The sequence below is a fragment of the Ruegeria sp. BI7 genome, assembly GCF_056537925.1.
On sequence record NZ_JBQFSK010000001.1, the window covers coordinates 1,244,604 to 1,300,029 of the forward strand.

Genomic DNA, 55,426 nt, shown 5'->3' on the forward strand with positions numbered 1-55,426 from the left:
CAACGGGTCGTTCCAGATCATCGATCCCGGTCAGGCGGGGTAACGGCCCGGCGGATTATTCCGCCGGCTCCGGTTCGTCCAGTTGTGCCACTCGCGCGCCCGATTTGTTCGAGGTCACAACCCCCAGCGATTTTAGTTTGCGGTGCAGCGCGCTGCGCTCCATCCCGACAAAGCTGGCGGTACGGCTAATATTGCCGCCAAAGCGGTTGATCTGGGTCAGCAGGTATTCCCGCTCGAACGCCTCGCGGGCTTCGCGCAGGGGCAAAGTTGCCAGCGCACCCGATAGCACCACACGACCCGAGTCGTCGGTCTTTTCTTCTTCGGCGGGCAATTCCTTGGCCTCGATCGGGCCAGAATCGTCCCCCAGGATCAGCACGCGTTCAATCAGGTTCTTGAGCTGCCGCACATTACCTGGCCAGGTCATGGTCTGTAACAGCGCCACCGCCTCTTCCGAGATCTCACGCATCGCGAGCCCCTGCGTTTCATTACACATCTCAATGAAATGCTGCGCCAGAACTGGGATATCCTCGCGCCGTTCTTCCAGCGACGGCACCGCAATCGGCACCACGTTCAGGCGGTGATACAATTCTTCACGGAACCGATCGGCGGCGATTTCCGTTTCAAGATCGCGGTTGGTTGATGAGATTACCCGCAGATCAACCCGCACCTTGTCCGACCCACCAACACGTTGGAATTGCTGATCGACCAGCACACGCAATATCTTGGACTGCGTGCCCATCGGCATATCGGCCACCTCGTCGAAATAGACCACACCGCCATGGGCCTCTTCCAACAGGCCGGGCTCGATGCCGCGTTCCGAGGATTCGCGGCCAAACAGAACTTCTTCCACACGCTCGGGTTCAACCCCGGCGCAATTCACGGTCACAAAGGGCGCATTGGCGCGGTTGGAATGCGCGTGGATATACCGCGCAGCGATTTCCTTGCCCGATCCGGCAGGGCCGCTCAGCATCACACGACCGTTCGACTTGGTCACCTTGTCCAACTGGCATTGCATCGCGCGGAAAGACGCGGACTTGCCGATCATATCCGAATTGGTGACCTCTTTGCGCTTCAACGAGGCATTCTCGCGACGCAGGCGCGAGGTTTCCATGGCGCGTCGGATCACCACCATCAACTGGTCGATATTAAAGGGCTTTTCGATAAAGTCATACGCCCCTTGCTTGATCGCCGCCACGGCAATTTCAATGTTTCCATGGCCGGAAATAATCACCACTGGCACGTCGGGGTTGTCGCGTTTCACCGCCTTCAGAATGTCGATCCCGTCCATGCGGCTGTCTTTCAGCCAGATATCCAGTATCAACAGCCCCGGCGGTTCAGAATTGATTTCGGCCATGCACTCGTCCGAGTTGCCAGCCAGCCGGGTTGAATAGCCTTCATCCTCCAGAATGTCGGACACCAGCTCGCGAATATCGCGTTCGTCATCTACGATCAGAATGTCACTCATCTTTGGCCTGCTTTCAGTTTGTTTGTATGAATTGCCTGCTTCTGTGGCGCTGCGGTCGGAGAGAGATTTCCCCCTGGTAAACGGATCACGGCCATCGCACCAAAATGGTCCTGTCCGTCAAAGACGGGTGCATCTTCCAGAGTGAGCGCCCCGCCATGTTCTTCGATAATCTTTTTGACGATGGGCAGGCCCAAACCTGTGCCTTCGTCCCTTGTGGTCACATACGGCTCGAACAGTCGCGCCCGGTCTTCGGGCAGTCCAATGCCGTTGTCAGCGATGGTAATCACCGTACCCGCGTCATCGCTGATCACGTCCACCTTTATCTGTGGCTTCAGGTTTTCTGGTGCGCCTTTTTGTTTTAGTGTTTCAATGGCCTCACCGGCATTCTTGATCAGATTAGTCAGAGCCTGATTCAGCATCGTGGCGTCCACATCCGTCAATATCGGTTGATCCGGCAGCGTTGCATCGATTTGCACGTCCGGCTGCCCGGCCTGCTGCAATAGTACTGCCTCGCGCACCAGTCCGACGACGTCTTCTTCGCGCCTGTCTGGTTCCGGCATCCGTGCGAATTTCGAAAACTCGTCCACGATCCGCCGTAGATCATTTGTCTGCCGCACGATAACGTCGGTCATGGATTCAAGGCTATCGCAATCCTCTTCATCCAACTTGCGTGCGAATTTGCGTTTAATCCGTTCCGCGCTCAGCTGGATTGGCGTCAGCGGGTTCTTGATCTCGTGCGCGATCCGCCGCGCGACGTCGCCCCAAGCGGCCATCCGCTGCGCACTGACCAGATCGGTCACATCGTCGAAAGCAACCACATAACCCTCAAGCCCGCCATCTTCGCCACGGCGGGTCGCCATGCGGACCAGCAGGTTTTCAAGTTGACCTTTGCGGGTGACCTTGATCTCACCCTGCACGGCCTCTTGCCCACTTTCCTTTAGGCTTTCGAACAGCGGTAGGAACTCCGGCACCGCAATTCCGATGGCAAGCTGCTCATCCACGCGCGTCCAGTCCAGCAACCGTTCGGCCGAACGGTTCACGAATGTCACGCAGCCATCTGGGTCAACGCCAACCACGCCCGAGGTCACCGAGCTAAGCACAGAATCGAACAATCGCCGACGGCGTTCAATCTGGCGGGTGTTCTCAAGTAACGTATCGCGCTGTCCTTTAAGTTGTCGCGTCATCTGATTGAAATAACGGCCTAACATTGCAATTTCGTCATCGTTGGCCTCTTCGATCACCTGCACACTCAGATCACCCGCACCAACGCGCTGAGCAGCCGTGGTCAATCGACCCACCGGGCGCGAGAGGCGTTCGGCGAACCACATGCCCAGCGACATAGCCGCCAGAATAAGGATCACTGCAAAGCCCAGATACAGCAGTCCGAATTCGAACAGCACCCTGCCCCGTTCGCTTTCCAACTGTTGGTAGAATTGCGCCGTTTCCTTGGTATCGTCCAGCAGCGTCAATAGCTGTCCATCCACCTCGCGGCTGACATACAGATACCGGTCCAGATAAGCCTGCAATGGAACAAGCGCGCGGAATTCATTATTTTGCCAATCGGCGATGATCAGAACGCCGTCATCCGTGGCCTGAATCATTTGTTCAGGTGTAGGGGCCTCGAAATCGAATAGATAAGAACGATCCCCGCGCGACTTGATTTCGCCAATACCATCAATGACATACGCCTCGCGCAGACCACGTTGAATCTGCGCTTGTCCTTGCGCAAGAACTTCGCGCAACTCCGCGTCCGAAATGTAAAAGTCGCGGTTACGCGCATTATCCAGGTACCGCGCAAGAATGGTTGCGTCCTGTGTCAGACCCTGCCGGTGTTCCAACTCATATGCTTCGGCCGCGGTCAGGGACGAGCCCACCACCTGACGCACGCGATCCGAAAACCACCCTTCCAGACCGATATTCACCGTCAACCCCGCAAAGATCGCAACGGTTACGGTCGGCACCAGTGCCAACAGCGTGAAAGCGCCAATCAACCGAAGGTGCAATCGGGAACCCGCGGATTTCGCCCGGCGCGCCGCGATCAGGTTGAAGACCTGCCCCAAAACAAGGGCGGCCACGACCAGCACATAAACCAAATCTGCCAGAAGGATCAGGCGCAGCGTTGGGGCCGTTGCCCCCAGATCAAAAGGACCGATGACAAGATAGGTCGACAACGCCAGCGCAGGGCCCAGAAGAACCAGCCCCAAAGTGCCGAAATTGCGCAGTTTTCGGGATTTCCGCCACCGATTTATCGCTGGAATCGGCCCGCTCTGTGCCCGGGTTGCCACCGTCTGCCCTCATCCTGATGTGTCGCTTGCGCGACGTACCGCCATATGTCGTGGTCCTTGCCGGGTGAGAACCCAGATGCCACGATTTGTGTGGCGATATTACATCAGTTTGCGCCGACGTGTCACCTGAATATCGAGATCTGTAATCTTTTTCCGCAACGTATTCCGGTTAATCCCCAGCAGATCCGCACATTTCGCCTGATTTCCGCCGGTTGCGTCCAAAGCCTGTTCTATCAGTGGCGCCTCGACCTCGCGCAAAATCCGCTGATACAGGCCCGGAGGCGGTAAGAGATTTCCGTGAAGGTCGAAATATCGGCGCAAATGACGGGCAACCGAGGCCGATAATTTCTCACGTTCGCCGTCGCCCAGAATCGGTTCGGCCTCGGGCTGGCTGCCCAGAACCATTTCGACCTCAGATTTGGTAATCTCGTCGGTGCGGCTGGTCAGGCTCAGACGGCGCACGGCGTTTTCCAGCTGCCGCACATTACCAGGCCACGAATAACGCCGAACCAGCTCTACCGCGTCAGGGCTGAGCCAGCGTTTGGCACCATGCTCACGCTCTTCGCGCGCCAGAAAGTGATCGGCCAGCAAGATGATATCGTCCACCCGTTCGCGTAAGGCGGGCACATGCACCGTGGCGCCGCACAGGCGATAATACAGATCTTGGCGCACCCGCCCATTTTCCATCGCTTCGGTCAGGTCCGACTGGCTAGTGGCCATAAAACGCGGAACGTGATCGCCGGGCGTATCCATCATGCGCACGATGCGGGCCTGCAATTCGTCTTCGATATCAGCAATCTCATCGATCAACAGTGTGCCGCCACGTACGCGCGCCATAATGCGCGCAGGGCCTTCCAGATCGCGCAGGTCCGCCGCTGTGGCGGTCACAAACGGCAATGTGCGCCGATCCGAGAAGTCATGAATGGCGCGCGCAATCAATGATTTACCTGTGCCACTTTCACCAGAAATCATGACCGACAAATCGGTGTTCATTACCCGGGCGACCAACCGGTACAGCGCCTGCATCACCGGTGTACGTCCAACCAAAGGCAGTTCTTCCGGACGATCCTCGGCGACGTCGACCGCTTCGGTTTGCACATGTTGCTTCTGCTCAAGCGCCCTTGCGGTCCGCTTCATCAGATCGGGCAGATCGAATGGCTTGGGCAAGTAGTCATAGGCATCCGCTTCAGCCGCCTGAATCGCCGTCATGATCGTGTTCTGGGCCGAGATCACTATGACTGGCAAACCGGGTCGATCTTGCGAGATTTTTGGCAGCATCTCCAACCCGTTACCATCCGGCATGACCACGTCCGAGATCACCACGTCACCTTTGCCTTCGCCAACCCAACGCATCAACGTGGTCAGCGACGAGGTCGCGTGTACTTTGCACCCTGCCCGCGTCAGGGCCTGCGTCAGAACAGTGCGGATCGTGCGGTCGTCATCTGCAACCAGTACTGTACCATCCATCGGGTGCTCTCCTTGTTTTACATTGCGTCTTTTGGTGCCCGCCTCAGCGAGATGCGGAACACCGTGCGGCCCGGCGCCGAGTCGGCTGAAATCCAGCCGTCATGGTCCGAGATGATCTTGCTGACCAGCGCCAGCCCAAGGCCGGTGCCATTTTCCTTGCCTGAAACGAAGGGATCGAAAATATCCCCGCGGATCTTCTCGGGCAGACCCGGGCCATCGTCGATGATTTCGATCTGCAGCGGCAGAGAATGGCCCGATCCATCATTGCGCCGCAACCGGAAGGAATGTTCGAAATATGTGCGCAAGCGGATCGTTCCGCCCTTGGGGTCAGCGGCCTCCGAGGCGTTCTTGAGCAGGTTCAACACCACCTGCAGGAACTGATCCGGGTCTCCGTAGGCCAGCGGCAACGAAGGGTCGTAATCCTCGATAATTTTCATATGCGCGCCAAACCCCAGCAGCGCCGACCGGCGCGCGCGGTCGAGGACGTCATGAACATTGACCGGTTTGAAATCAGGTTGTTGCAGGTTTCCGAATTGCTCGACCTGTTCCAGCAACTTAACGATGCGGCGGCTTTCAGCGACAATAAGATCGGTTAGTTCAAGGTCTTGCGGTGAGATATTCATGCTGAGCAATTGCGCCGCGCCGGTGATCCCAGCCAGTGGATTCTTGATCTCATGAGCCAGCATCTCGGCCATGCCGATGGCGGACTGCGCTGCCGATTTCACTGTATTGCCCAAGGTCATTCGCCCGGCCAGCTCACGCGGTGAGATGATCATGATCATCGATCCGGGATGCCCCACCAAAGGCGCAATCTGCAATGCGCATTGCAGCGGGGCCCGGTTGCCCGACCCTGCATCCACATCGTTCACAAACAGGGGCGTGCCATGTTCACGCGCGCGCTCAAACGCTTCTTCCAGCGGGGCATCCACGGCAATCTGATCCCAGACCGGATGCCCGACCACAGCTTTGCGCGATGCGTTCAGAAACCCTTCGCCAGCCGAATTCACATCGGCAATCCTGTCTTCGGCGTTGATGATGAAAGCGGGAACCGGCAGCGAGGTCCAAATATCCTGATCCGAGGTCATGCCGCCGCCTCTGCATCTGTGTTCAGCGCATCACCCAGCAGGCGCAACACCTCGTCGGTATCGCGCGAAGTCAGAACGGCACGGCGCAGGGCAGCGGGCGTGCCGGCCTCATCCATGTACCAGCCCAGATGCTTGCGCGCGACGCGCAGGCCCAGGTCGGACCCGTAGAACCCAAGCATCGCCTGATAATGCGCGCGCACCATTTCGATCAGGTCGTCACCCGCCGGAATTTTCGGCGCGGCTGCGCCATAGAGATCATGACAAATCTGCGCCAGCAACCACGGCTTGCCCTGCGCCCCACGTCCGACCATCACTCCATCCGCGCCGGATTGATCCAGCGCAACACGCGCGGCGTCCGTATCCACGATATCCCCGTTCGCGATAACCGGGATCGACACTGCCTGCTTCACCGCGCGGATCGCCCGCCAATCGGCACTGCCCTTGTAGAACTGACAACGCGTGCGGCCATGGATCGTGACCATGCAAATACCCGCATCCTGCGCCCGCCGCGCCACGTCGGGCGCATTCAGCAGGTTGTCATCCCACCCCAGCCGGGTTTTCAGAGTCACCGGAACATCAACGGCTTCGACAACCGCCTCGATCAATGTCAGTGCGTGATCCGGCGTCTTTAACAAGGCTGACCCAGAATAACCGTTCGTCACCTTCTTGGCCGGGCAGCCCATGTTGATGTCGATCACCCGCGCCCCGCGATCGGCCACCTGCCTGGCGGCTTCGGCCATCCAATGCGCTTCACGCCCCGCCAGTTGAACGGCGGTGTTCTCAACATCTGCCGAAAGTTCGGCCCGCTCCCGCACGCCGGGCTTGGCCTGAACCATCTCCTGGCTGGCGACCATTTCGCTCACGACCATGCCCGCGCCAAAACGCATCACCAAATCGCGAAACGGACGGTCGGTGATTCCGGCCATCGGTGCCAGCAAGACCGGCGGGTTCAGGGCTTTGTCAGCGAGGAGCAGAGTCAACGTGCTTAATCCTTGGGCAGTTGCGACTTTGATATCGAATTGAGCGCATATGAACAACAAAACGGCGACCTTCAAGCCCGCTAAATCATCATATGCCTATTTTTTAGGCAACTTTACGTGGGTGATTGCCTCTGCATTCACCGCACCCTAAAGATTGCCTCAAACCATCGGAGAGAACGCCCCCATGACCACCGCCGCCATCATCGTCGCCGCAGGACGCGGCCTGCGCGCCGGAGGGGGAACACCAAAGCAGTGGCGCCCATTGGCAGGGCGCCGCGTTGCGGATTGGACGATTGATCAATTTCAAGGGCAAGTCGACCAGATCGTACTTGTCTTGTCCGAAGATGACAGGGACGCATGGGCCGAGTTCGAAAACTCTGATCTGATCCTTGCCAAGGGCGGTAGTGACCGGGCCGGATCGGTGCGCAACGGACTTGATGCGCTTTTGCCCTATGGGGTGCATCGCGTTCTTATCCATGACGTAGCGCGGCCTTGTGTTGACCTTCAGACCATTCAACAGGTTCTGGAAGCACTGGAAATCCACCCTGCTGCCGCGCCGGGGTTGACGGTCACTGATGCACTGTGGACCGGGGACGGTTCTATCGTGACGGGAACTCAAGACCGGACCGGGCTGTTCGCTGCGCAAACGCCGCAGGGTTTTCACTACGACGCCATCGTCTCGGCCCACGCGGCCCATACCGGAGGTGCCGCCGACGATGTCGAGGTCGCCCGCGCAGCCGGGCTGGACGTGGCCATCGTGCCGGGCGATGCAGATAACATCAAAATCACACGGCCCGAGGATTTTGCCCGGGCGGAACGCATATTGGGAACGGATATGGATGTAAGGCTGGGCAACGGGTATGACGTGCATCGGTTTGGCGACGGGGATCACGTGATCCTGTGTGGTGTGAAGGTGCCGCATGATCGCGGCCTGCAAGGTCATTCAGACGCGGATGTGGGCATGCACGCCGTCACTGACGCCATCTATGGCGCGTTGGCGCAGGGCGACATTGGCCAGCACTTCCCCCCCTCAGACCCACAATGGAAGGGTGCTGCAAGCGAGATTTTCCTACGCCATGCGGTCGAACTGGCCGGGCAGATGGGCTACAAAATCTCGAACGTCGACTGCACACTGGTCTGCGAATACCCCAAAATCGGCCCCCATGCGCCGGCCATGCGAAACGAGATGGCACGGATCATGGACCTGAGCGCGGATCAGGTCTCGGTCAAAGCAACGACGTCGGAACGGCTGGGGTTCACTGGCCGAAGCGAGGGGATTGCCTCACTCGCCACAGCTTGTCTGGTGAAATCATGACCGCCGCGCAACTGATCGGAACCGTCTGTGGTGTGGGCTATCTGCGACCTGCGCCCGGCACATGGGGGTCACTGGCCGCCCTGCCGCTGGCGTGGGTTCTGCATACACTGGGTGGCTTTCCGCTGTTGGTGATCGCCACACTGGCCGCGTTCTTTGGCGGTCTCTGGGCCACGCGTGTGATGACAGCGGGCCAGGACAATCACGATCCGTCCGAGATTGTCATCGACGAGGTCGCCGGGCAGTTCATCACGCTTTGGGCAATTTCCTATCCCTCCTGGGCGCACGGGATTGAAATCACGGCACTTTGGCCGGGCTGGATTGCCGGCTTCGTGCTGTTCCGCTTGTTCGACATCACCAAACCGGGCCCTGTTAGATGGGCCGACCGGCGCGACGACGCAATGGGTGTCATGCTGGACGATGTCATTGCCGGTATCCTCGCCGGGGTCGGAGTTCTGATCCTCGCCGGTATCTCGCACGGAGTTCTGGGCCTGTGACCGTTGCCGAAATCCTCGACCGCGCCAAATCAAAGGGCGTGATGATCGCCACAGCCGAAAGTTGTACCGGCGGTATGGTGGCGGCGGCGCTGACCGATATCCCCGGCAGTTCAGCCGTAGTCGAGCGTGGGTTTGTCACCTACACGAACACCGCGAAACAGCAAATGCTGGGGGTTCAGGGCAAAACACTGGTCGCACATGGGGCGGTTTCGGAACAGGTTGCGGGTGAAATGGCGGACGGTGCCCTGGCGCACTCCGACGCGCAATTGGCGGTTTCCGTAACCGGTATCGCGGGCCCTGGCGGTTCTGAATTCAAACCCGAAGGCCGGGTTTGTTTTGGGATGGCCGCGAAAGGCCATCCCACGCTAACCGAGACCGTCGAATTTGGTGCATTGGGTCGGGACAACGTGCGCGTGGCCGCGCGAGATCATGCTTTGGCACTGCTGGCACAAGGGCTTGGCGCATTTTCTTAATGTGGCGCCAAAACTGCCTATCTTTTTCGAATGAAGCCCAGCACGAAAATCACCAGCAAAAGAACGACATTCGACGCCACAAGAAACAACAGCAGCTTTGGGCCATATTGGTGAATCCAGCTGGGCAACATAGGGCTGTCACCGCGCCGAAAAGACAGCAACGTCATTGCAAAAGAGGATATCGCCAATGTGTCCAGATCAGCCTCAAGCCGCGATCCAACGCGAAGCTGCAAAACGGAAACCAATGCGTCGACCAGTTCTGAAACTTCGGGAAGCGTGTGGTCGCGGTAGTAAGGCCGCGGGTTTTCGGGCAAGTGCGCAAGATCCTAGAAACTCGCGCCATAGACCAGACACATATCACCAGAAACCATCAGCAGGAGTTTGAAATACCACGCGTCGCAATGGGGTTCCGGGGATGTCACCAGATCCGACAGATCCCACTCAAGGCAGGCATTGCGACGCAGTTCAGTCAGACTTTTTGTGAAGGCGTTGCCAGAGAATGCGTGTAATTCATCAGTATGGTTTGCGTTAAGCCTGTTCTCCGAGATCTCCTCGGCCGTTTTACCGCAAAGCACTGGTCTTGAAGGGACAATTTATCGAATGACAGAGGACAGCCGGATACGGGTTTCGGTTTCCAGATGCACTGGATGAATAAGATGATGAGTGAACATATTTTCAATTGTTACGCAGGTAATTTCCGTGTGGAGAATTTAGATAGGTTTCGGGCACGCCATGCTTGAGGTAATCAAGCGTCAATTCTTCTCCTTCACAAATATCCTTACAGGCCACAATGGCCCAATCGATTCTGAGTATTGAAAGATTGGGGGTAAACGAATGGTTAATCAAAGCGTATTGGGTGGCAAATGGGCGGCAGAGAACCTTGCTTCCGCCAACCCCGTTCCACTCCAGGTCGCGAACCGTGGGATGACGATCATAGTCGACGATTTGGCCGTCTAAATACCCAAGAACAGCGCCAGTTTGGATATCGGACCGCGCAAACAAGCCTGTGCCGTGAATGTCACTGATGCCCTCCAGGACTTTTTCCAAATTCTGGATGCGTGGTCCTGCCAACTCCACCGTCATTCCGGCCCCTCCTGTCGTCGCAACCGCCTTTAGAAGCCGCTTTCAACCAAGACAAGCAATCCCTTAGCGCAGGTCGCTTTCTATTGGGTCGTACGTTGGCGGGCCTGACACCCGCTTACGCGTCGGTTTCCCTAATGACGCCAGTAGATCTGCGCCAACGCACCTTTCCCAAGTTGTTTAATTATTGGGCATCCAGCACCATCGGGTGCCTGTTTTATCACCGCTTGGCCAAAAGCCCGTTAATCGGGCGCTAAAACCGCGTCTGCCTCTTTTTTCCGCGACTGCTGTCGGCTTCAACCCCTTCCACGCACGTAAAAGACGCAAAAAAGGAGACCGGCTGATGAATGGAGCCGATACCGCCTGGATCATAGTGGCAACCGCCCTAGTCCTGTTCATGACATTGCCGGGCCTGGCCCTGTTCTACGGCGGCCTCGTGCGCGCCCGCAACGTGCTGAGCGTCTTCATGCACTGTTTCAGCATCGCCTGTTTGATGAGCATCCTGTGGCTGGTCGCAGGCTATTCCATCGCATTTGGCGACGGTGGGTCGGGCCTTTGGGGCGGGCTGGGCAAAGCGTTTTTGAACGGTGTCGACGCCGACAGCCTGTCGGGCACCCTGCCAGAGGTCCTGTTTTTTGCCTTCCAGATGACCTTTGCCATCATCACCCCAGCCCTGATCATCGGGGCCTATGTCGAACGTGTGGGGTTTGGGTTTGTCCTGACATTCTCAGCCCTGTGGATGTTGCTGTGCTACGCGCCCGTGGTGCATTGGATTTGGGGCGGCGGCATGCTGACCGATGGTGGCATTCTTGGTGAGGTGGGTGTCCGCGACTTTGCGGGTGGCATCGTTGTCCATGAAACCGCCGGTCTGGCTGCACTGATCATCGCCATTGCACTTGGACCACGCCGCAATCGCACGACGCCACCGCACAACCCCGGCTTTGTCATGATTGGTGCCGCGATGCTGTGGGTCGGCTGGTTCGGTTTCAATGGCGGCTCGCAACTGGCCGCTGATGGTGGTGCGGCGATGGCGATGACTGTCACGCATATCTCGGCGGCGACCGCGTCACTGACATGGGCGCTGTACGAACGCATCAAATACGGAAAAGCCTCGATGGTGGGGCTGGTCACCGGCACAATCGCCGGTCTGGCCTCGATCACCCCAGCCTCGGGCTATGTCGATCCGGTGCAGGCGCTAATCATCGGTGCAGTCGCAGGTGTCCTATGTCAGGAGGCGGTCAACGTCATCCGCAACATCGCCAAGATCGACGACACGCTGGACGTCTTTGCCGTTCACGGCGTGGGCGGCATCTTTGGCACGCTGATGATCGCCGTATTCGGTTTGGGCGCTTGGACTGCCCAGATTGGCGGGCTGGTGATTGTGGGTGCCTTTACGGCAGTTGTCACTTTTGTGTTGATCAAACTGGTTGCACTTATCACCCCGCTTCGCGTAGACGCAGAAACCGAGACAAACGGGCTCGATCTGTCGGTACACGGTGAACGGGCCTATGATATGAGCAGCTAAGCCCACCTTAGCTTGCGCGGCCCGCAAGGGCGCAAAGCGGACCTCTTGCGGGTCCGCTTTTCTTTTGCGGCTCAGCCCTCTCGACTCTGGCCCAAAGGACAGGCTATCAGCCCGCAATGTCATTTTGTCCCGAGGTTGCACCATGATCCCCAGCTCTTTCCCCGATAGCACCGAAATCGCCCGCCTGACCGCGCGGATGCTGCTGGAAATCAAGGCCGTCCACTTTAACTCTCGCGAACCGTTCACATTGGCCTCGGGCCTGCCCAGCCCGACCTATATCGATTGTCGCAAGCTGATCTCGTACCCGCGCATCCGCTCGACCTTGATGGATTTCCTGACGGTCACCGTAATGCGTGATGCGGGTTTTGAGGCGTTTGATAACATCGCAGGTGGTGAGACAGCCGGCATCCCGTTTGCCGCCATGGTCGCCGAGCGTATGGCTCTGCCGATGACCTATGTGCGCAAAAAACCCAAAGGCTATGGCCGCAACGCCCGTATCGAAGGCGCCATGAGCGAAGGTGAGCGTGTATTGCTGGTCGAGGACCTGACGACCGATGGCGGCTCAAAGCTGTCCTTTGTGGATGCGATCCGTGAAACCGGCGCAACCTGCGGGCACACAGCCGTGATCTTTTACTATGGCATTTTCCCCGAAACCGAAAAAACGCTGGGCGATCACGGCGTGAAGCTGCATCACCTTTGCACATGGTGGGATGTTTTGGCAGAGGCCAAAGCGCAGAAAGCCTTTGACCAAGAAACACTTGATGGTGTCGAGGCCTTCCTTAACGACCCGCGCAAGTGGCAGGATGCGAATAAATCCACGTAAACTTGCTGTGGATTACTTGGGGATAAACGTCTGAGAATCGGCTTTGGGGAAACAATATATAGTGACATCTGCGTGATATCCTACATAATAGACCAAATCCATTCTGGAACTATGGCGTCTTCAAAACTTATCCCAAGGCGTTACCCATAGTTACCCACAAGTATTTCCAGATAGCCGACACGCCAGTGTCGCGTGTAAGAACACCGTGGGCAGCGGGGACAAAATGAACGAGATAAGCAGCATCGAGCAGGCAGCGGCGAAGATTCAAAACGCCGAAACAATGCCGCATTCCATTGAAGCCGAACAACAGCTTCTGGGTGCGATCCTAACCAACAACGATCTTTATGACCGGGTGGCCTCGATCATCGGGTCCGAACATTTCTATGATCCGGTCCACGCCCGCATCTACGAGGTTGCGGCCAATCGCATCGCCAAGAATGCGCTAGCCTCGCCCGTCACGCTGAAATCCTTTATGGCCGAAGATGAAGGTCTGAAGGAACTGGGCGGCCCCGCCTATCTGGTGAAACTGGCCGGGGCTTCGATCAGCGCGTTTGCTGTGCATGACTACGCCCAGATGATCTATGACCTGGCTATTCGCCGCGAGTTGATCCGGCTGGGTCGGGATATCTCTGACAAGGCGGCGCGGGTGGATGTATCCAGCGAGCCCAAAGAACAGATCGTCGAGGCTGAACAGCAACTTTATCAGTTATCCGAGCAGGGCCAGACCGAACAGGGTTTCCAATCTTTCCTCAAGGCGGTCACAGAAGCCGTCAACGTCACCAACGAAGCGTATCAACGTGGTGGTGGCATGGCGGGAATTTCTACCGGTCTGGCCGACCTGGACAAACAGTTGGGCGGGCTGCATCCGTCCGACTTGATTATTCTTGCGGGTCGTCCGTCGATGGGGAAAACCTCGTTAGCGACCAATGTGGCGTTCAACGTGGCCAAGGCGTACAAGCGCGGCACCAAGCCGGATGGCACCGAAGGCGCGATTGACGGTGGCGTTGTGGGTTTCTTCTCGCTTGAGATGAGTGCCGAGCAATTGGCGGGCCGGGTTCTGGCCGAAGCCTCCGAGATTTCCAGCCACAAAATTCGTCAGGGTGACATGACGGAATCCGAATTCCGCCGCTTTGTCGACGCGGCCAAGGATCTGGAAGCCTGCCCATTGTTCATCGACGACACCCCGGCCCTGCCGATCTCTCAGTTGGCCGCCCGCGCGCGGCGGTTGAAGCGGACGCATGGGCTGGACCTGCTGGTCATCGACTATCTGCAGCTGTGCCGTGGCATGGCCGAAAATCGGGTCAACGAGATTGCCGAAATTTCGATGGGCATGAAGGCCATCGCCAAAGAACTGAATATCCCGGTCATCGCCCTGTCACAGCTGAGCCGTCAGGTCGAAAACCGCGACGACAAGCGCCCACAATTGTCTGACCTGCGGGAATCGGGCTCGATCGAACAGGATGCCGACGTGGTGATGTTCGTGTTCCGCGAGGAATATTATAAGGAACGCGAAAAACCCGGCGATCACGAGCTGGAAAAGATGGAAGAGTGGAAACAGGCCATGGAGCGCCTGCACGCCAAAGCCGAAGTTATCGTCGGCAAACAGCGTCACGGCCCCATCGGCACGGTCGAGCTGTCGTTCGAGGCTCAGTTCACCCGGTTCGGTAACTTGGTCAAACCCTGGCAACAGGACGGCCAGATCGAAGGCTACTGACCTACCAGATCTCAGGCTTATTGAATGCGCTGACACAGCGGGACGGCCCCATAAGCGGCGCATTGTCGCCATTCAAGGATTGTCCAAGCCAACCATGTGGCATGCTCAGCGGCATAGGCGGTTGTGCGAATGTTTGTGCGATCGGTTGAAACCCGGTTTTGCAATAATATGCCGGATCACCGTAAGTCACTGCAAAATCAACCCCGTTATGGCGCAGTTGTTCCAATCCAAAGCCGATCAGTTTCTGACCAATGCCCGACTTTTGCCTGTCGGCGCGCACGGCCACCGGTGACATCAGAAAGACCTGGCGCGGGTCCTGGTCATAGCTGAGCCGCGAGAATAGGATGCAACCTGCCAGATTGCGCTCGTCCAAAGCCAAAACGCCCAAAAGATCTCCATCGGGTGTTGAAAGCAGCAGGTCATCCACCAAAGCAGCAACCGCACGCCCCTCTCCTTCGCCTTCTGAGGCGGTGAAGACGTCCAGAAACAAGCCGGGCAGTTCGGCAGCCCGAGCCCGGTAGTCGGCGGTCAGGTTCAGCATTACGGCCCCTTTCAGATGGATCAACGGTCCCGTTTCATGCGCCGAGTTGATCACAGGTTGGACACAATGACGAGAGTTCGGCTGCCCTTGTCCGAGCCTTTTTTAGCCATGATCTTGCGATACCGGCCAGAAGCTGCGTAGGAACACAGCGATATGCACAAGAATTGCCGCCTACCCCCTTGACCTGCCGCAATCCAATGTCATGAACAGCACCATGAGTACCGCACGTTTAACGATCAATCTTCAGGCGCTCGCCAGCAACTGGCGGGCGCTCAATGCAAAAACGGATGTCGAGACCGGCGCCGTGGTCAAAGCTGACGCCTACGGCCTTGGTGCCGGACCGGTGTCTGCGACCCTGGCCGAAGAAGGCGTTCGCAAGTTCTTTGTCGCCGCCGCAGAAGAAGGCGCCGCCGTGCGCAAAGCCGTTGGCCCCGAACCCCAGATTTTTGTCTTCTCAGGGTTCATGGAAGGTGACAACGGGCTGCACTTTGCTGACAACCTGATTCCTTTGATCAACTCTCCGGAACAGTTCAAACGCCTGCAACAGGCCATGCCGAGTCACCCATTCGGAGTTCAACTGGACAGTGGAATGAACCGTCTGGGCCTTGAGCCCGCCGATTGGGCCGCGCTGAGGTCTGAGATGGAAAGCCAGAACCCACAGGCGGTCATATCGCATTTGGCCTGCTCGGATGAGCCCGACCACCCGATGAACCGTCAACAGCTAAAGACCTTCCGCGATATGACCGATGGTGTTACCGCACCACGGTCGCTGGCGGCAACGGCGGGCACGCTGATGGGCTCGGAATTCCACTTTGATTTCTGCCGTCCGGGCGTTGGTCTTTATGGCGGCATGCCATTTGCCGACGCCAAGCCCGTCGTAACCGTCGATCTGCCCGTCATTCAGGTGCGCGCGGTCGAAGTTGGTGAAACCGTCGGTTATGGCGGTAGCTGGGTTGCCCGACGCCCATCGCGAATTGCAACCGTGGCCGCAGGGTATGCGGACGGGCTGCACCGTGCCATTGGCGGCGGTATCGACGCATTTGCCGGGGACCAACCCTGCCCTGTGGTCGGCCGCATATCGATGGACCTTGTCACCATTGACGTCACTGACCTGACCGAAGACCCAGAACGCCTGCGCATCCTGAACGGTCACCAGACGGTCGATGACCTGGCCGAGGCCGCAGGCACCATCGGGTATGAAATCCTCACTTCGCTTGGCGCGCGATATTCACGGGGTTACGTGGAATGAATCCTCTTTCTCTGCTGGGTGGGTTGGGCCGCGCGGTCCTGGCGCTGTTTGCCACCTTTGGCAAAGTCGCGCTGTTTGCGATTGATGCGATCTCGCACATTTTTCGTCCGCCCTACTACCCGCGCGAATTTATCGTCGCGCTGATGAACATCGGCTGGCTGTCCCTGCCTGTCGTCGGCCTGACCGCCATTTTCACTGGTGGCGCGCTGGCGCTGCAGATCTACGCTGGCGGCGCTCGCTTCAACGCCGAGGCCGTGGTGCCGCAGATCGTTGCCATCGGTATGGTGCGCGAACTGGGGCCCGTGCTGGTGGGCCTGATGATCGCCGCCCGCGTGACCTCGTCCATCGCAGCCGAGATCGCCACCATGAAAGTGACCGAGCAGATCGACGCGCTGGTCACCCTGTCCACTCATCCGATGAAATACCTGACGGCCCCGCGCGTTCTGGCCGCGCTCATTACCGTGCCGCTACTGGTCGGGATCGGAGATATCATTGGCATCGCGGGCGGTTATGTCGTTGCGACCCAAAATTTGGGTTTCAATCCGGCGACCTACCTGCTGAACACAGTCAATTTCCTTGAGGCCCATGACATCATGTCGTCGCTGGCCAAGGGCGCAGCCTTCGGCCTGATCGCGGCGGTCATGGGCTGCTTTTACGGCATGAACTCGGGCCGCGGTGCGCAGGGTGTGGGCCGCGCCACCAAATCCTCGGTCGAATCTGCTGCCATAATGATTTTGGCCACAAACTTCATTCTGACAGGGGTGTTCTTCTCGCTATGATCCGGATGGAGAATGTACAGAAAGCCTTTGGCGACAATCGAGTTCTGCAGGGCATGAACCTTGAGATACCAAAGGGCACCTCGATGGTCATCATCGGTGGTTCGGGCACCGGCAAATCGGTGGCGCTAAAATGTATCCTTGGCCTGATCAAACCCGACAGCGGTATGATCTATGTGGATGGCAAAGACGCCACCAAAGGCGATAGGGATAAGTTTCTGGCCCGGTTCGGGATGCTGTTTCAGGGCGCTGCCCTGTTTGACTCGCTGCCCGTCTGGCAGAATGTCTCGTTCCGCCTGCTGCGCGGACCGTTGAAGCGCCCGCCGGAATACGCCCGCGAAATCGCTATCGAGAAACTACGCCGCGTGGGTCTGAAATCCGACGTGGCCGACCGGTTTCCGTCCGAGCTGTCCGGGGGCATGCAAAAACGCGTGGGCCTCGCCCGCGCCATTGCTGCCGAGCCCGAGATCATTTTCTTTGACGAGCCCACCACCGGCCTTGATCCGATCATGTCAGGCGTCATCAATGATCTGATCCGCGAGATCGTGACCGAGATGGGCGCCACCGCGATGACCATCACCCACGACATGAGCTCCGTCCGCGCGATTGCCGACAACGTGGCCATGCTGCACGGAGGCGTCATCCAGTGGACCGGCCCAGTGAGTCAGATGGATGCGTCGGGTGATCCTTATGTAGAGCAGTTCATCAGTGGGAGTGCAGAGGGGCCGATTGAGGCAGTGCGGTGATCGAAGTTACGACATTTGGCGACCCGGCGACTTTCATTAAACAGATTGGTTTTTCCTATTTGTTTGGTCTTGGCATTATATTGTCCGGCCTTATTCCCGGTTTCAAACAAACCTCTGACTCCGGTGAAAACTACACAGACGCCATCGCCGCGTTCAGAAGGCAAAAGTTTGGCTGGGGCGCTGAAGAAAAATACTCCGAAGCGGCAATGGAAACGTCTCCGTTTCAGACTGGTCTGGGGCTCGTTGTCTTGGTGGTCGTTGCTTTCGTTATGTCGTTTCTGATGAATAAGCTCGACGACCCATTGTTGGATATGGGTGTCGGGGTACTATTCATTCTCCTAGGTTTCAACGTCCGAAGGAATTTCCAAAAAAGTTGGTCTGGAAGTATGCGGGAGTTTGACTTTGGTAGTATCGCAATAGGTTTGCTTTTCTTACTTCCCCGCATTTTACCATGATACTCCGCCTCGCCACCCTCTCCCTCCTGATCCTTTACCCAATCGCGTGGTTCGCCCCTCTTATGCGTGCGGGGCTACTCCCGATCTTCGGCCTCAGCGAAATCAGCGTCATCACTGGCCTGCAATCCCTATGGAAATCCGACGTCTTTCTGGCGCTGATCGTCACCATCTTCGCCCTCGTCGCGCCTTACATCAAAACCATCGGCACCGCCCTGATACAGTGGGACCTGCTGGATGCCCGCGTCCAACCCGCTCTGAACATCCTCGGCAAGCTGGCCATGGCCGACATCTTTCTGATCGCGCTCTATATCACTCTGGCCAAAGGCATCTCGTACGCGACCATCGAAACTGCATGGGGTCTGTACCTGTTCACGGCTTGCATTCTGGCCTCGCTCGCGTTGGGCCACATTACCGAAATGACACGCAGATCACGAAATACTCAGATGTAATTGATTGAAAACACTCATCTGAGTATCATCTTAGTATTTCGAGCAGTGACAATTTGTAGTTTTCGGGTCCGTAGCGGATCAATCTGTGTGTTTTGGATGCTCTCCGCTTGGGCCTGGTGTGTACCGGTTCTAGAAGGAGTTCGTCGAACATGACTGCCCTCCATAACATTACATTGCAATTTCAGAATGCTTTTTTAAGACTGACTTTTTTCCTCATTTGCGCGGCAGCCCTGTTCGCCGTTTCAGCCACATTATTATCTGCCTTGGGTGTATTGCCCTGGTTATCCATGCAAGCCGGTTTCGGCGGTGGGCCAGTGCAAGACGCCGGGATGTTTATCCAGATCGGCCTGACCGTTCTGATTCTCATGCTGGCATTCTATCTGCCAGCGAATGCCCGAATGATGGCATTGGAAAACAATCACCGCAAATTTGCCCTGAACATGCACGACATATCAGACGCCTATCAAATGGCCCACGCAGCGGACCGTGGCGGCCTGTTCATGATGTCGTCCGAGTTTGACGCGGTCAAAGAACGTATGGCCTTTCTGCGCCAGCACCCTGACCTACAGACACTCGAGCCCGAAATCCTGGAACTGGCCGCACAGATGAGCCAGATCAGCCACGATCTGGCCGAAACCTATGGCGACGTGCGGATCAATCGCGCCCGAACCTTCCTACAACAACGTCAGGAAGAGATTGAGCTGTTCCAGAAGCGTCTCGAAGAAGCCCAGGTGATCCAGAACGAATTGCGCCAATGGACGCGCGATGTCGAAATGGAAGAAACTATCGCCAAGTCACAACTGGCCCGCCTGCGGGATGAGCTGTTTGAGCTGTTACCCGAACTGTCGGCTCAGTTGCAAACACCTCCCAAGGACAGCTCGACCAAAGCCTCAAGCGTGGTCGCCATGTCCCCGCCCCGCGCGGCGGAATAGGCGCTTGGCGCCTTTGCCGCGGACAATGGCCCATCGGGCCTGAGGACGCGGCACCCCACCGGTGCAGATGAATGCCTTGCAAGGGCTTGAAGAACCGCCGATCCTCGGGCACCAAGGCCGCATGGCAAAAACGACTTTCTCCTGCACGGCCTGCGGCGCGTCGCATTCGCGCTGGTCCGGGCGTTGTGACGCATGCGGCGAGTGGAACACCATTTCGCAGGACGTACCCCTTTCGGCGGGTCCCGCCAAGAAATCCTTGGGCGGCAAACGCGGCCAGTCCATCGCACTTACCGATCTGTCGACCGAAGAAACACCCCCGCCCCGTACGCTTTGCGGGGTTGAGGAACTGGACCGCGTGCTTGGCGGTGGCCTTGTTCCCGCCTCGGCCCTGCTGGTGGGCGGCGACCCCGGCATCGGTAAATCCACCCTTCTGCTGCAGGCCGCGGCGCGCTTTTCCCGTGCGGGCGTCAAAACCATCTATGTTTCCGGCGAAGAAGCCAGCGCGCAGGTTCGAATGCGGGCCCGCCGTCTGGGGCTCGAGGACGCGCCGGTTCAACTGGCGGCTGAGACCAACCTACGCAACATCCTGACGACGCTTGAGGCTGAAAAGCCCGGTCTGGCCATCATCGACTCGATTCAGACCATGTGGGCCGATAATGTGGACAGCGCCCCCGGCTCAGTGTCACAAGTCCGGGCCGCAGCGCATGAATTGACCACGTTTGCGAAACGACACGGCGTATCAATCATCATGGTCGGCCATGTCACCAAGGAAGGCCAGATCGCAGGCCCCCGCGTGGTCGAGCACATGGTCGACACCGTGCTCTATTTCGAAGGTGAACGTGGCCATCAGTTCCGCATCTTACGCGCCGTGAAAAACCGTTTTGGCCCCGCTGATGAAATCGGCGTGTTCGAAATGACCGGCAAAGGGTTGGCGCAGGTCACAAACCCCTCGGCCTTGTTCCTGTCGGAACGCGGCACCCCCAGCCCCGGTTCGGCCGTTTTCGCCGGAATTGAGGGCACCCGCCCTGTTTTGGTGGAATTGCAAGCACTTGTGGCACCGTCCCCGCATTCCCAACCCCGCCGGACCGTGGTCGGATGGGATAGTGGGCGGCTGGCCATGATCCTTGCCGTTCTTGAAGCACGCTGTGGCATCCCCTTTGCCGGGTTGGACGTTTACCTGAACGTCGCCGGAGGGATGAAAATCAGCGAACCGGCCGCCGACCTTGCCGTGGCGGCCGCATTGCTGAGTGCCCGAGAAGACACAGCTCTGCCCGCTGATACGGTGATTTTTGGAGAAATCTCGTTATCCGGGGCACTTAGACCGGCCCCACAGACAGAAAACAGGTTGAAAGAAGCCCAAAAACTTGGTTTCACATCGGCAATCGCTCCGGCGGGCGGCAAAACCGGTACTGTGGCAGGTCTGACACTCACCCGACCCTCTGATTTGGTGGGGTTTGTTGGCGAAACCTTCGGAGCAGGTTAAGGTAACGCCTTGAGGGGCTGAAAAAAAGTACAGGCGAGGGCCATGGAAGGTTTTACAATTGTCGACGGGGTGGTTGCCCTGATCATCGTCGTGTCAGGCCTGCTGGCCTATTCACGCGGATTTTTACGTGAGGTTTTGGCCATCGCGGGCTGGGTCGCAGCCGCCGTACTGGCCTTTGTTTTTGCACCCCAGGCCGTCCCGCTGGTGAAAGAGATCCCGGTCGTCGGAGATTTCCTGCGCGACAGCTGCGAATTGTCAGTGATCACCGGCTTTGCCGCCGTGTTTGCGATCGCTCTGATCGTGGTCAGCATCTTTACTCCGCTGTTTTCATCGATCGTGCAACGCTCGGCCATTGGCGGGTTGGATCAGGCGCTTGGCTTATTCTTTGGCATCGCGCGCGGCATCCTGTTGGTGGCTATCGCCTTCTTTGTCTATGACACTGTTATGACCGGTCAATCTTATACGATGGTCGACGAAAGCCGTTCCGCCAAAGTGTTCGAACAATTCAGCGACCGCATCGAAGAACAAAACCCCGAGCAATGGCTGGGTTGGGTCACCCAACAATATGAAGAGCTGGTGGCAAGCTGTGGCGCCGGCACCGAGGCGCCAGAGGCATCGGAAACCACGGCACCGACCGCAACTGAATAAGAAAAAGCCCGGCATTGACCGGGCTTTCTTCTTGGCTGCCTTTCAGACGTATTCAGTTAAAAAACCTTCTCCACCGCAAACCGTGCATCGGGTGTTCTTCAGGCCAAAGCACCCCTCGCAGCGGCCCATTATGGGTTTGCCGTGGATATCGCGGCTTTTGATCACCTCGCCAGAACCATTGCAAATCGGACAAGGCGACCGGCCCATGCCACGGCAGCGATGGCACCGGCGTTTTACTGGGTCTTCTTTTTTTCTTCCTTGCTTGTGTTCCCACATGGCTAACGTCCTATCGAAACTCATACACTAGGTAAAAAAACCGCTACTTGCATCATGACAGCACAAGCATGCCTATATGTCACCTATTCCAGTCACCTTTCATAAAACGCACCTGCGACGATTGGTGAATGTGATCCTTTGATGACACAGGGCGCATTAGGCATTATGTGGAGGCCGAACTGACATGGAATCGGAGCCACCGATCTTGCTGTACCTGTTTTCTCTCGCGCTTGCCCTCGTGACATTGGCGCGTTTGCATCATCAGCCGGGATGGAAACAAGGCGCACTGGCATACCCATGCAGACGTTCAGATCATCACCGCTAGTCAAAACGTCATGGAAATTGGAGCCCGTACATGTGTGGGATTTTAGGGATCGCAAGCAGGACACATGATGTCTTTGCGGAAATCTATGACGGGCTGCTGATGCTTCAGCACCGGGGTCAGGATGCCTCGGGGATCGTCACCTATAACGACGGCTTCTTCCGTGAAAAGAAGGCAAATGGTCTGGTCAAGGACGTGTTCAACGCACAAGACGCCGAGACCCTTCTGGGTAAGATCGGCATGGGTCATGTGCGGTACCCGACCGCAGGATCGCTCAGTGCGTCCGAGGCGCAGCCGTTCTTTGTGAACGCGCCCTATGGCATCTATCTGGTCCACAATGGCAACATCACCAACACCGCCGAACAGCGTGAAAAAGTGACCGCCAAATACAGTCGCCACCTGCGCACCACGTCGGATTCAGAGATCCTGCTGAACGTGCTGGCCGACAAGGTTGCCGATGCGATCAAGGTCAACGGCAACGGCGAACCGATCCGCAACATCTTTGCCGGTGTGAAGATGACGATGGAGCGAATCCAAGGCGCCTATTCGGTAATCTGTCTGGTTGCCGGTGTTGGCATGCTGGCGTTCCGCGATCCTTATGGCATCCGTCCTCTTTCCGTCGCCAAGCGCGATGTGGACGGCGACGGCGACGATTACGCCTTTGCCTCAGAGGATGTGGCCTTTGGCATCAACGGCTTTGAAAAGCTGCGCGACCTTAACCCCGGTGAGGCCATTCTGATTGATCTGGATGGAAACATGCACACCTTCCAGGCGGTCGAAGGTCAACTGACCCCGTGTATCTTTGAATATGTCTACCTGGCCCGCCCGGATTCGCTGCTGGATGGCGTTTCGGTTTACAAAACCCAGATGCGCATGGGTCAGACGCTGGCCCGCCAGATCCAAGCCGCAGGGCTTGAGATCGACCGCATCATCCCCGTGCCCGACAGCGCCCGCCCCGTGGCGCTTGAGGTCGCCAAGGCCACCGGCATTCCATACCGCGAAGGTCTGGTAAAAAACCGCTATGTCGGGCGAACCTTCATCATGCCCGGCCAAGAAGAGCGCCAGAAATCGGTGCGCCGCAAGCTGAACGCCGTTCCGTTGGAGTTCCGCGATCACAACGTTCTGCTGATCGACGATTCCATTGTGCGCGGCAATACAATCAAGAAGATCGTGCAGATGTGCCGCGAAGCCGGGGCTAAAAAAGTGTACATCGCCAGCGCCTCACCGCCGGTAAAATTCCCCAATGTCTATGGCATCGACATGCCCACCAAGCATGAACTGATCGCCAATGGCAAAGATATCGAAGAAATCCGTCAGGAAGTCGGCGCAGATGCCCTGTTCTATCAGGATCTCGACGACCTGATCTGGGCGGCCAAGGAAGGCAACCCCGAGATCGAAGCCTTTGACTGTTCCTGTTTCGACGGCAATTACATCACCGGCAGCGTCAGCGATGACTATCTGGACAGTCTCGAAAACAGCAATCGGGTCAGCAAGAAACGCGCAGATATGCAAGTTCCGGGCGGCTCGTGGAACAGCGCGAAGCTGGCCTCGGGATAGGATTTGATCCGAATCGACCTTGCTTTTTGGCCCGTTTCACCGATGTGATGCGGGCCTTTTTCTGCCTGCCTGGCAGGCCGCATCGGTAGAATTCCGCCACAACCCATCGGTGAAGAAATTGCAATCGCAAGGGCTTCGCCGCAATGCCGAATCCCCTTGGGAAGTGCTCGGCCAACCGGGCTTTTCCTTTCTGATCCGGTTTGGTAGCCCGCTGGTTGCCAACCACTCAATCAAGGGGTCGGGCCGCTGTGGTCAGGCCGGAATACATGTCAAACGCCACTGTCAAAAGCGCGGCCACGCAAAAAGGCGTGCTGAAAAAAAGCTCTTTGTCTGTTCTGGGGGTCTTTGGCCCGAAATCGGACATGCGGGCCCTTATGCGTATGTCTTCGGGACGTGTGAAAGAGGTCAAGCTGGGCAGCCGCGTGTCTTCGGGCACCATCGTTGCAATTGATGCCGACGGCGTAATGCTGCGACAAAGCGGCCAGACCAAGCGGATCGTCATACCCGGCAGTTAATCTGTCTTGACGCCCTGCGTGCGGGGGTTCAAACCCCTGTCATGACCGATCAGACCAAAATTGCCCTCGTCACCGGGGCCTCTCGTGGGTTGGGCGCTGCCCTGGCCGAGGCACTGGCACCCGAATATCACATTGTCGCCGTTGCCCGCACCACCGGCGGGCTGGAAGAACTGGATGACCGCATTCGGGCCAAAGGCGGTGCCGCAACCCTGGCACCGATGGATATCGCCGACCCCAACGCCATGGCGACGTTGTGCCGGGGCATCCATGATCGCTGGGGCAAGGTGGATTTGTGGCTGCACACAGCCGTTCACACCTCGGCCCTGACACCCACGCATTTCATCGACCCGAAAGAGTGGACTAAGGCCGTAAATACCAACGCCACGGCGACGTCAGTTCTGATCCCCTATATTGCCCCCCTGTTGGGTGAAACCGGCCATGCCGTGTTCTTTGACGATCCGAAAGCCGGTCAGAAGTTTTACGGCATCTACGGTGCAACCAAGGCGGCGCAGATGGCGCTGGCACGTGGCTGGGCACAAGAGACCAAACGCACCGGGCCGAGGGTTTCAATTGTCGAACCTGCCCCGATGCCAACCGCCGTACGTGCGCGATTCCATCCCGGTGAGGATCGCGATGCGTTGACCAGCACGGCAGACGAAGCCGCTCGGATTTTATCTTTGCTGTAAGGAATGGCCCTTTGGGCCATGCCTCCGGCGTGAGTATTTGGAAAAAGATGAAGCGGGCGGGTTAGGCGATGTGCACGCCGTTGCGCCCGGCCAGATCGACGAAGAATTGCCAAGCCACGCGGCCCGACCGCGCGCCCCGCGTTGCCTGCCATTCGATGGCTTCGGCACGCAGGGTTTCAGCGTCAACTGACACGCCATATGCCCCGCAATAGCGGTCGATCATCGCTAGGTATTCGTCCTGATCACAAGGGTGGAAGCCCAACCACAGGCCGAACCGATCAGACAGTGAAACCTTTTCCTCGACCGCCTCAGACGGATTGATCGCGCTGGAGCGTTCATTCTCGATCATATCGCGCGGCATCAGGTGGCGGCGGTTCGAGGTGGCGTAGAATACGACGTTTTCCGGGCGCCCTTCGATACCCCCGTCCAGCACTGCCTTGAGCGATTTATAGTGCTGGTCGTCATGACTAAACGATAAGTCGTCGCAGAACAGAATGAACCGGTGCGGTGCGGCACGCAGGTGATTCAGAAGGCGGGCGACTGAGCCCATATCCTCGCGCTGGAGTTCAACCAGCTTAAGATCTGGGAAATCCATCTGCAGCGTCCCGTGAACAGCTTTGACGAGGCTGGATTTTCCCATCCCCCGCGCGCCCCAAAGCAACGCGTTATTTGCTTTGAAGCCGGCAGCAAATCGGCGCGTATTGTCCAGCAGAGTATCGCGGGACCGGTTGATGCCCACCAGCAAATCCAGATCGACGCGGTTGACCTGCGTGACGGGCTCCAGCCGATCCGGTTCAACATGCCAGACAAATGCCGGGGCAGCCGCGAAATCGGGCGCGTCCAAAGGGGCTGGTGCCATCCGTTCCAGCGCGTCGGCGATACGGTTCAGGGCTTGGTCGTCCATTGGGGCCTCCGGCGTCATGTCTTGCGCGGTTCAAACCATGTTCGAAGCGGCGCAACAAGGGCCAGACACGAAAAAGGCGCGCCGGTTAGGCGCGCCTGTTGCATGGTTTTCAGCGGAGTTACTTGCTGTCTTCTTCCCGCACGATCTCTTCGTCGGCTTCTTCTTCGTCGTCATAGTAGCCGTCGGCACGCAGTTGCTCTTCGCGCTTTTTTTCGACCCGGGCGACGAGGAAGATCGAAATCTCATACAGGCCGTAGACCACCACAAACAGAATAACCTGCGTAATCACATCAGGCGGTGTCACCAGCGCGGCAAGCACCAGAATGGCAACCACTGCGTATTTCCGAACCGAGCCCAGCCCTTCAGCCGTAACCAGCCCCGCCTTACCCATAAGGGTCAACAAAACGGGCAGTTGAAAACACAGGCCAAAGGCCACGATAAACTTGATCGTCAGGTTCAGGTATTCCTGCGCCGAGCCCTGGAACACCACGCTCAGCGGAGCCGCGGTTGCGCCCTCGACCACGGCCTCTCCTTCGGCACCAAATTGCTGGAACCCGAGGAAGAAGTCATAAGCCAGTGGTGTTACGACATAGAACGCAAAGCTTGCCCCCAGAAGGAACATGAAGGGCGAGGCCAGCATGAATGGCAGGAACGCGTTCTTTTCCGATCGGTAGAGGCCCGGCGCCACGAAGCGCCACATCTGCATCCCGATATATGGAAAGGCCAAGATAAAGCCACCCAGCAGCGAGACCTTGATAGCAACGAAGAACCCTTCTTGCGGCGAGATGAAGATCAACCCGCAATCCTGCCCGCGTTCGGCCAAAACTTCGCACAAAGGGTTAGTCAGGAAGTTGAAAAGCGGCGTGGCCACAGTGAAACAGATGATCATCCCGACCAAAAACGCCACGACGCAGTGGATCAGCCGCGTGCGCAGTTCCGCCAGATGCTCGATCAGCGGGGCCGAGCTGTCTTCGATCTCGTCGGTCTTTGTCATGTCTTGCTTTCAGTCTTCAGCGCGGCCTCGGCCTCTTCGGCTTTGGCTAGCGCATCTGCCGCTTCTTTGGCCTTACGCTCAGCCGCAGCACGGGCAGTTGAGGCCTGAATCTTCTTGGCCTGCTCAGCCCGCTCAGCCGCCAACTTGCCTGTTTCGCTGTCGGGGTCGAACTTGGTGGGATCGATGCTTTTGGCAACGTCCCGCGCCGCCTCGTTAACGCTGTCCATGGCGGTGCTGACGGGATTGGCGGCTGCGTTCAGACCCTTTTTGATCTCGTTCACACCTGCCTGATCCGCGGCCTCGTTCATGGCGCTGCTGAATTCGCGCGCCATACCACGGGCCTTGCCAACCCAGCGACCAACATTGCGAAACAGAACTGGCAGGTCCTTTGGCCCCACAACGATCAGGGCAACAATGCCAATGACCAGAAGCTCGGTCCAACCCAGATCAAACATCTGCGCTTAGGCCTTGTCTTTGTCGGTCTCGGGCGTGACGTCCTTGGCCACTTCGGCAGCGTCCTGCTCCAGCTCGTCCGCGCCTTCTTTGACGCCCTTCTTGAACGAGGTGATGCCCTTGCCCACTTCACCCATCAACGAGCTGATTTTACCGCGGCCAAACAGCACCAGCACCACAACGGCGATCAGTAGCAGACCGGGAAGGCCGATATTGTTGAGCATGTCTCTTCTCCTTGTACGTCGACGCGTTGCGCCGGGAATGTGATCTGGGTCTGTGTCTACGCCTGCATGGCCCTGCGCAAAAGTGCGCCAGATCAATTCCGCGCTCAAAATTGATCCGATCACGCAATTTTTGCAGGCTGGCATTTCACAACTGACAGGTTTATGTCAGTTGAAGGGCATTAGGAACAGGGCATCGAAACCTGGTCAACGGAGAATCAAATGACCCATGTTGCTGAAATCGTCACCTTCACCCTCGCCAACGGGACAACACCGGAAGAGTTCGTCAAACTCAGCCAGGCGTCCGAGGCGTTCGTCCGCTCGGCCCCCGGATTTGCCCACCGTCAGCTAAGCCAGGGTGAAGATGGCCGTTGGACCGACTATGTAATCTGGACGGATATGAAGGCCGCCAAGGACGCAGCGGCGCAATTCCCGCAACAAACCTTTGCCTCGGCCTTGATGGCCGCGATCCAACCCGACAGCGTCCAGATGCGCCACGAGAATGTGCTATGGAAAATGACCGCATAAACGCGGTCCGGGCGGCGTGTCATGCGCCGCTCTGATCGTCTGTTCGACATCATTCAGATCCTGCGCGACGGCAAACTGCACCGCGCGCAGGATATTGCGGACCGGCTCGAAGTGTCGGTTCGTACAATCTATCGTGATATGGACACGCTGGTGGCTTCAGGTGTTCCGGTAGAGGGTGAGCGTGGCGTAGGCTATATGGTCCGCGAGCAAATCACGCTGCCCCCGCTGAACCTGACCCCGGCCGAGCTTGAAGCGCTGAACCTCGGCATGGCCATCGTGGCCGAGGCCGCAGACCCCGATCTGAAGGCCGCCGCAGAAACCCTGGCCGACAAGATTGACGCTGTACTGCCCACCCAGGTCGTGGCCGAGGCGGACACGTGGAAGTTCGCCGTCTACCCCTTTGCCGACGCTGCGCGGGGGCTGGCGCATATGGCTCCGATTCGGTCCGCGATCAAAACCCGGCAGAAACTGCACCTGTCCTATCGCCGTATCGACGGCGTTCTGACAGACCGCACCATTCGCCCTCTTCATATGGAGTACTGGGGCCGCGTCTGGACCCTTACCGCATGGTGTGAGTTGCGCGAAGGGTTCCGCGTGTTCCGCATCGACCTGATCGAAGCTGTCTCACCCCTACCGGAAATCTTCGCTGACGAACCCGGCAAAACACTGAGCGATTTCGACCCGCACGCCTAAACCCGGCTGTCAGGTATATGGCCCGAAATGGGCCATTCCAATCACTTCAGATAAGGTTCCGGATCGACGGATTCGAACCCTTTGCGCACCTCGAAATGGACATAGGAATTGTCGCCGCCACGCAAGGATGCAATCTGTTCGCCTCGGCGCACGCGGTCGCCCTTTTTAACCGTGATCTTGTCGACGTTTGCATAGACGGTCAGCAGGTCGCTGTTGTGTTTAACCACGATGATCGGCACTTGATCCGCATCTGCGGTGATCGCCGCAACGGTCCCGGCTTCGGCTGCCTTTACCGCAGCTCCCGACTGTCCGGCGATGTCGATCCCTTCATTCTTGCCCTTGTCATAGGTACGAATGATCGTCCCGGTAACTGGCAATCCCAGGGCAGAATTACTTTGGTTTGTCGGAGCCTCGGCCGTCACGTCGGGCGCAGGTGTGGCCGGAGCGATCACCTCGTCCGGCAACGGTTGCGTGGCACTTGGCGGTGTCGGCGTGGGCGAGCCCTGGCCGGGTTGTGTCACATTGCTGGCGGGCACAGCCGCTTGTCTTGGAGCAGGCTGGTTCTTGATCGGGATTAACAGGAACTGATCCTCCCGCACGGTAAAGTCCGACCCCAACCCGTTCCATTCGGCCAGCGCATCAACTGGCACGTCGTAAAGCCGTGCAATAGTATAAGCTGTCTCGCCGCGTTTGACCTGGTGACGGATCGGCTCGGGCCCCGATGCCACAGGGGCCGGTGCAGGCGCGGTCGCAGGTTGGGCGGGCGCCAACGTCGATGTCCTAACCGAGCCATCTGCCGGCGCCTCATCAATCGCGGTTCCGGCTATCGAGGCGATATCCACCGAACTGGTCGAACTGACCGTGCGCGGCAGGGCGATAACCTCGCCGTCGCGCAATTTGTCCGTCGGTTTGAGACCGTTGAACACGGCCAACTCTCCCTCGGGCAAACCGACGCGGGCAGCAACCGAGGCGACTGTATCGCCGCGTTGCGCAACGGCCACCTGATAGTTCGGATAGGTGATGACCCCGCGCGCATCCGGTGCTGGCCGGTTCGCGGTCACCCCTCGCGCGGCATCTGCGGTCGAAAACCCGCCGACCTGCCCGCGCAGATCGTAGTCCAGCGGGCCTTCGCACCCTGCCAGAATCGCCAAAGCCGCCACACCTGTCACGCAGCGGAGCATCGCTGATTTGGAAACTGCTCTCATCTTACTGTCCTCAACGCCTGCCCGTGTTTCCGGGGTTCCGGCGCATGTTGCAGAATATTCTTTTACGCCCCGTCCCTGCCAAGCCCTTCTAACAAGGGCACGAAACGAACAGGTAACAATTCGTCATAGTCCAGACCGGTCTCGGTCCGCCTGACCCGGATCAGGGTCTGAACCGCATCCGACTGTCCCACCGGCAAAACCATGATACCGCCGATTTTAAGCTGCGCCAAGAGCGGCCCTGGAGGGTCTTCTGCCGCAGCCGTCACAATGATCCTGTCAAACGGGGCCTGTTCGGACAAACCAAAGGAGCCATCCGACAGCATCGCGGTGACATTGGTCAGCCCCAGCTCGCGAAACAGCGCGCCGGTTTCGCGCACCAGCCGCTTGTGTCGTTCGACCGTATAGACCCGGCGCGCCAGTTTGGACAGGATCGCCGCCTGATAGCCCGAGCCTGTACCGACCTCTAACACTGTATCGCGCGGGCGCACATCCAGCGCCTGTGTCATTAGCCCCACAACTGACGGCTGGCTGATCGTCTGCCCGCAGGCAATCGGCAAAGGTGTGTCCTCATATGCGCGCTCGGCAAACAGACCTTTGACAAAGCGGCCACGGTCGACCTGCTCCATCGCGGCCAGCACACGCGCATCCGTCACCCCGCGCGATCGCAGGGCAAACAGGAACTGCATGATTGTTTCTGGATCTGGTCCGGTCATTCGATCGTCTTCAATGCCTCAAGCGCGTCATGCGCCGTCAGATCCGCGCGCATCGGCGTGACCGAGATGTAGCCCGCCAGATTAACCGCCGCATCCGTGCCCGGCGCGGTTGGGTTGTGCTGATACCCACCCTTGATCCACAGGAACCGCCGCCCGGAGGGCGAACTATGCGGCTCGACCGAGAAATGCGTATCGCGGCGATATCCTTGCGGTGCGATCCGGGTGCCCAGAACCTCGTCCGCGGGCACGGGCGGGAAATTTACATTGTAGAACAGACGGTAATCGCCCTGCTCGGCCGGGGTCGCGTCCAAAATTTTCCGCACCAGACCCGCCCCGAACCGGGTCGCGGCCTCGAACGGATCGTCCAGCCCCAGATTACGCGGACCAAAATATTGAGACAGGGCAATCGCCGGAATGCCCTGCAACGCGGCCTCCATCGCGCCACCGACAGTGCCGGAATACAGAGTGTTTTCCGCCGAATTGTTGCCCCGGTTCACGCCAGACAACACCAAATCGGGCGGCGCGTCCTTCATCACGTCGTGCAGACCGGCCAGCACACAATCGGCGGGCGAGCCCTCGGCGGCGAAACGCCGATCACCCAGTTTGGCGACCATCATCGGATGGGTATAGCTGATGCAATGGCCGACACCCGATTGCTCGAACGCAGGTGCAACCACCCAGACTTCTCCGTCGGGCCCAGCCAGATCGGCGGCAATCGCCTCAAGCGTGATCAGGCCCGGCGCGTTGATGCCGTCATCATTGGTCAGAAGAATACGCATTTGCCCCATCCACCGCAGCGTTTTGACCTTGATAGACCCGCCCCCGCGCGGCGGCAAGCAAAGCACGCCTGCAATCTGAGGCTTTCGCGCACCACTTGAGCCTAAACTACGTTTTCAGGCCCTAAATGGGGAAAACAAAGCACCGATCCCGGCGAATGGTCAGCCACATGACCCGTCCCGGATTTGGTACAAAAACATTCGGCACCGTGGCCTTCAGAACGGAACCATCGTGGTCCATGCGGAACTCGACCAGGCTTTCGTTGCCTAAGAACCGCGCTCTCTCGACCGTGCCGCGGGCCGCAACGCCATCGGTTGCCGTGGGCAGCGGGCCTTTGCCATTGCGGTCAAAGTCCAACCGCACGTGCTGTGGCCGGAATACAATCTCAACATCTGTGCCGTCGGGAATGCCCGGCGCCAGAAACTGACCAAAGGGTGTATCGGCCAACGCTCCATTCACTTGCGCTTGCAACACGTTGACATCACTAAAAAATGCCACAGCCGCTTTGTCAGCCGGACGGGTATAGACGTTGTAAGGCGCACCTTGCTGCACGATCTTGCCGCGGCGCATCAGTGCGATCTCATCAGCCATGCGCATCGCCTCTTCGGGCTCGTGCGTCACCAACACAACGGCGGCATCCTCTTCCTTGAGAATCGCCAGCGTCTCATCCCGAATACCGTCGCGCAGCCGGTTGTCGAGGCCCGAGAACGGCTCGTCCATCAGCATGATCCGTGGACGCGGGGCCAGTGCGCGGGCCAGCGCGACACGTTGTTGCTCGCCCCCGGACAGGTGATGCGGGAATTGGTCGATGAAGTGGATAAGATCAACTTTGCGCAGTAACTCATCAACGCGCGCGCGCTTTTCTTCTTTATGCCCCGTCAGGCCAAAGGCCACGTTGTCTGCCACGCTAAGATGCGGAAACAGCGCGAAGTCCTGAAACATCAGGCCGATCTCACGGCGTTCGGGCGGAACCCGGAACACGGTGTCGCAGATCAGCTTACCGTCGACATAGATCTCACCGGATTCCTGCATCTCAACCCCGGCGATCATGCGCAACGTGGTCGACTTGCCGCACCCCGAAGGCCCAAGCAGGCAAGTCACTTTCCCTGCTTCAACCGTCAAAGAGACGTCGTCAACTACAACCCGCCCCTCGTACCGTGCGTTAAGATTGCGAATTTCCAGACGAGGAGGAGTTACGTCTATTGTCACCGATGGGCCTCGTTGCCTTTTTCCGATCAAATTCATCGGGCTTAGGCGGGGATAGCAACCCCGCCCGTCCGGTGCAAGTGATCAGCAGCAGCCGCCCGAGGTAACCTCGCCGGTCGACACACTCGTGGTCGTGCCGGTGGCTTCAAACGGGCTTTCGCCGCCGCAACCATCGAAGATGCCATAATGCGTCGAGAAATCACCGATAAAGTCGAAATGCCGCGCGAAACGGGTATCGTTCAACATCATCCATGTATTGCCGCAGACCGGAAACACCTTGCCTGTCTCGATCGCGTGGTGGTCATCCAGTTCGAACAGATGTGGCGCGTGCGGGATGGTGCCTTTGTAGATGACAGCCTGCCCGTAATCCTCGCAAGCGGGTTCCAGTTCGGACAGTTTGAACAGTCGATAAGTCGCCGACAGGAACTTCAGCGGTGCGACGCGTTCTTCCAGCACAGGGTTCTCGATGGTCAGCGGGCGGTGCGTGACGCGGCGTGGATCACCGAACCCCGCCTCGCGCGACATCGAAAGAAAATCGTTCCAATACAGTGCGCCGGACAGGCATTCGCCGTACAACACTTCATCCTCGGCCATGGCCTGCGGTACACGACGATCGGCGTAGACGTCCGAGAAATACATCTCACCACCGTCTTTTAGCAGACGATGGGCACCGCGTAGGACGGCCTCTTTGTCGGTGGCCAGATTGATCACGCAATTCGAGACGATGATGTCGAAGGAACTAGGTTCCAGGTCCAGCGCATCCAGCTTTTCGATGTAGCCGTGATGGAATTCTACGTTGCTGGCGGCATGACCAAAGGCCTGCGCGTGGAAATCCTGATGCGCGCGGGCGACGTCTAGCTGTTCCGGCGTCATGTCGACCCCGACCACGCGACCCTTTTCACCCACCATCGCAGACAGGGCATAAACGTCGCGACCAGCCCCGCAACCCAGATCAAGGATGCTCATCCCCTCCAGATCCAGCGGCGCGATCAAGCCGCAACCATAGTAGCGCGTCAGCACATCATCATGAATTTTCGAGAGGATCTTTTTGACATGGTCCGGCATGTCATCGGGAGTACAGCAAGCGTTGGTCTGCAAATCCGCGCTGCCCTGAAGGACCTCGCCATAGTAATTCTGCACTGATTCATGCTTCATCGCAGCACCCCTTTCCTCACTGGCTGCTTCGCAGCTAATGCAGCACTGCCGCCTGTGCAACCACTGCTACCAATTTTGTCAAAAGCGTGAGGGTCCTGCCCTAGCCCAGCAGGTCGAAATCGACCGAGGCGCGAACCTGCCCATTCACCTGAATCTCTAGCCGATGTGCGCCGGGAACCAGCTTGAACGTGGTCGCATTGCCTTTCAGCTTGTGCTTCTTGGTCAGACTCAGCGCACCACCGCGCAAGGTCGCCTGCTTCAGCTTATGCACCTTGGCCGAAGTTTTGCCGCCCGGGCGTTGAAAGTGAATGATATAGTCGACCAGAACAGGTTGATCCCCCGCACCGTTAAGCGAGACATCGAACTCAAGCGCCCCACCAATCCGCGCCTCTTGGTTTACCTGCACTCTTGCGGTTATCTCGGCCTCGGGATCGAAGCCCAACATCTTCATGGCACCGGGATGGCCTGCCTTCACCAGCCCCCGCAGCGTATGTGAGGTCATCCAGCGCAGTTCGTCCCGATCCTGTGTCCCGGATTCGGACCAGTCCTGTAACCGGTCCAGCACCAGCGCAGGGTCTTTCTTTGTGATGTCGTTCAGATGGTTCGCCACAGACCGCGTAACATAGCGTGTTGGGTCACTATGCAGCCGGTCCAACAATGGCAGCGGGTCGGTCAGTTCCAGCCCTACCGCCTGCCCCCAAGGCAACCGTGGTCGTGTGCCTTCACTGACCAGACGGCGCACGTGATAGCTGTCATGCCCGCACCATAGTTCCATCCGCGCCATGACCTGATCCGGATAGCGGTTGAGGAATGGGCGAATGGCCCACTCCATCGAAAACCGTTGGGTCAGTTCTTCAAGCACGTCCAAAGCCAGATCAGGATACTCCAACCCCACTGAAACGATCCAATCCCCCAAAGGCGCAAAGATGAAATCGCCGAAATCATCATCTGTTTTGGTTGGGTCCAAAGGCGGTGGCAGTGCTCGCAGAAGGAATGGCGCGACAGACGGCAGCTCTCCGGGTACGGCCTGTTGCAGGCAGTCGGCGATCCAGGCCATGCGCTCTTTCAGTTCAAGCTCCAGCAGCCGCGACATGACCTGCGCCTCGAATGCCTTGGCATCAAAGGATGGATCAGCATCGGCGAAAAGGTCCGCTAAAAAACAGGTCTTTTCCGCATTAAACAACTGATCTTTGAGCGAGAAGTTCTGTGCCATGACTCACATCGTCAGATTGGTTCCGCCACCGTCCAGCAGTATATTCTGCCCGACGATAAAGCCGGCGTATTGCGAACACAAAAACGCGCAGGCCGCGCCGAATTCCTGCCGCGTCCCATACCGACGCGCAGGGATCGTCTCGGCGCGTTCGGCGCGCGCCTGATCCATGGAAATTCCTTTTTGTGCAGCCACGCCACCATCCAGCGACTCCGCGCGATCCGTCGCGTGAATGCCCGGCAGTAGGTTGTTGATCGTCACTCCACGCGGTGCGACTTGTCGCGCTGTACCAGCGACATAGCCGGTCAAACCAGTCCGCGCCGCGTTCGACAGACCCAAAGCAGGAATCGGCGCGCGCACGGATTGCGACGTGATGTTGACCACCCTGCCCCAGCCCTTGTCCATCATCCCCGGCAACAAGGCTTTCATGAACGCAATCGGTGTCAGCATATTTGCATCCAGCGCCTTGATGAAATCGTCACGATCCCAATCCGACCACAGTCCGGGTGGCGGGCCACCGGCGTTTGTCACAAGTATATCAACGCCCTGCGCTGCTTCGATAACTTGCGCCTGTCCGTCTACCGAGGTCACATCGCAAGCCACGGTTTTCACATCGACGCCATATTCGGACCGCAAACGAGCAGCTTCGGCATCCAACGCCTCGGCCCCGCGCGCGTTCATCACCAGATCAACCCCAGCTTCGGCCAACGCCTCGGCACAGCCTAAGCCCAGCCCTTTTGAGCTTGCACAAACCAGCGCGCGCTTTCCGCGAATTCCCAGATCCATCTGATCCTCCCCATCTGTTGTTGCCCGCATGTCTAGCACCGGCCAGACAGGGAAGACCAGAAGTCACAACGCTTCAGTAAAAGAACTCTTCGCGCACGATTTTTCCGTTGGCGACGTGATAGATACCGACCTCTTTCATATCGAAGGTCTCGCCACTTTCCTTAACCTTGCCCTGCACTTCGAAAATTACGGCAAAGCGATCGTCGCCGTGCAAATAAGGCTCACTGACCGACGCACCCGAAACCTCATGGGCGCCCTCCCACCATTCGTGTTTGCCGCGGATGCCCTCGACGCCGTGCGTTTCACGCCCCATGCCTTCCATCTCTTGCGCTTCGACCGAACCGGCATCAGGCGCGTATAATTTGTTTAGGTTTTCCTTGGCCCGGTCCTCACGGCACCCAGCGACCAGTTCGTCTGCGATTTCTTTCAAATTCATTGATCCTCTCCATCTTTGTTCACTATTTGTTCTTTTTGGCATAACCATACGATTCTGAACACCCCCTTTGTCTTGCTTCGGCAGGATTCCCCGCCTATACGCGCGTTCATGCTTGATACCGCCACCAACCAACCCGTATTGCCGCCCGAGATTGCCCGACGCCGGACATTCGCCATCATCTCGCACCCGGATGCGGGCAAGACAACGCTGACTGAAAAGTTCCTCTTGTACGGTGGCGCGATTCAGATGGCCGGTCAGGTGCGCGCTAAGGGTGAGGCGCGGCGGACCCGGTCGGACTTCATGCAGATGGAGAAAGATCGGGGCATTTCGGTCTCAGCCTCGGCCATGTCTTTCGATTACGGGGACTTTCGGTTTAATCTGGTGGATACTCCCGGCCACTCAGATTTTTCCGAGGACACCTATCGCACACTGACCGCAGTGGACGCCGCCGTGATGGTGATCGACGGCGCGAAAGGTGTGGAAAGCCAGACGCAGAAACTGTTCGAGGTTTGCCGCCTGCGCGATTTGCCGATCCTGACCTTCTGTAACAAGATGGACCGCGAAAGCCGCGATACGTTCGAGATCATCGACGAAATTCAGGAGATGCTGGCCATCGACGTCACGCCTGCTGCGTGGCCGATTGGCGTGGGTCGCGATTTCATCGGCTGCTATGACATGCTGCGCGACCGACTGGAATTGATGGACCGCGCCGACCGCAACAAGGTAGCTGAAAGCATTCAGATCAACGGTCTGGACGACCCCAAACTGGCCGAACACGTACCCGAGCATCTGCTGGACAAGCTGCTGGAAGAGGTCGAGATGGCGCGCGAACTGCTGCCTGCGCTGGACCCGCAAGCGGTTCTTGAGGGGCACATGACTCCGATCTGGTTCGGCTCGGCGATCAACTCGTTCGGGGTCAAGGAACTGATGGAAGGTATCGGCGCCTATGGCCCACAGCCGCAGGTCCAGTCCGCTGAACCCCGACAAATTGCGCCTGATGAAAAGAAGGTCGCTGGTTTTGTCTTTAAGGTGCAGGCCAACATGGACCCCAAGCACCGCGACCGGGTTGCATTCGTCCGCATGGCAAGCGGCCATTTCAAACGTGGCATGAAGCTGACCCATGTTCGGTCGAAGAAGCCGATGGCGATTTCGAACCCCGTGCTGTTTCTGGCATCTGACCGCGAACTGGCCGAAGAGGCCTGGGCCGGAGACATCATCGGCATCCCAAACCACGGTCAACTGCGCATCGGTGACACCCTGACCGAGGGCGAAGCGCTGCGCGTGTCCGGGATCCCGTCATTTGCACCGGAATTGCTGCAAACTGTCAGAGCGGCGGACCCACTGAAAGCCAAGCATCTGGAAAAAGCCCTGATGCAATTTGCCGAGGAAGGTGCGGCCAAGGTCTTCAAACCCTCGATTGGTTCGGGCTATATCGTGGGCGTCGTTGGCGCGCTGCAGTTCGAAGTCCTCGCCAGCCGGATTGAGATGGAATACGGTCTGCCCGTCCGGTTCGAGGCGTCGCAGTTCACCTCTGCCCGCTGGGTGAGCGGTGACAAGGCCGAGGTTGAAAAGTTCGTCAACGCTAATAAACAGCACATCGCCCATGATCATGACGGCGACATCGTCTATCTGACGCGCTTGCAATGGGATATCGACCGGGTCGTGCGCGACTACCCCGAGCTGAACCTGACAGCGACTAAGGAAATGATGGTTTGATCCGGGTCTTGTAGTTTGGGCACCGTTCTCTAGGGTTCCGAAGCATGGCGGATTTGGATCAGGAAAACTATCCCGGCGGCTTCTATTCGGTGATGCGCCATCTGGAACGCAAAGAGGTTCCTTATCGCGATCCACAACGGGTACTGCCGCCGCCGGATGTTGATCTGAGTGAACTTGCCCAAACACCCGTAGAAAAACCTGACCCGGACGCCAGCTTTGACCACAAGCAGGACGCGCGCAGGAAGTACCACGCGCTGCAGCAGGAATTTTCTGGCCAATCGCTGCTGCATCTTGTTCACGCAATGTGCATCGCATTGCTGCGCCGGCATCCGTCACCGGCTGAGGCGCGGGCGCTGTTTCTGCGGATGTGGCGGGAAAAGGGTTCAGAGTTGGCGCGGGACCTGCCTGTGCGTTGGCTTATTTCCTCGGCAACCACATTCGCCGACCATGGCGAAACACTGGATCAGCGCTTGGGCGGACAGGGTCTGTACCTGTTGTACGATCTGATCAAGCTGCATGATAGCGAGCGTCGGGTATCCCTTCGTCCAAACGATCAAGCCTTTGATATGCAGGGTGAAAAACACCACGACGTTCCATTGGCATTCGGCATGGCGGGCTATTCGCTAAGGAATGGCGATCTGGATCGCAACCTTTTGGCACGCCTTTGGCGTCATGCAGAAAACGACGCGGTGTTGCGCCCGCTGGGGTACCGGATGTTGAAACTGGTGATGTACGACCCGCGCAGCATTTTTGGGCGTATCCAGCACTACAAGACCCGGCAGTCCCTGTTGGATCACATTGATGACTGACGGCTCTGGCTGGGGCATTGTTTCAACGGTTCGGGGCCCTGCCCCGGATATCCTGCGATTTGTTGCCTATCACCTCGATCTTGGGGTCGACCGGTTGCACATCTATCTGGATGAACCCAATTCCAAAGCTTTCGATGCCCTGGTTCGGCATCCGAAGGTCGACGTGCAAACATGCGATGAGGCCTTCTGGGCCAGCCGCAAGCGTGAACGGCCCGAACGGCATCAAAACCGTCAGACCGCAAATGCGTCATTCACCTATCGCAAGACCAATCTGAATTGGTTGGCCCATATCGACATGGACGAGTTTCTGTGGACGGACCGTCCCATTCCCCAGCAACTGACCGATGTTCCCAACCACATCCCCGCTGTACGTGTCCGCCCGATCGAAGCCGTGGGTGGTGGCACGGATCTTTTTAAGGCGTATCTTCCAAAGACCCCCCACCGTGACGCCCTCGTACAATCGCTGTACCCGCGTTACGGCGCTTTTGTTTTGGGTGGGTTCTTCAGCCATTTGCAAGGTAAGCTGATCGTCCGGACGGGCCTGAAGAAACTTAGCTTTCGTATCCACAACCTGTTCCAGGATAAAACCCTCTTGCCCTGCAAGTTCGAATTGCCGGGGTTGGAGCTGTGCCATCGACACGCCCCCGACTGGGAACATTTTAAGGCTCACCTTCGATTTCGCCTGGCGCGTGGCTCGTATCAGACAGGAATGTCCCTGAATGTTCCACGTGAACGGGGCGGCATGAACATGAACGAATTACTCAGCTGGATCGAGGCCGAAGGCGGCATGGATGGGCTGCGTGCATTTTTTGACGAAATCAGCGGTGCAGACCCCAACGTGAGAACCCGTCTGGAACAACATGACCTGATCCGATATCGGCCCCTGGATTTGGACGAAAAAGTCAGGAAACACTTTCCCGGAAGTGACTGAATTGTTGCGAGAAATCCGCAGAGCGAGCACAGTAAAAACCTTAAAGAGGTCTTCATTTGACCATACCCGGCGTTTTTGTTATGTCCCCCTCCAAGCCGAAATTGCGCAATGCAGCGTATGGCCATCCGGGCCCGGCACACCTTTGACGCGCGGGCCAGGTCTAATGTCCGCATGAACCGGACATACATGACAAAATTTAACGAACTGAACCTGAACCCGAAGGTCCTCAAAGCCATTGAGGAAGCCGGATACGAATCCCCCACCCCGATCCAAGAAGGCGCAATTCCACCTGCGCTGGAAGGTCGTGATGTATTGGGGATCGCCCAGACCGGCACGGGAAAAACTGCAAGCTTTACGCTGCCGATGATCACAATGCTGGCACGGGGCCGCGCGCGCGCGCGGATGCCACGGTCGCTGGTGCTGTGCCCGACACGGGAACTGGCTGCACAGGTCGCCGAGAATTTCGACACCTATAGCAAACACCTGAAACTGACCAAGGCGTTGTTGATCGGAGGCGTCAGCTTCAAGGAACAGGACGCACTGATCGACCGTGGCGTCGATGTTCTGATCGCAACTCCCGGCCGACTGCTGGACCATTTCGAACGCGGCAAACTGCTGTTGACCGGCGTGCAGATCATGGTCGTGGACGAAGCTGACCGGATGCTGGACATGGGTTTTATCCCCGATATCGAGCGCATCTTCTCGCTGACGCCGTTCACCCGCCAGACGCTGTTCTTTTCGGCCACCATGGCGTCCGAGATTGAACGCATCACCGACACTTTCCTGTCCGCCCCCGCGCGGGTCGAGGTTGCCCGACAGGCGACCGCCTCGGAAACCATTGAACAGGGCGTGGTCATGTTCAAAGGCGGCCGTCGCGATCGAGAGGCCAGCGCCAAGCGCAAAGTCTTGCGCGCACTGATCGATGCCGAGGGTGAAAAATGCACCAACGCGATCATCTTCTGTAACCGCAAGACAGACGTTGATATCTGCGCAAAGTCGCTAAAGAAATACGGCTATGACGCCGCCGCGATCCACGGCGATCTGGACCAATCACAGCGGATGAAAACGCTGGACGGTTTCCGCGACGGCTCGTTGCGGTTGCTGGTTGCCTCGGACGTGGCTGCGCGTGGACTTGATGTCCCGTCGGTCAGCCATGTTTTCAATTTCGACGTCCCCGGCCACCCCGAGGATTACGTTCACCGCATCGGCCGCACCGGTCGTGCCGGGCGCGATGGCAAGGCGATTACTATCTGTTCGGGTCGTGACGAAAAAGCGCTGGCTGCGATTGAAAAGCTGATCCAGAAGGACATTCCAAAGCTCGACAATCCGGTCAAGGACGAACCCAAAGCCGACACGCAGAAGCCTGAGAAAAAGACCAAGTCTGCCGACACGCAAAAGAGCGAAGGCAAAAAGAGCGACCGCAAAAAGGACAAAGAACCTAAAGGTCGTGGCCGTCGTTCGGATAACGGCAACGCGGTTGTGGGCATGGGCGATCACCTGCCCAGCTTCATTGCCCTAAGCTTTGACGAGCGCCGTGCTGGTTAAATCGCCAGCACCAGCGCCAGGATCGACAACCCCAACAACGCCATCCCGGCGATCTCACGCCGGGTAATGGTCTCGCGGAAAAACAGGATCGATGCGAACAGGCTGAGCAACAGTTCGACCTGCCCCAGCGCTTTGACATAGGCCGCGTTCTGCAAGGTGAACGCAAAGAACCAGCAAAACGATCCGCCCAGACTGGTCAAACCGACAAACACCCCTGTTCGACGTGTCTGCCACACCGCAAGCAGTTCGGTCCGGTCGCGCCACAGCAGCCATAGCGCCATGCTGAGGAACTGGAACGTCACAACCGCGGCCAGAGTGATCAGAGCGCGAAACCACGCGTCGATATCACCCAGTTCAAGCGACGCACCCCGGTAACTGACGGCGGAAAAGGCGAACAATACGCCTGACCCCAACCCTAGGCGCGACGCCCGGTTGGTCAGATGTTTCCACCACGCCCCGTCGCCTCCGGGTGATTTGGACAGCAAAAGCACCGCCATCAATCCCAGCAAGATCGCAACCAGACCCCCGTACGAGATCTGATCGCCCAGCACCAGAAAACCGACAATTGCGGTCTGAATTACTTCGGTTTTCTTAAAGGTAATCCCAACCGCAAAATTTCGTTGCTTGAACAAAGCGACCACGCAGATCGTTGCCAGAATTTGCGCGGTGCCACCGATGACAACGTATACCCAGAACCACCCCGTCAGCGGCGGCACGCTGAAGCCAGTCACTTGCAGCGCCACAATCAGCCCCAAAAGCGCCAGTGGCATCGAATACGCGAACCGGGCAAACGTCGCCCCGGCCGCACTTAGCTTTACGGTGCTGAGGGATTTTTGCAGCATGAACCGCACTGTCTGGAACGAGGCGGCAGCGATTGTTATGGGAATCCATAAACTCATGGCCCCCTTGTGTCGCTAAATCAAGGCTTTGGCCAGAGAGGATGTTCCACCGGATCCTTGGCCCGCAGGAAATACGCCTTAAAGATCTGCGCGTAAGACCGGTAGACATAAGCCTCATTCCGGGTCTGATACCGATCTTTGCTGGCGCGATATAGCGCAGGCAGGCGGTACCACGGCGCACCAGGATTCATGTGATGAACCACATGCAGGTTATTGTTTAAAAACAGAAAAGCCAGCAACCCACGATCTTCGATAATCACAGTACGGGCCTGCGGATTTTCATGCGCGCGGTGTTCAAGGAAGGTGCGGATCTTCACCAGCCCCAGCCCGATATAGGCGGACAGAACATACGCCCAAATCGGCATTGCCGAGTGCCCGACCACCCACAAAACCAAGGCCACCCCAACCAGATGCAGCGCCCAGGCCCGCAGGATGCCAAGGTCGCCCAGCAACGCACCGCGCAATTCATTCCGCGTGAATATGAATTGGCCAATCGCCGGACCCAGCACTATGCGCCCCAACAAGGTGTTGTTCACAGACAGCAGCCATCGCTGCCACCCGGCCAATGCGCCCCAGACCTGTGGATCCAGATAGTTGGTTTCAGGATCGTCATAGGGGTCGGTCAACGTCTCATCCCGGTGATGGGCCAGATGCAGGTCGCGGAACCTCTGATACGGGATGAACAGGGTCAGAGGCAGCGCCATCAGGCCCTCATTCAGCCAATTTGTACGAAACGGGTGGCCGTGCAGCGCCTCATGCGTCAACGAGGAATGGAGCGCCGCAACCAGACCCATCACCGGAATTGCCAGCCAAACCGGCATCAGGAAAATCACCGCCAACCACGCCCCATAGCAAGCCAGGATCAGGGCGAACGTGCCCCATTCGGGTGCTGCGGGCCTAGACATTGCGCCCCCATGAGATTTTGGCCCAGACGCGCTCGTAAATAACGTACATCGTCAATCCGATGGCCGTATTTACAATCGCCAGTGTCCCGCCCACAGCCGCCGAGCCAGTCGCGACCAGCCCGACCAGTGTCATCACCAGCAAGCCCATCGCATTCCACAGCACCGCTTTCACGACTGATCTGCGCCGTGTTTCCATTCCGTCACCCATATTATTGTTGTGTCTTCAAAATTACGGGTCACGGCATCCGTTGAAAATTCTGAATATGATTAACAAAACTCATCAACTGTGATATTTTTAAACAAATGCAGGAAAAAATCGACAAAAGAGACCGCGCGGCACAGTTCCGTACTCGCCTAGCCCGGGCGATGGAGGAGCGACACGTCAGTCAAAGCGCGCTGGCGCGTCAGATTGCGGTGGACCGTTCGACCGTATCGCAGCTTTTGACGGGTGAAGGCGCGCGCTTGCCAAATGCACATGTGGTAGGCAGTTGCGCCTCGGCGCTGGGGGTTTCGGCGGATTGGCTTCTGAGCCTGTCCGACCGACCCGAAAGCGCAGCGGAATTGTTGGCCAGCTCGCTGACAATGACCGAAGCACCACGTGCGCTGGTGGATGAGCGCATCTTTGAGTGGCATCAAGAAGCCGCAGGGTACAAAATCCGTTATGTTCCAGCGACTTTGCCCGACATGTTAAAGACCCGCGCGGTGCTGGAGTGGGAATATGCCCCGCATCTGGGGCGGACGGCGGATCAGGCCATCGGTGCCTCGGCTGACCGGCTGATGTGGATGCGCAGCGCGCAATCCGACTATGAAATCGCCATGCCGCTGTATGAAATCGATAGTTTCGTCCATGCGCGGGGCTATTACGACGGTCTTTGTCCCAAAATCCGGCTGGAACAGATCGACCATCTGCTGGAGATTTGCCAACAGCTTTACCCGCGTCTTAGAATCTATCTGTTTGACGCAAAACGGCTTTATTCCGCTCCGGTCACGATCTTCGGTCCTTTGCTTTGTGTTTTCTACGCCGGCAGCCACTATATGGCCTTTCGGGATCGTGATCGGATCGAAACCTTCACCCGCCATTTCGACCGACTGGTACGCGAGGCTGACCTGACTGCGCGCGACTTCTCAGAACACCTTAAACGGCTGCGCTCGCAAATTTCCGACCACTAAGGATGCACCTAAGCCTGTCTTGTGCTATCGTCGTTCGGCGCGAACCTTCGGGTATTCCGATCACAGACGGAGGACGACAGGAATGGACGCACTACAGACCGCTCAATACGCACGGGCCTTATATACTGTTCACGGCGACCGGGCCGAGGCGGAAGCCGCACAAAAGATGCGCGAATGTGAAGCCGCCGGAAATAGACAGGAAGCGCTAGACTGGCAAGCTGTCCGCCAGACCATCCGCCAAATTCGCGGGCCAAATCAGGGCTAGCTTCAGCGTTTCGAAAAAGCCCTGCCCCAAGCCGATTACCAATGCCCTTATTGCGCCAGGGCATTGGGGTTCTGTGTGTTTTCTAAACCGAGTTAGATTTTCGGATCTGGATTCACCGTGTGCCCATCCACGGCAATAACCTGCCCCGAAACAAGCCGCGCCGCATCCGAGGCGAGGAACACGGCCATGTTTGCGATATCGTGACCTTCAACAAAGCGCCCCATCGAGGTACCCGAGGCATACCCCGCATAGACCTGATCGCGGGTCATACCTTTTGCGGCCGCTTCGCGCGCCAGCACACCCTCCATCCGTGGGCCTTCAACCGCTCCAGGACAAATCGCATTTGCGCGAATACCGTGGGGGCCAAGTTCCATCGCAAGGGTTTTCATCAGGCCAATCACCGCCCATTTCGCCGCTGCATATGGCGCGCGGTACGGGTACCCGTATTGACCAGCAGTTGACGACGTCAGGGTGATGCTGCCCGCCTGCGCGGTCTTCATCAAAGGGACTGCATGTTTCACGGCCAGAAAAGCGCCCTCGAGGTTGACCGAAACGCAGGACCGCCAATCTGCCAACCCGATATCCTCGATCGCGTTTGTCGGTCCTGCCGTGCCTGCATTGGCGCACAGCGCATCCAATCCACCTTCGGCTGCGATATCCTGAAAAACGGCGCTCATATCGGACTCACTTGCGGCATCTGCGCGACGAGCCTCCCAGTGATCCGGCACCGTATTCAAAGCAGCCTCGTCAATATCCGTGATCCAAACACCATAGCCTGCATCATCAAATGCTTCGGCCATGGCACGGCCAACGCCCGAGGCGCCAGCCGTAATCAGAACCCGCCGGGTCATGCGGGTTTCCGGATCGCGGCGCCCGCGCCTTCGGGGTAGGGTAACCCTGCCTGCGCCTCGGCGATCCGCGTCATGGCGGCCTCGATTTCCGGCGACGGTGCGCTGGGGCGACGAGATTCAAGGCTGACATGCAGCAGGAAGCTTTCGCCCGTGGCCAGCAGCTTGTCTCCCTCATACATGCTGTGGAACACGTGCAATTTCTTGCCCTGCCCCAACAGCATCTGCGTGCGCACTTCGATCTTGGCGCCTGCGTGTGCTTCGTCGACATAGCGGATGTGGTTTTCAGCGGTGAAATAGCTGCCGCCCGAGGTTATGTAATCCGCGTCGCAGCCGATGATCTCCATGAACCGGTCGGTCGCGGCAGCGAAGGCTTCCAGATACCGCGCCTCGTTCATGTGGCCGTTGTAGTCGGTCCAATCCAGCGGTACGGCGCGCGACAATGTCAGAATAGGCTGACTTATGTCCGCCTGTTCCAGCGTTGGCAACGCGCCAGGTTTCAACAGCGCGTCATGCTGGTTCAGCACCGCGCCTGCTCCATAATTCTGCGCTTTGAGCGCGCGCATCATGCCCACAAGGTTGTTGTCACGGATCCGCTCCAGTTCGCGGATCGAGTGCATGCCCGACTGCGCGTCCGACTGATCCGCGATCAGGTCGACAAGTTCATCAGTAAAGTCCGGCACGTCCATCAACTTGGTCCACGGCCATTTCAACGCTGGCCCGAACTGAGCCATGAAGTGCCGCATCCCGGCCTCACCTCCGGCCACGCGATAGGTTTCAAACAGGCCCATCTGCGCCCAGCGAATGCCAAAGCCCATGCGGATGGCCTCGTCGATCTCTTCGGTCGTGGCGATGCCGTCCTTGACTAACCACAATGCCTCGCGCCAAACGGCCTCAAGAAATCGGTCAGCGATATGCGCGTCGATTTCTTTCTTGATGTGCAGCGGGAAAAACCCGACGGACTTCAGCAGTTCTTGTGCGCGGCTCACCATCGCAGGCGGGTTCTTGTCAGTAGGAACCAGTTCAATCAGCGGCAGCAGATAGACCGGGTTGAACGGGTGTGTAACCACGATCAGTTCAGGGCGCAGCGCGCCTTCTTGCAACTCGGACGGTTTAAATCCGCTGGTCGAGGAGCCTATGATCGCATCTGGACCACAAGCCTCCTGCAACCCCTTGTAGACCTTCAGTTTAAGGTCCAACCGTTCCGGCACGCTTTCCTGTATCCAGGCGGCACCCTGCACGGCCTCCGCCATATCTTCGTAGAACGTCAGAGATCCCTCGGACGGCAATGGCACATCGCTCAGCCCCGGCAAGGAGCGGCGCGCATTATCCAGAACCTCACCAATCTTACGCTCGGCCTCGGGGTCCGGGTCGAACACCCGGACGTTCCAGCCGTTCAGTAGAAATCTAGCGGCCCATCCGCCGCCGATAACGCCGCCGCCAATGATCGCTGCTGTTTTTTTCATTGCTTAACTACTTTCAGTTCTTGAGGGTCAAACCCATTTTCACTCAAAATGTCTTGCGCCATCGCCTGTTTTTCTTGAGTGATTGACCTGTGCCTGCTCAGTACGATGGCAAACACACCGTCCTCGCGCGCCAATACAACCAGTTCTGCTCCCGCGCTCACGTACATGATGTGTGTCTTCGCCGGACGTGCTGAAGTGATGTCGTACTCGAATGCAGTCCCGGATCGCCGGGTCGGCACGCTCAGGTGGTTTTCATAACAACCGTCCACTCTGGAGGTGTATCCCGAGCAGTCAGTTCTATCCGGATCTTGCAATTGATAGCTAGGGATTGGCTGGTCCAACAACCTAACCATGTACCGTTGCGCACCTTTGCTTTTGCGCCCGATCGCGGCGACTTCGAAATACGGCTTATCAAAGATCGACCAATTCACCGTTTCGACCGGTTTAAATGTCGATTGATGCCCTCGTAAACCGTCATTGCCCACCGAACTGCACGATGCAAGCAAGCTAGCGAACAAACAAGCGACAGCGTACGAAGGAACCCAGCGGTACATATTTGCACTTAGCCCTTTGGCGCCCGCTTCACTAGCCCCAACTTGTCACGCACTTCCTGCGCGCCGATCACCCGCGCGCCCATGTTCTCGATTATAGTCCCGGCGCGTTCGACTAGTTGCCAATTCTCGGCCAGCACGCCCTTGTCCAGCCACAGGTTATCCTCAAGCCCGACGCGCACGTTGCCGCCCGCCAATACAGCCGCCGCGGCATAAGCCATCTGATTGCGGCCCAGAGCAAACGCGCTGAACGTCCAGTCATCCGGCACGTTGTTGACCATCGCCATGAAGGTGTTCAAGTCATCCGGCGCGCCCCACGGCACGCCCATGCAAAGTTGCACCAATGCCGGGCTGTCCAGAACACCGTCCTTCACCAGCTGCTTTGCGTACCACAGATGGCCGGTGTCAAAGGCTTCGATCTCGGGCTTCACGCCCAAATGTGTCATCATCCGACCCATCGCCTGCAGCATGCCCGGCGTGTTGGTCATGACGTAATCGGCTTCGGCAAAGTTCATGGTGCCGCAGTCCAGCGTGCAGATCTCCGGCAGGCATTCCGCAACATGTTCGACCCGCGCGGCTGCACCGATCATATCAGTCCCGTCCTCGCGCAGTGGCAGCGGAGATTCGGTTGGGCCAAACACCATGTCCCCACCCATCCCGGCGGTCAGGTTTAGAACGACGTCAACCTCAGCCTCGCGAATGCGGTCCGTGACTTCGCGATACAGGTCCAGACGGCGGCTGGGTACACCGGTTTCAGGGTCGCGCACATGGCAATGCACCACCGCCGCCCCGGCCTTGGCTGCGGCAATCGCACTGTCGGCGATTTGCTTGGGTGAGCGCGGCACATGTGGGCTGCGATCCTGTGTCCCTCCCGAGCCGGTAACGGCGCAAGTGATGAAGACTTCGCGGTTCATTTCCAGAGGCATTGTGTTTTCCCCAAGTTATACCCGGTTTTGCCGTGAGTTTTCCCCAGGCTTCTCCACGGATTCCGATTTGCGTTCACCCCCGACTCTGACGCAGCCTTGTGGAAACACTTGCCAGAATGCGAATCGAACTTGATGAAATCCGCAAAAAACATACTCCAACCCGAACATCGCGCCCTGAAAACGGCTGTGCTGGTTCTGGACGAATGCAACACGCTCAGCTTCGCCTCGGCCGTTGATCCAATGCGGGCTGCCAACCGTCTGGCGGATCGTCCCGCTTTCGACTGGGATTATGTGACGGCAACGGCAGAACCCGCGATGTTGACCAGCGCACTGAACGTACCGGGTGTTCCGCTGGCACGGTTGCAAAGCTGCGATCTGATGATCGTTGTCGCGGGGTTCCAACTGGCCCGACACGCCACACCCAGTCTGCTGGCCGGACTGCGCCGTATTGCGGGCACTGGTGCCACCATGGCGGGCATTGACGGAGGCCCCTGGCTGTTGGCCGAGGCTGGCCTGCTGGATGGACACGCAGCCACAACTCACTGGGAAGACTTGGACAATTTCGCCACCCGATTCCCCGATATTGACGTTCGCCCCGATCGTTTCACCGTATCCGGCAATCGCCTGACCTCAGGTGGCGCTATCCCAGCGGTCGAAATGATGCTGCACATTATCGCTGCCCGCCACGGTGCCGGTTTTGCTGCCCGCGTCTCGGGTCTTTTCCTGTACGACGGTGCGCCCGAGCCCACAAAACCGCAAAGCCGGACCGGTGCCCCACACCGCCATACGGCGCTGACGGCCAAGGCGAACACCTTGATGGAATCTTCGCTGGACGAGCCGCTGCCACTGGCGGACATCGCCGAAACCCTCGGCACCAGCCCCCGCACCCTGCAGCAGCAATTTCGCCTGCGCCTGAACACAACGCCGCAGGACCACTATCTGCAGTTACGCTTGGCCGAGGCCCGCCGCCTGGTTACCGACACCGACATGCCGCTGATGGATGTGGCCCTGGCTACGGGGTTCGCCTCACAATCCAGCTTTGCACGTGCTTTCCGCACCGCACACGGCCTCTCGGCCCGTGACCTGCGGCAGGAACGTATACAACCTACTCATCACTGAGGAATCCGCTTCAGCTGGCTAAAAATATCTCGGGGAGGCGTACCTCGTGCAGCGGAGGCAGATCCACTAGAACGGCATAGGATGCGCGCGGTGCGCCTGACCGATTTCTGCCACGACCTCATCGGACAGCCGCAAGTCCTTACCGGCCAGGATATGCTCCAGCTGTGCCACCGAGGTCGCGCCGAAAATAGCCGACATCATGAACGGCCGCGTCCGACACCAAGCCAGTGCCATATGCACCGGGTCCAACCCATGCCGCTCAGCAATCTCCAGATAAGCCGCCACGGCCCCAAACACGCGTGGACCGGTGCGCCCGCCCATCTCGGGCACCAGCGACATACGTGATCCGATGGGCACCGCATCACCCTGATACTTGCCGGTCAGAAATCCCGCCCCCAACGGAGAAAAGGCCATCAAGCCCACATCTTCATGCACACTGAGTTCCGCCATATCCGTATCGAAGTGCCGGCATAGAATCGAATACTCATTCTGAACCGAGGCCACACGCGGCGCGCCCATTTGCTCGGCAATCCGCAGCCATTGCGCCGTACCCCAAGCGCTTTCGTTGGACAGGCCAAAGGCGCGGATATTGCCCTTGTCGACCTGTACTTGCAGGGCCTCAAGGCAATCCTGCATGTTGTCCAATACTTCGTTGGTGTTGTGCCCCGAAGGTGCATAATTCCAGTTTTGCCGGAACATGTAACTGCCCCGGTTCGGCCAGTGAAACTGATAGAGATCAATGCAATCCGTGTGCAGCCGCCGCAGTGAGCCATCGATCGCTTCGGGGATCGTCTTTCCCGAAATCTGCGCGCCATCGCGGGCGTGGGCGAACCCTGCCCCCGAGTGTTTGGTTGCCAGTACGTAATCTGCACGACGGGACGGGTTGGCAGCGTTCCAGCTGCCCAGAATCTCTTCGGTCCGACCCACGGTTTCCCTTGCGACCGGGTTCACCGGATACATCTCGGCCGTATCAACGAAATTAATCCCGGCTGCCAGCGCCATATCCAACTGCTTGTGGCCATCCGCCTCGGACGTCTGTGTGCCAAAGGTCATCGTACCCAGACATAAGTCTGTCACCGAAATTCCCGTGCGGCCTAATGGTCTTGTTTCCATCTGTCAGTCTCCGGAAAGCTTTTAAGATCAGCCTCTTACGCCTCGGCCTTCTTCTCCCACCGGCCCGATTCCTCGGACCAGTATTGCGCCGAACAACCCGCGCTAGTTAGTGCTTTCCACTGGCCGCGCGCCTGCTGGACAGCCATATCATCATTGCCATCGAACAGGATGCAGACACGCTCCAGCGAAGCCACCTCGTCGGCGTTTACCGGCGCGCCGTCCACGGCCATGACACAGGCCGGTTCATTGGCTGCCTCTGGCCCGGTCGTCAGCAAAACAGGCTGCGCCGCGTCATGCGGGCCACCTTCGCGCCCATGTGGCAGGAACCCGTCCTCGGGCCCCAGCCACAGCTTTTCATCCAGCCAGTCCATCCGTGCCGGATCTGTGCCCCGCACGGCAATCTTCCACCCAGCCTGCCGCGCCTTGTCCAGCAGCACCGGCAAGGTGTGTTCCAAGGGCTGACGGGTCAGGTGGTAGAAATAGACGGCACCCATACGATTACTCGAAGTTATCCTGCACCAAACGGCTGAGCGCGCGAACGCCCCAGCCGGTTGCCCCTTTGGGCGCATAGGATGTTTCTGACGACACCGAGGCCACACCCGCAATATCGAGGTGAATCCAAGGCGTTTCTTCTTTCACAAAACGCTGCAGGAATTGCGCCGCTGTGATCGACCCTGCCGGGCGACCGCCGACATTTTTCATATCAGCAATGCGCGACTTCAACTGTTTGTCGTACCCTTCGCCCAGCGGCAGGCGCCACGCGCCTTCATCCTCGGCCTTAGCCGATTTCAGGAAGGCATCGCAGAACGTGTCATTATTGGAAAATACACCGGCATTCTCGTGGCCCAGACCAATGATCACCGCGCCGGTCAGCGTGGCCAGATCGATCATGCCCACCGGTTGGAACCGCTCTTGCGTGTACCACATCACATCGCACAGAACCAAACGCCCTTCGGCGTCGGTGTTGATGATCTCGACCGTATCGCCCTTCATCGACTTGACCACATCGCCCGGACGGCTGGCATTGCCGGACGGCATGTTTTCGACCAGTCCGACCAGACCGACCACGTTGGCCTTGGCCTTGCGCTTAGCCAACGCACGCATGGTGCCTGCGACAACGCCCGCACCGCCCATATCCATGGTCATGTCTTCCATGCCGCCTGCGGGTTTCAGCGAGATACCACCGGTGTCGAACACGACACCCTTACCCACCAGAGCCAGTGGCGCGTCGTCCTTGTCACCGCCGTTCCACTGCATCACCACAACCTTCGAAGGGCTGACCGAACCCTGCCCGACGCTCAGCAGCGTTCGCATGCCCAACTCGGCCAGTTTGTCCTCTTCCAGAACTTCAACCTCAAGGCCCAGCTCCGCCATCTCGGCCAAACGGTCGGCGAATTCAGTGGTGGTCAGGACGTTTGCAGGCTCGTTGGTCAGATCACGGGTCATCCGCACCCCATCGGCCACGGCGTATTGCGGGGCAAAGGCGGCTTCGACCTCGTCGGGTTTCTGGTGACTGATGGTGACGGTGCCAACATCTTCCGCCTCTTTGGTCTTGTGCGCGTCGAAATCATAGGTGCGCAGCACGATGCCCATCGTCAGATCTTCGGTCCGGACCTGATTGCCTGCCATCACCAGCACGTCCTTGCCCCCTGCCAGCTTGGCCAGCGCCGCGCCCGCCTTGCGGGCCTCGGCCGGATCAGGACGGCGGGGCAGGATCACGATATCCAGCGCCTCGGCCGTCATTCCACCAGGCCAGGCCATCGAGATCACATCGCCCGTCTTTACCTTTTCAAACCGGGAACTTTCCACCAGACGCGCCACCGCGCCACGGGTCAGACGGTTGGCCCGACGCACCGCGGGGCTCATCTTGCCGTCCGATGGGATGATTACCGCCACCCGGCCTTCGGCTTGCGCCATTGCATCCGTATCAAAGGGCTGAAACCGGATCGGGACAAGACTGCTCATTGCGAACTCCTCAAAAACTGTTCCCCAAGACCTAGCCCGCACCGCGCGGCTTGACCAGATAGCAGTTTTCCCCGCGTGCCAATTGCATTACAGTCGCGGAAAAATTCCGGCAGGATCGGGGGAGAACGAATTGGCGAGACAGGGCAGGCATATGCCGTTGCGCATCCGCGCAGGCGAAGGTGATTCTGGCCTTTTCGGTGCCGATTACACCTGCTGCCGGATCAAGGCGGAGGCACAATCGTGATCCTCGACCGCTATTTCGCCCGTCGGTTCATGCAGAGCTTTCTGGTCATTGGCGGCATTTTTCTAACGCTGCTGATTCTGATCGATCTGGTCGAACAAGCCCGCCGGTTCAACTCAGAGGGGCTGTCCTTTGGCACACTGCTGCACCTGACCTTGCTGAATTCACCCGCAGCGATAAGCGAGATGCTGCCCTTGCTGGTCATCCTTGCCACCATTGCATTGTTCATCGGCTTGGCGCGCAATTCCGAACTGGTAGTGACACGCGCCATCGGGCGGTCCGGTATCCGGGCGCTGCTGGCTCCGGTCACGTTGGCATTGATCATTGGGACCCTCGCGGTGGCCTTGCTGAACCCGATCACCGCCGCCACGTCCGAGGAGTACCGACGCCTGTCTGATGCCTACAAAGACAAAGGCAACTCGGCGCTGTCGATCACCAGCGAGGGGCTTTGGTTGCGGCAGGGTTCGGAAAATGGGCAATCGGTCATCCACGCGCGCGGCACCACAAATGCGGATGCGTTGGAACTAACCGGCGTAACGATCGTTACATTTTCGCCGGATGGTAAACCAACACAGCAAATCAATGCCAATCGGGCACAGCTGTCGAACGGGTCTTGGATATTGCACAATGCCAAGATCTGGTCTCTGGCGGATGATATGAACCCCGAGGCGACGGCTCAAACACATCAGCGCATCGAAATTCCCACCACGCTGACGCGCCAACGCATTCTGGACACGCTGGGCCAGCAGGATTCCGTATCCGTCTACGACTTGCCACAGCTTATCCGTGATCTCCGCGAAGCCGGATTTTCCACCAAGCAATATGAGGTCTGGTTGCAGGTTCAACTTGCGCGGCCGCTCTTTCTGGTGGCCATGGTGATGATCGGCGCGGCCTTTACCATGCGCCATGTCCGTTTTGGTGGCACCGGTATCGCGGTTCTGTCCGCAGTGCTTTTGGGATTCTCAATCTACTTCGTTCGCAACTTTGCCCAAATACTCGGAGAAAACGGTCAATTGCCAATCTTCGTCGCAGCCTGGGCTCCGCCCTTTGCAGCCATTCTTCTTTCCCTTGGCCTTCTTCTCCATGCGGAGGACGGCTGATGCGGCTCATATCAAGTCTTTTGCTGTCCGGCGCTGTGGCTCTGGCAATGCCAACAGGTGCCGCCGCCCAGACCCAATCAGCCCCTGGCCCGGCGCAGGACACCCAGCAAGAGGACCAGCCCGCCCTGCTGGTGGCTGACGAAATCTTCATCACACCCGAACGCGTGCTGGTGGCTGAAGGCAATGTCGAAGCTTTTCAGGGTGACATCAAAATCACCGCTGACCGCATCACCTATGACCGCGATACCGGCGCGCTTACGCTGGAGGGGCCAATCCGTATCGATCAGGCCGGTGATACGACAATCCTGGCGGACTCGGCCGAACTGGATGACGGTATTCAGAATGGCCTGCTGATCGGCGCGCGGATGGTGTTCGACCAGCAGGTGCAGATTGCTTCGGTTCAGGCCACGCGCGCGGCGGGCAGGTATACGCAGTTCAGCAAAGTTTCGGCCACCTCGTGCCATGTCTGCGCGAATGGCAAACCGCCGATCTGGCAGATCCGCGCCCGCAAGGTCACGCATGATCAACTGGAACGGCAACTCTATTTTGAAGGGGCGCAGCTTCGGGTGCTGGATGTGCCAGTGTTCTATTTCCCCTATCTGCGACTGCCGGACCCGACGCTCGAGCGGGCCACCGGGTTCTTGGTACCGTCGATCCGAACCACCTCGCAGTTGGGCACTGGCGTCCAGGTGCCGTATTTCATCAAGCTGGGTGACCACAAGGATCTGACACTGACGCCCTATGTCTCGTCCAAGACCAATACACTTGGGTTTCGCTATCGACAGGCCTTTAAAAGGGGGCGCATCCAGCTTGAGGGCGCCTATACCCGCGATGATCTGCAGCCGGGTGAGGATCGCGGTTACCTGTTTGCCAATGGCTGGTTCAACCTGAACGACGGTTATCGGTTCCTTTTCAACATCAGAACAACGTCAGACGATGCTTATCTGGCCGATTATGGCCTGCCAGATCTGGATCGGCTGCGTAGCGAAGTTGCGCTGGAACGGATCAAACGCGACACGGCGTTCCGTACCAGTTTCACCCACTATAAAACCCTGCGCGATAGCGAGGAACAGGACGAAATCCCGTCACGGATCTTTGATCTGTATTATGAAAAGCGTCTGTTCCCGACCTCTGTGGGCGGCGAGGTTCGGTTGGGCTTTGTTACTCACGCGCATGAACGTACCAGTGACGAGGATATCGTCGGACGGGACGTTGCTCGTGCCACCTTTGATGCC

At 58.2% G+C, this 55,426-nt stretch carries 59 protein-coding genes (2 of these 59 only partly in view); 29 read left to right on the forward strand and 30 right to left on the reverse strand.

The genetic code is table 11. From position 1 onward, the window contains the following. Nucleotides 1-43: the end of a hypothetical protein gene (locus ACR0JB_RS06185; protein ID WP_170395977.1), read on the forward strand. Its footprint begins 440 nt before the window's first position; the window shows 43 of its 483 coding nt (coding positions 441-483); its start codon lies off the left edge, out of view; the stop codon is at nt 41-43. 12 nt (nt 44-55) lie between these two features. On the opposite strand, the gene ntrX is transcribed toward ACR0JB_RS06185, so the two are convergent. The 5 genes from ntrX to dusB form a co-directional block, all read right to left on the reverse strand. Further along, nucleotides 56-1,465: a nitrogen assimilation response regulator NtrX gene (ntrX, locus tag ACR0JB_RS06190; RefSeq protein WP_480789754.1), complete on the reverse strand. Its 1,410-nt coding sequence runs from the start codon at nt 1,463-1,465 to the stop codon at nt 56-58. Beyond that, nucleotides 1,462-3,750 carry a sensor histidine kinase NtrY-like gene (locus ACR0JB_RS06195; protein WP_480789755.1) on the reverse strand — a complete coding sequence of 763 codons (2,289 nt, stop codon included), beginning with the start codon at nt 3,748-3,750 and terminating at the stop codon, nt 1,462-1,464. The genes ntrX and ACR0JB_RS06195 overlap by 4 nt, the downstream gene beginning before the upstream one ends. A 99-nt stretch (nt 3,751-3,849) precedes the next feature. After that, entirely contained in the window at nt 3,850-5,217 is a 1,368-nt protein-coding gene (locus ACR0JB_RS06200) for a response regulator (protein WP_170395979.1), read from the reverse strand. Between the two features lie 17 nt (nt 5,218-5,234). Continuing rightward, complete coding sequence (locus tag ACR0JB_RS06205) at nt 5,235-6,302, reverse strand: two-component system sensor histidine kinase NtrB (protein ID WP_170505670.1); 1,068 nt, start codon at nt 6,300-6,302, stop codon at nt 5,235-5,237. After that, nucleotides 6,299-7,282, reverse strand: a complete 984-nt coding sequence (gene dusB, locus ACR0JB_RS06210) for a tRNA dihydrouridine synthase DusB (RefSeq protein WP_302478578.1) — start codon at nt 7,280-7,282, stop codon at nt 6,299-6,301. The genes ACR0JB_RS06205 and dusB overlap by 4 nt, the downstream gene beginning before the upstream one ends. Nucleotides 7,283-7,466: 184 nt before the next feature. On the opposite strand from dusB, the gene ACR0JB_RS06215 reads away from it, so the two are divergent. From ACR0JB_RS06215 to ACR0JB_RS06225, 3 genes are read left to right on the forward strand one after another with little or no spacing between them, the layout of a single operon-like run. After that, a complete protein-coding gene (locus tag ACR0JB_RS06215) occupies nt 7,467-8,597 on the forward strand; it encodes a bifunctional 2-C-methyl-D-erythritol 4-phosphate cytidylyltransferase/2-C-methyl-D-erythritol 2,4-cyclodiphosphate synthase (RefSeq protein WP_170505665.1) in 1,131 nt (376 codons plus the stop codon). Beyond that, on the forward strand, nt 8,594-9,091 hold the full coding sequence (locus tag ACR0JB_RS06220; RefSeq protein ID WP_480789756.1) for a phosphatidylglycerophosphatase A family protein: 498 nt from the start codon (nt 8,594-8,596) through the stop codon (nt 9,089-9,091). Before ACR0JB_RS06215 ends, ACR0JB_RS06220 begins: the two co-directional genes overlap by 4 nt. Then, entirely contained in the window at nt 9,088-9,564 is a 477-nt protein-coding gene (locus ACR0JB_RS06225; RefSeq protein ID WP_170395989.1) for a CinA family protein, read from the forward strand. Before ACR0JB_RS06220 ends, ACR0JB_RS06225 begins: the two co-directional genes overlap by 4 nt. 17 nt (nt 9,565-9,581) lie before the next feature. Here the strand turns inward: ACR0JB_RS06225 and ACR0JB_RS06230 are convergent, their stop codons facing one another. Both ACR0JB_RS06230 and ACR0JB_RS06235 read right to left on the reverse strand, forming a co-directional pair. Further along, nucleotides 9,582-9,878, reverse strand: coding sequence for a hypothetical protein (locus tag ACR0JB_RS06230; RefSeq protein ID WP_170395991.1), 297 nt, complete (start codon nt 9,876-9,878; stop codon nt 9,582-9,584). A gap of 361 nt (nt 9,879-10,239) precedes the next feature. After that, nucleotides 10,240-10,647, reverse strand: a complete 408-nt coding sequence (locus tag ACR0JB_RS06235) for an SET domain-containing protein-lysine N-methyltransferase (protein ID WP_170505662.1) — start codon at nt 10,645-10,647, stop codon at nt 10,240-10,242. Nucleotides 10,648-10,987: 340 nt separating this feature from the next. On the opposite strand from ACR0JB_RS06235, the gene ACR0JB_RS06240 reads away from it, so the two are divergent. The 3 genes from ACR0JB_RS06240 to ACR0JB_RS06250 all read left to right on the forward strand — a co-directional run bounded on the left by ACR0JB_RS06240 (nt 10,988) and on the right by ACR0JB_RS06250 (nt 14,706). Further along, nucleotides 10,988-12,169, forward strand: coding sequence for an ammonium transporter (locus tag ACR0JB_RS06240; protein WP_170395996.1), 1,182 nt, complete (start codon nt 10,988-10,990; stop codon nt 12,167-12,169). Nucleotides 12,170-12,311: 142 nt separating this feature from the next. After that, a complete protein-coding gene (locus tag ACR0JB_RS06245) occupies nt 12,312-12,992 on the forward strand; it encodes an orotate phosphoribosyltransferase (RefSeq protein WP_170348897.1) in 681 nt (226 codons plus the stop codon). Between the two features lie 223 nt (nt 12,993-13,215). Continuing rightward, nucleotides 13,216-14,706 carry a replicative DNA helicase gene (locus ACR0JB_RS06250; protein ID WP_170348898.1) on the forward strand — a complete coding sequence of 497 codons (1,491 nt, stop codon included), beginning with the start codon at nt 13,216-13,218 and terminating at the stop codon, nt 14,704-14,706. A 1-nt stretch (nt 14,707) separates the two neighbouring features. Here the strand turns inward: ACR0JB_RS06250 and ACR0JB_RS06255 are convergent, their stop codons facing one another. Next, nucleotides 14,708-15,271, reverse strand: a complete 564-nt coding sequence (locus ACR0JB_RS06255) for a GNAT family N-acetyltransferase (RefSeq protein WP_254437388.1) — start codon at nt 15,269-15,271, stop codon at nt 14,708-14,710. 190 nt (nt 15,272-15,461) lie between these two features. Here ACR0JB_RS06255 and alr point away from each other — a divergent pair, with 190 nt between their 5' ends. The 11 genes from alr to ACR0JB_RS06310 all read left to right on the forward strand — a co-directional run bounded on the left by alr (nt 15,462) and on the right by ACR0JB_RS06310 (nt 25,341). After that, complete coding sequence (gene alr, locus ACR0JB_RS06260; RefSeq protein ID WP_170396002.1) at nt 15,462-16,496, forward strand: alanine racemase; 1,035 nt, start codon at nt 15,462-15,464, stop codon at nt 16,494-16,496. Next, nucleotides 16,493-17,275 carry an MlaE family ABC transporter permease gene (locus ACR0JB_RS06265; RefSeq protein WP_170396004.1) on the forward strand — a complete coding sequence of 261 codons (783 nt, stop codon included), beginning with the start codon at nt 16,493-16,495 and terminating at the stop codon, nt 17,273-17,275. Before alr ends, ACR0JB_RS06265 begins: the two co-directional genes overlap by 4 nt. Further along, nucleotides 17,272-18,018 carry an ABC transporter ATP-binding protein gene (locus tag ACR0JB_RS06270; protein ID WP_170396007.1) on the forward strand — a complete coding sequence of 249 codons (747 nt, stop codon included), beginning with the start codon at nt 17,272-17,274 and terminating at the stop codon, nt 18,016-18,018. Before ACR0JB_RS06265 ends, ACR0JB_RS06270 begins: the two co-directional genes overlap by 4 nt. Further along, complete coding sequence (locus ACR0JB_RS06275) at nt 18,015-18,473, forward strand: hypothetical protein (RefSeq protein WP_480789757.1); 459 nt, start codon at nt 18,015-18,017, stop codon at nt 18,471-18,473. Before ACR0JB_RS06270 ends, ACR0JB_RS06275 begins: the two co-directional genes overlap by 4 nt. Next, nucleotides 18,470-18,922, forward strand: a complete 453-nt coding sequence (locus ACR0JB_RS06280) for a paraquat-inducible protein A (RefSeq protein ID WP_170396011.1) — start codon at nt 18,470-18,472, stop codon at nt 18,920-18,922. Before ACR0JB_RS06275 ends, ACR0JB_RS06280 begins: the two co-directional genes overlap by 4 nt. Nucleotides 18,923-19,209: 287 nt before the next feature. After that, the gene (locus tag ACR0JB_RS06285; protein ID WP_254437389.1) at nt 19,210-19,854 is read left to right on the forward strand and encodes a DNA repair protein; all 645 of its coding nucleotides are present in this window, start codon (nt 19,210-19,212) and stop codon (nt 19,852-19,854) included. 121 nt (nt 19,855-19,975) lie between these two features. Continuing rightward, complete coding sequence (gene radA / locus ACR0JB_RS06290; protein ID WP_170396014.1) at nt 19,976-21,337, forward strand: DNA repair protein RadA; 1,362 nt, start codon at nt 19,976-19,978, stop codon at nt 21,335-21,337. A 42-nt stretch (nt 21,338-21,379) separates the two neighbouring features. Beyond that, on the forward strand, nt 21,380-21,985 hold the full coding sequence (locus tag ACR0JB_RS06295) for a CvpA family protein (RefSeq protein WP_170396016.1): 606 nt from the start codon (nt 21,380-21,382) through the stop codon (nt 21,983-21,985). 631 nt (nt 21,986-22,616) lie between these two features. Beyond that, complete coding sequence (gene purF, locus ACR0JB_RS06300) at nt 22,617-24,140, forward strand: amidophosphoribosyltransferase (protein ID WP_170348907.1); 1,524 nt, start codon at nt 22,617-22,619, stop codon at nt 24,138-24,140. 266 nt (nt 24,141-24,406) lie between these two features. Next, nucleotides 24,407-24,655, forward strand: coding sequence for a hypothetical protein (locus ACR0JB_RS06305; RefSeq protein ID WP_170358760.1), 249 nt, complete (start codon nt 24,407-24,409; stop codon nt 24,653-24,655). Between the two features lie 41 nt (nt 24,656-24,696). Beyond that, nucleotides 24,697-25,341 (forward strand): SDR family NAD(P)-dependent oxidoreductase, encoded by a 645-nt coding sequence (locus tag ACR0JB_RS06310; RefSeq protein ID WP_170348909.1) that lies wholly within the window; start codon nt 24,697-24,699, stop codon nt 25,339-25,341. A gap of 61 nt (nt 25,342-25,402) precedes the next feature. On the opposite strand, the gene ACR0JB_RS06315 is transcribed toward ACR0JB_RS06310, so the two are convergent. The 4 genes from ACR0JB_RS06315 to ACR0JB_RS06330 form a co-directional block, all read right to left on the reverse strand. Continuing rightward, nucleotides 25,403-26,245 (reverse strand): ATP-binding protein, encoded by an 843-nt coding sequence (locus tag ACR0JB_RS06315; protein WP_170348910.1) that lies wholly within the window; start codon nt 26,243-26,245, stop codon nt 25,403-25,405. Between the two features lie 118 nt (nt 26,246-26,363). After that, the gene (gene tatC, locus ACR0JB_RS06320) at nt 26,364-27,239 is read right to left on the reverse strand and encodes a twin-arginine translocase subunit TatC (RefSeq protein ID WP_170348911.1); all 876 of its coding nucleotides are present in this window, start codon (nt 27,237-27,239) and stop codon (nt 26,364-26,366) included. Continuing rightward, a complete protein-coding gene (tatB, locus tag ACR0JB_RS06325; RefSeq protein WP_170348912.1) occupies nt 27,236-27,694 on the reverse strand; it encodes a Sec-independent protein translocase protein TatB in 459 nt (152 codons plus the stop codon). The genes tatC and tatB overlap by 4 nt, the downstream gene beginning before the upstream one ends. Nucleotides 27,695-27,700: 6 nt before the next feature. Next, a complete protein-coding gene (locus ACR0JB_RS06330) occupies nt 27,701-27,916 on the reverse strand; it encodes a twin-arginine translocase TatA/TatE family subunit (RefSeq protein ID WP_170348913.1) in 216 nt (71 codons plus the stop codon). Nucleotides 27,917-28,135: 219 nt separating this feature from the next. Here ACR0JB_RS06330 and ACR0JB_RS06335 point away from each other — a divergent pair, with 219 nt between their 5' ends. Next, nucleotides 28,136-28,441 carry a hypothetical protein gene (locus tag ACR0JB_RS06335; RefSeq protein ID WP_170396018.1) on the forward strand — a complete coding sequence of 102 codons (306 nt, stop codon included), beginning with the start codon at nt 28,136-28,138 and terminating at the stop codon, nt 28,439-28,441. A 21-nt stretch (nt 28,442-28,462) separates the two neighbouring features. After that, nucleotides 28,463-29,134, forward strand: a complete 672-nt coding sequence (locus ACR0JB_RS06340) for a helix-turn-helix transcriptional regulator (protein WP_170358768.1) — start codon at nt 28,463-28,465, stop codon at nt 29,132-29,134. A 41-nt stretch (nt 29,135-29,175) separates the two neighbouring features. On the opposite strand, the gene ACR0JB_RS06345 is transcribed toward ACR0JB_RS06340, so the two are convergent. The 8 genes from ACR0JB_RS06345 to ACR0JB_RS06380 form a co-directional block, all read right to left on the reverse strand. Further along, nucleotides 29,176-30,339 carry a LysM peptidoglycan-binding domain-containing M23 family metallopeptidase gene (locus tag ACR0JB_RS06345; RefSeq protein WP_170348916.1) on the reverse strand — a complete coding sequence of 388 codons (1,164 nt, stop codon included), beginning with the start codon at nt 30,337-30,339 and terminating at the stop codon, nt 29,176-29,178. Nucleotides 30,340-30,401: 62 nt separating this feature from the next. Further along, entirely contained in the window at nt 30,402-31,052 is a 651-nt protein-coding gene (locus ACR0JB_RS06350; RefSeq protein WP_170348917.1) for a protein-L-isoaspartate(D-aspartate) O-methyltransferase, read from the reverse strand. Beyond that, complete coding sequence (gene surE, locus ACR0JB_RS06355) at nt 31,049-31,831, reverse strand: 5'/3'-nucleotidase SurE (RefSeq protein WP_170396019.1); 783 nt, start codon at nt 31,829-31,831, stop codon at nt 31,049-31,051. The genes ACR0JB_RS06350 and surE overlap by 4 nt, the downstream gene beginning before the upstream one ends. 121 nt (nt 31,832-31,952) lie before the next feature. Next, nucleotides 31,953-33,074 carry an ABC transporter ATP-binding protein gene (locus ACR0JB_RS06360; protein WP_170358774.1) on the reverse strand — a complete coding sequence of 374 codons (1,122 nt, stop codon included), beginning with the start codon at nt 33,072-33,074 and terminating at the stop codon, nt 31,953-31,955. A gap of 45 nt (nt 33,075-33,119) precedes the next feature. Continuing rightward, a complete protein-coding gene (locus ACR0JB_RS06365; RefSeq protein WP_480789758.1) occupies nt 33,120-34,190 on the reverse strand; it encodes a methyltransferase domain-containing protein in 1,071 nt (356 codons plus the stop codon). 100 nt (nt 34,191-34,290) lie between these two features. Further along, nucleotides 34,291-35,403, reverse strand: a complete 1,113-nt coding sequence (locus ACR0JB_RS06370; protein WP_170577683.1) for a DNA alkylation repair protein — start codon at nt 35,401-35,403, stop codon at nt 34,291-34,293. A gap of 3 nt (nt 35,404-35,406) precedes the next feature. Beyond that, complete coding sequence (locus ACR0JB_RS06375) at nt 35,407-36,186, reverse strand: SDR family oxidoreductase (RefSeq protein ID WP_170396470.1); 780 nt, start codon at nt 36,184-36,186, stop codon at nt 35,407-35,409. A 73-nt stretch (nt 36,187-36,259) separates the two neighbouring features. Next, nucleotides 36,260-36,622, reverse strand: a complete 363-nt coding sequence (locus ACR0JB_RS06380; protein WP_480789759.1) for a SnoaL-like domain-containing protein — start codon at nt 36,620-36,622, stop codon at nt 36,260-36,262. Between the two features lie 108 nt (nt 36,623-36,730). Between ACR0JB_RS06380 and ACR0JB_RS06385 the strand changes: the two genes are divergently transcribed. The 4 genes from ACR0JB_RS06385 (at nt 36,731) to ACR0JB_RS06400 (ending at nt 41,623) form a co-directional block, all read left to right on the forward strand. Then, the gene (locus ACR0JB_RS06385; RefSeq protein ID WP_170348923.1) at nt 36,731-38,338 is read left to right on the forward strand and encodes a peptide chain release factor 3; all 1,608 of its coding nucleotides are present in this window, start codon (nt 36,731-36,733) and stop codon (nt 38,336-38,338) included. Between the two features lie 44 nt (nt 38,339-38,382). Beyond that, a complete protein-coding gene (locus tag ACR0JB_RS06390; protein ID WP_170396023.1) occupies nt 38,383-39,147 on the forward strand; it encodes a hypothetical protein in 765 nt (254 codons plus the stop codon). Beyond that, entirely contained in the window at nt 39,140-40,078 is a 939-nt protein-coding gene (locus ACR0JB_RS06395; RefSeq protein WP_480789760.1) for a glycosyltransferase family 2 protein, read from the forward strand. Before ACR0JB_RS06390 ends, ACR0JB_RS06395 begins: the two co-directional genes overlap by 8 nt. A gap of 186 nt (nt 40,079-40,264) precedes the next feature. Then, nucleotides 40,265-41,623: a DEAD/DEAH box helicase gene (locus ACR0JB_RS06400; RefSeq protein ID WP_170396027.1), complete on the forward strand. Its 1,359-nt coding sequence runs from the start codon at nt 40,265-40,267 to the stop codon at nt 41,621-41,623. Here ACR0JB_RS06400 and ACR0JB_RS06405 read toward each other — a convergent pair. The 3 genes from ACR0JB_RS06405 to ACR0JB_RS06415 are packed head-to-tail and all read right to left on the reverse strand — an operon-like array spanning nt 41,620 to nt 43,623. Further along, the gene (locus ACR0JB_RS06405; RefSeq protein WP_170396029.1) at nt 41,620-42,522 is read right to left on the reverse strand and encodes a DMT family transporter; all 903 of its coding nucleotides are present in this window, start codon (nt 42,520-42,522) and stop codon (nt 41,620-41,622) included. The genes ACR0JB_RS06400 and ACR0JB_RS06405 overlap by 4 nt on opposite strands. A gap of 20 nt (nt 42,523-42,542) precedes the next feature. Next, complete coding sequence (locus ACR0JB_RS06410) at nt 42,543-43,427, reverse strand: fatty acid desaturase (RefSeq protein WP_170396031.1); 885 nt, start codon at nt 43,425-43,427, stop codon at nt 42,543-42,545. Further along, nucleotides 43,420-43,623, reverse strand: coding sequence for a DUF2061 domain-containing protein (locus tag ACR0JB_RS06415; RefSeq protein WP_170348929.1), 204 nt, complete (start codon nt 43,621-43,623; stop codon nt 43,420-43,422). The genes ACR0JB_RS06410 and ACR0JB_RS06415 overlap by 8 nt, the downstream gene beginning before the upstream one ends. Nucleotides 43,624-43,730: 107 nt before the next feature. Between ACR0JB_RS06415 and ACR0JB_RS06420 the strand changes: the two genes are divergently transcribed. Both ACR0JB_RS06420 and ACR0JB_RS06425 read left to right on the forward strand, forming a co-directional pair. Further along, nucleotides 43,731-44,597 carry a helix-turn-helix domain-containing protein gene (locus ACR0JB_RS06420; protein WP_170375620.1) on the forward strand — a complete coding sequence of 289 codons (867 nt, stop codon included), beginning with the start codon at nt 43,731-43,733 and terminating at the stop codon, nt 44,595-44,597. An 82-nt stretch (nt 44,598-44,679) separates the two neighbouring features. After that, nucleotides 44,680-44,862 (forward strand): hypothetical protein, encoded by a 183-nt coding sequence (locus tag ACR0JB_RS06425; RefSeq protein WP_170348931.1) that lies wholly within the window; start codon nt 44,680-44,682, stop codon nt 44,860-44,862. Nucleotides 44,863-44,954: 92 nt separating this feature from the next. Here the strand turns inward: ACR0JB_RS06425 and ACR0JB_RS06430 are convergent, their stop codons facing one another. Genes ACR0JB_RS06430 through bcoG form a run of 4 tightly spaced genes read right to left on the reverse strand, consistent with a single transcriptional unit; the run spans nt 44,955 to nt 48,653 of the window. Further along, the gene (locus ACR0JB_RS06430) at nt 44,955-45,713 is read right to left on the reverse strand and encodes an SDR family oxidoreductase (RefSeq protein WP_170396033.1); all 759 of its coding nucleotides are present in this window, start codon (nt 45,711-45,713) and stop codon (nt 44,955-44,957) included. Then, complete coding sequence (locus ACR0JB_RS06435) at nt 45,710-47,176, reverse strand: carnitine 3-dehydrogenase (RefSeq protein ID WP_480789761.1); 1,467 nt, start codon at nt 47,174-47,176, stop codon at nt 45,710-45,712. The genes ACR0JB_RS06430 and ACR0JB_RS06435 overlap by 4 nt, the downstream gene beginning before the upstream one ends. Next, nucleotides 47,173-47,730 (reverse strand): hypothetical protein, encoded by a 558-nt coding sequence (locus ACR0JB_RS06440; protein WP_425080517.1) that lies wholly within the window; start codon nt 47,728-47,730, stop codon nt 47,173-47,175. Before ACR0JB_RS06440 ends, ACR0JB_RS06435 begins: the two co-directional genes overlap by 4 nt. An 8-nt stretch (nt 47,731-47,738) precedes the next feature. Further along, a complete protein-coding gene (gene bcoG / locus ACR0JB_RS06445; RefSeq protein WP_425080516.1) occupies nt 47,739-48,653 on the reverse strand; it encodes a 3-dehydrocarnitine:acetyl-CoA trimethylamine transferase BcoG in 915 nt (304 codons plus the stop codon). Nucleotides 48,654-48,785: 132 nt separating this feature from the next. Between bcoG and ACR0JB_RS06450 the strand changes: the two genes are divergently transcribed. Then, nucleotides 48,786-49,772, forward strand: coding sequence for a GlxA family transcriptional regulator (locus tag ACR0JB_RS06450; protein WP_170358804.1), 987 nt, complete (start codon nt 48,786-48,788; stop codon nt 49,770-49,772). A 66-nt stretch (nt 49,773-49,838) separates the two neighbouring features. On the opposite strand, the gene ACR0JB_RS06455 is transcribed toward ACR0JB_RS06450, so the two are convergent. From ACR0JB_RS06455 to ACR0JB_RS06465, 3 genes are read right to left on the reverse strand one after another with little or no spacing between them, the layout of a single operon-like run. After that, on the reverse strand, nt 49,839-50,885 hold the full coding sequence (locus tag ACR0JB_RS06455; protein ID WP_170396041.1) for an aldo/keto reductase: 1,047 nt from the start codon (nt 50,883-50,885) through the stop codon (nt 49,839-49,841). 35 nt (nt 50,886-50,920) lie between these two features. After that, nucleotides 50,921-51,379 carry a DNA polymerase III subunit chi gene (locus ACR0JB_RS06460; protein ID WP_170358808.1) on the reverse strand — a complete coding sequence of 153 codons (459 nt, stop codon included), beginning with the start codon at nt 51,377-51,379 and terminating at the stop codon, nt 50,921-50,923. Between the two features lie 4 nt (nt 51,380-51,383). Then, nucleotides 51,384-52,850, reverse strand: a complete 1,467-nt coding sequence (locus tag ACR0JB_RS06465; RefSeq protein WP_480789762.1) for a leucyl aminopeptidase — start codon at nt 52,848-52,850, stop codon at nt 51,384-51,386. Nucleotides 52,851-53,090: 240 nt separating this feature from the next. On the opposite strand from ACR0JB_RS06465, the gene lptG reads away from it, so the two are divergent. Both lptG and ACR0JB_RS06475 read left to right on the forward strand, forming a co-directional pair. Further along, entirely contained in the window at nt 53,091-54,191 is a 1,101-nt protein-coding gene (gene lptG / locus ACR0JB_RS06470; protein ID WP_170348940.1) for an LPS export ABC transporter permease LptG, read from the forward strand. After that, nucleotides 54,191-55,426: the 5' portion of an LPS-assembly protein LptD gene (locus tag ACR0JB_RS06475; RefSeq protein ID WP_170348941.1), read on the forward strand. It continues 927 nt past the right edge of the window; only the first 1,236 of its 2,163 coding nucleotides appear in the window; the start codon lies at nt 54,191-54,193; its stop codon lies beyond the right edge, outside the window. Before lptG ends, ACR0JB_RS06475 begins: the two co-directional genes overlap by 1 nt.

What these genes read in the sequence shown, in the direction of transcription:
- ntrX (WP_480789754.1), bottom strand. Translation starts at nt 1,465, where the DNA reads ATGAGTGACATTCTGATCGTAGATGACGAACGCGATATTCGCGAGCTG.
- ACR0JB_RS06200 (WP_170395979.1), bottom strand. Translation starts at nt 5,217, where the DNA reads ATGGATGGTACAGTACTGGTTGCAGATGACGACCGCACGATCCGCACT.
- ACR0JB_RS06205 (WP_170505670.1), bottom strand. Translation starts at nt 6,302, where the DNA reads ATGACCTCGGATCAGGATATTTGGACCTCGCTGCCGGTTCCCGCTTTC.
- ACR0JB_RS06215 (WP_170505665.1), top strand. Translation starts at nt 7,467, where the DNA reads ATGACCACCGCCGCCATCATCGTCGCCGCAGGACGCGGCCTGCGCGCC.
- ACR0JB_RS06220 (WP_480789756.1), top strand. Translation starts at nt 8,594, where the DNA reads ATGACCGCCGCGCAACTGATCGGAACCGTCTGTGGTGTGGGCTATCTG.
- ACR0JB_RS06235 (WP_170505662.1), bottom strand. Translation starts at nt 10,647, where the DNA reads ATGACGGTGGAGTTGGCAGGACCACGCATCCAGAATTTGGAAAAAGTC.
- ACR0JB_RS06240 (WP_170395996.1), top strand. Translation starts at nt 10,988, where the DNA reads ATGAATGGAGCCGATACCGCCTGGATCATAGTGGCAACCGCCCTAGTC.
- ACR0JB_RS06245 (WP_170348897.1), top strand. Translation starts at nt 12,312, where the DNA reads ATGATCCCCAGCTCTTTCCCCGATAGCACCGAAATCGCCCGCCTGACC.
- ACR0JB_RS06250 (WP_170348898.1), top strand. Translation starts at nt 13,216, where the DNA reads ATGAACGAGATAAGCAGCATCGAGCAGGCAGCGGCGAAGATTCAAAAC.
- alr (WP_170396002.1), top strand. Translation starts at nt 15,462, where the DNA reads ATGAGTACCGCACGTTTAACGATCAATCTTCAGGCGCTCGCCAGCAAC.
- ACR0JB_RS06265 (WP_170396004.1), top strand. Translation starts at nt 16,493, where the DNA reads ATGAATCCTCTTTCTCTGCTGGGTGGGTTGGGCCGCGCGGTCCTGGCG.
- ACR0JB_RS06270 (WP_170396007.1), top strand. Translation starts at nt 17,272, where the DNA reads ATGATCCGGATGGAGAATGTACAGAAAGCCTTTGGCGACAATCGAGTT.
- ACR0JB_RS06280 (WP_170396011.1), top strand. Translation starts at nt 18,470, where the DNA reads ATGATACTCCGCCTCGCCACCCTCTCCCTCCTGATCCTTTACCCAATC.
- ACR0JB_RS06285 (WP_254437389.1), top strand. Translation starts at nt 19,210, where the DNA reads ATGCAAGCCGGTTTCGGCGGTGGGCCAGTGCAAGACGCCGGGATGTTT.
- radA (WP_170396014.1), top strand. Translation starts at nt 19,976, where the DNA reads ATGGCAAAAACGACTTTCTCCTGCACGGCCTGCGGCGCGTCGCATTCG.
- ACR0JB_RS06295 (WP_170396016.1), top strand. Translation starts at nt 21,380, where the DNA reads ATGGAAGGTTTTACAATTGTCGACGGGGTGGTTGCCCTGATCATCGTC.
- purF (WP_170348907.1), top strand. Translation starts at nt 22,617, where the DNA reads ATGTGTGGGATTTTAGGGATCGCAAGCAGGACACATGATGTCTTTGCG.
- ACR0JB_RS06305 (WP_170358760.1), top strand. Translation starts at nt 24,407, where the DNA reads ATGTCAAACGCCACTGTCAAAAGCGCGGCCACGCAAAAAGGCGTGCTG.
- ACR0JB_RS06310 (WP_170348909.1), top strand. Translation starts at nt 24,697, where the DNA reads ATGACCGATCAGACCAAAATTGCCCTCGTCACCGGGGCCTCTCGTGGG.
- ACR0JB_RS06315 (WP_170348910.1), bottom strand. Translation starts at nt 26,245, where the DNA reads ATGGACGACCAAGCCCTGAACCGTATCGCCGACGCGCTGGAACGGATG.
- tatC (WP_170348911.1), bottom strand. Translation starts at nt 27,239, where the DNA reads ATGACAAAGACCGACGAGATCGAAGACAGCTCGGCCCCGCTGATCGAG.
- tatB (WP_170348912.1), bottom strand. Translation starts at nt 27,694, where the DNA reads ATGTTTGATCTGGGTTGGACCGAGCTTCTGGTCATTGGCATTGTTGCC.
- ACR0JB_RS06330 (WP_170348913.1), bottom strand. Translation starts at nt 27,916, where the DNA reads ATGCTCAACAATATCGGCCTTCCCGGTCTGCTACTGATCGCCGTTGTG.
- ACR0JB_RS06335 (WP_170396018.1), top strand. Translation starts at nt 28,136, where the DNA reads ATGACCCATGTTGCTGAAATCGTCACCTTCACCCTCGCCAACGGGACA.
- ACR0JB_RS06340 (WP_170358768.1), top strand. Translation starts at nt 28,463, where the DNA reads ATGCGCCGCTCTGATCGTCTGTTCGACATCATTCAGATCCTGCGCGAC.
- ACR0JB_RS06345 (WP_170348916.1), bottom strand. Translation starts at nt 30,339, where the DNA reads ATGAGAGCAGTTTCCAAATCAGCGATGCTCCGCTGCGTGACAGGTGTG.
- ACR0JB_RS06350 (WP_170348917.1), bottom strand. Translation starts at nt 31,052, where the DNA reads ATGACCGGACCAGATCCAGAAACAATCATGCAGTTCCTGTTTGCCCTG.
- surE (WP_170396019.1), bottom strand. Translation starts at nt 31,831, where the DNA reads ATGCGTATTCTTCTGACCAATGATGACGGCATCAACGCGCCGGGCCTG.
- ACR0JB_RS06360 (WP_170358774.1), bottom strand. Translation starts at nt 33,074, where the DNA reads ATGAATTTGATCGGAAAAAGGCAACGAGGCCCATCGGTGACAATAGAC.
- ACR0JB_RS06365 (WP_480789758.1), bottom strand. Translation starts at nt 34,190, where the DNA reads ATGAAGCATGAATCAGTGCAGAATTACTATGGCGAGGTCCTTCAGGGC.
- ACR0JB_RS06370 (WP_170577683.1), bottom strand. Translation starts at nt 35,403, where the DNA reads ATGGCACAGAACTTCTCGCTCAAAGATCAGTTGTTTAATGCGGAAAAG.
- ACR0JB_RS06375 (WP_170396470.1), bottom strand. Translation starts at nt 36,186, where the DNA reads ATGGATCTGGGAATTCGCGGAAAGCGCGCGCTGGTTTGTGCAAGCTCA.
- ACR0JB_RS06380 (WP_480789759.1), bottom strand. Translation starts at nt 36,622, where the DNA reads ATGAATTTGAAAGAAATCGCAGACGAACTGGTCGCTGGGTGCCGTGAG.
- ACR0JB_RS06385 (WP_170348923.1), top strand. Translation starts at nt 36,731, where the DNA reads ATGCTTGATACCGCCACCAACCAACCCGTATTGCCGCCCGAGATTGCC.
- ACR0JB_RS06390 (WP_170396023.1), top strand. Translation starts at nt 38,383, where the DNA reads ATGGCGGATTTGGATCAGGAAAACTATCCCGGCGGCTTCTATTCGGTG.
- ACR0JB_RS06395 (WP_480789760.1), top strand. Translation starts at nt 39,140, where the DNA reads ATGACTGACGGCTCTGGCTGGGGCATTGTTTCAACGGTTCGGGGCCCT.
- ACR0JB_RS06400 (WP_170396027.1), top strand. Translation starts at nt 40,265, where the DNA reads ATGACAAAATTTAACGAACTGAACCTGAACCCGAAGGTCCTCAAAGCC.
- ACR0JB_RS06405 (WP_170396029.1), bottom strand. Translation starts at nt 42,522, where the DNA reads ATGAGTTTATGGATTCCCATAACAATCGCTGCCGCCTCGTTCCAGACA.
- ACR0JB_RS06410 (WP_170396031.1), bottom strand. Translation starts at nt 43,427, where the DNA reads ATGTCTAGGCCCGCAGCACCCGAATGGGGCACGTTCGCCCTGATCCTG.
- ACR0JB_RS06415 (WP_170348929.1), bottom strand. Translation starts at nt 43,623, where the DNA reads ATGGAAACACGGCGCAGATCAGTCGTGAAAGCGGTGCTGTGGAATGCG.
- ACR0JB_RS06420 (WP_170375620.1), top strand. Translation starts at nt 43,731, where the DNA reads ATGCAGGAAAAAATCGACAAAAGAGACCGCGCGGCACAGTTCCGTACT.
- ACR0JB_RS06425 (WP_170348931.1), top strand. Translation starts at nt 44,680, where the DNA reads ATGGACGCACTACAGACCGCTCAATACGCACGGGCCTTATATACTGTT.
- ACR0JB_RS06430 (WP_170396033.1), bottom strand. Translation starts at nt 45,713, where the DNA reads ATGACCCGGCGGGTTCTGATTACGGCTGGCGCCTCGGGCGTTGGCCGT.
- ACR0JB_RS06435 (WP_480789761.1), bottom strand. Translation starts at nt 47,176, where the DNA reads ATGAAAAAAACAGCAGCGATCATTGGCGGCGGCGTTATCGGCGGCGGA.
- ACR0JB_RS06440 (WP_425080517.1), bottom strand. Translation starts at nt 47,730, where the DNA reads ATGTACCGCTGGGTTCCTTCGTACGCTGTCGCTTGTTTGTTCGCTAGC.
- bcoG (WP_425080516.1), bottom strand. Translation starts at nt 48,653, where the DNA reads ATGCCTCTGGAAATGAACCGCGAAGTCTTCATCACTTGCGCCGTTACC.
- ACR0JB_RS06450 (WP_170358804.1), top strand. Translation starts at nt 48,786, where the DNA reads ATGAAATCCGCAAAAAACATACTCCAACCCGAACATCGCGCCCTGAAA.
- ACR0JB_RS06455 (WP_170396041.1), bottom strand. Translation starts at nt 50,885, where the DNA reads ATGGAAACAAGACCATTAGGCCGCACGGGAATTTCGGTGACAGACTTA.
- ACR0JB_RS06460 (WP_170358808.1), bottom strand. Translation starts at nt 51,379, where the DNA reads ATGGGTGCCGTCTATTTCTACCACCTGACCCGTCAGCCCTTGGAACAC.
- ACR0JB_RS06465 (WP_480789762.1), bottom strand. Translation starts at nt 52,850, where the DNA reads ATGAGCAGTCTTGTCCCGATCCGGTTTCAGCCCTTTGATACGGATGCA.